General features: G+C 61.3%; 46 protein-coding genes, 1 other RNA gene, 8 pseudogenes and 2 other annotated features (2 of these 57 running past the window's edge). Of the genes and pseudogenes, 11 read left to right on the plus strand and 44 right to left on the minus strand.

What is annotated here, in order from left to right:
• The 10 genes and pseudogenes from gnd to J5I97_RS16475 all read right to left on the minus strand — a co-directional run.
• On the minus strand, nt 1-180 hold the beginning of the coding sequence (gene gnd, locus J5I97_RS16430; protein WP_208587659.1) for a phosphogluconate dehydrogenase (NAD(+)-dependent, decarboxylating). It extends 762 nt beyond the left edge of the window; the window shows 180 of its 942 coding nt (coding positions 1-180); it begins with the start codon at nt 178-180; the stop codon falls past the left edge of the window.
• A 20-nt stretch (nt 181-200) separates the two neighbouring features.
• Nucleotides 201-1,544, minus strand: a complete 1,344-nt coding sequence (locus J5I97_RS16435) for a hypothetical protein (RefSeq protein ID WP_208587661.1) — start codon at nt 1,542-1,544, stop codon at nt 201-203.
• Between the two features lie 157 nt (nt 1,545-1,701).
• Entirely contained in the window at nt 1,702-2,082 is a 381-nt protein-coding gene (locus J5I97_RS16440; RefSeq protein WP_208587663.1) for a glycine zipper 2TM domain-containing protein, read from the minus strand.
• 125 nt (nt 2,083-2,207) lie between these two features.
• Nucleotides 2,208-2,993, minus strand: a complete 786-nt coding sequence (locus J5I97_RS16445) for a DUF2242 domain-containing protein (RefSeq protein WP_208587665.1) — start codon at nt 2,991-2,993, stop codon at nt 2,208-2,210.
• A 112-nt stretch (nt 2,994-3,105) separates the two neighbouring features.
• Nucleotides 3,106-3,725 (minus strand): annotated as a pseudogene (locus J5I97_RS16450) (DNA methyltransferase); the annotation flags it as partial.
• A pseudogene (locus tag J5I97_RS16455) lies at nt 3,722-4,241 on the minus strand (hypothetical protein); the annotation flags it as partial. The pseudogenes J5I97_RS16450 and J5I97_RS16455, both read right to left, overlap by 4 nt.
• Before the next feature lie 68 nt (nt 4,242-4,309).
• Complete coding sequence (locus tag J5I97_RS16460) at nt 4,310-5,713, minus strand: nicotinate phosphoribosyltransferase (RefSeq protein WP_208587667.1); 1,404 nt, start codon at nt 5,711-5,713, stop codon at nt 4,310-4,312.
• 124 nt (nt 5,714-5,837) lie between these two features.
• A pseudogene (locus tag J5I97_RS16465) lies at nt 5,838-6,017 on the minus strand (bifunctional nicotinamide-nucleotide adenylyltransferase/Nudix hydroxylase); the annotation flags it as partial.
• Nucleotides 6,018-6,239: 222 nt separating this feature from the next.
• Complete coding sequence (locus J5I97_RS16470) at nt 6,240-8,399, minus strand: carboxy terminal-processing peptidase (RefSeq protein ID WP_208591791.1); 2,160 nt, start codon at nt 8,397-8,399, stop codon at nt 6,240-6,242.
• A gap of 470 nt (nt 8,400-8,869) precedes the next feature.
• Nucleotides 8,870-10,083, minus strand: a protein-coding gene (locus J5I97_RS16475; protein ID WP_208587669.1) for an IS3 family transposase whose coding sequence is annotated in 2 segments (ribosomal slippage) — nt 8,870-9,801 and nt 9,801-10,083 — 1,215 coding nt in all. Because the reading frame shifts where the segments join, the coding sequence is not laid out codon by codon here.
• Nucleotides 9,692-9,808, minus strand: a sequence feature (AL1L pseudoknot). Its footprint overlaps the gene before it by 117 nt.
• 72 nt (nt 10,084-10,155) lie before the next feature.
• Here J5I97_RS16475 and J5I97_RS16480 point away from each other — a divergent pair.
• Nucleotides 10,156-10,266 (plus strand): annotated as a pseudogene (locus J5I97_RS16480) (transposase); the annotation flags it as partial.
• 219 nt (nt 10,267-10,485) lie between these two features.
• On the opposite strand, the gene J5I97_RS20150 reads toward J5I97_RS16480, so the two are convergent.
• On the minus strand, nt 10,486-11,118 hold the full coding sequence (locus tag J5I97_RS20150; RefSeq protein WP_238135564.1) for a DUF6624 domain-containing protein: 633 nt from the start codon (nt 11,116-11,118) through the stop codon (nt 10,486-10,488).
• Complete coding sequence (locus J5I97_RS16490; protein WP_208587671.1) at nt 11,115-12,239, minus strand: ATP-grasp domain-containing protein; 1,125 nt, start codon at nt 12,237-12,239, stop codon at nt 11,115-11,117. The genes J5I97_RS20150 and J5I97_RS16490 overlap by 4 nt, the downstream gene beginning before the upstream one ends.
• Before the next feature lie 943 nt (nt 12,240-13,182).
• On the opposite strand from J5I97_RS16490, the gene J5I97_RS16495 reads away from it, so the two are divergent.
• From J5I97_RS16495 to J5I97_RS16505, 3 genes are all read left to right on the plus strand, one after another.
• The gene (locus tag J5I97_RS16495; protein WP_208587673.1) at nt 13,183-14,214 is read left to right on the plus strand and encodes an HlyD family secretion protein; all 1,032 of its coding nucleotides are present in this window, start codon (nt 13,183-13,185) and stop codon (nt 14,212-14,214) included.
• 107 nt (nt 14,215-14,321) lie between these two features.
• Entirely contained in the window at nt 14,322-16,367 is a 2,046-nt protein-coding gene (locus J5I97_RS16500) for a peptidase domain-containing ABC transporter (RefSeq protein WP_345776683.1), read from the plus strand.
• Between the two features lie 47 nt (nt 16,368-16,414).
• Nucleotides 16,415-17,628, plus strand: a protein-coding gene (locus J5I97_RS16505) for an IS3 family transposase (RefSeq protein ID WP_208587675.1) whose coding sequence is annotated in 2 segments (ribosomal slippage) — nt 16,415-16,697 and nt 16,697-17,628 — 1,215 coding nt in all. Because the reading frame shifts where the segments join, the coding sequence is not laid out codon by codon here.
• Nucleotides 16,690-16,806, plus strand: a sequence feature (AL1L pseudoknot). It overlaps the preceding gene by 117 nt.
• A 1-nt stretch (nt 17,629) precedes the next feature.
• Here J5I97_RS16505 and J5I97_RS16510 read toward each other — a convergent pair.
• The 7 genes from J5I97_RS16510 to J5I97_RS16535 all read right to left on the minus strand — a co-directional run bounded on the left by J5I97_RS16510 (nt 17,630) and on the right by J5I97_RS16535 (nt 23,066).
• Nucleotides 17,630-18,061, minus strand: a complete 432-nt coding sequence (locus J5I97_RS16510; protein ID WP_208591843.1) for a hypothetical protein — start codon at nt 18,059-18,061, stop codon at nt 17,630-17,632.
• Nucleotides 18,062-18,275: 214 nt separating this feature from the next.
• Nucleotides 18,276-19,232 carry an IS30 family transposase gene (locus J5I97_RS16515; protein ID WP_208587676.1) on the minus strand — a complete coding sequence of 319 codons (957 nt, stop codon included), beginning with the start codon at nt 19,230-19,232 and terminating at the stop codon, nt 18,276-18,278.
• Nucleotides 19,233-19,284: 52 nt separating this feature from the next.
• Entirely contained in the window at nt 19,285-19,419 is a 135-nt protein-coding gene (locus J5I97_RS20315) for a hypothetical protein (RefSeq protein ID WP_279631209.1), read from the minus strand.
• Between the two features lie 124 nt (nt 19,420-19,543).
• A complete protein-coding gene (locus J5I97_RS16520; RefSeq protein WP_208587677.1) occupies nt 19,544-20,224 on the minus strand; it encodes a hypothetical protein in 681 nt (226 codons plus the stop codon).
• A gap of 808 nt (nt 20,225-21,032) precedes the next feature.
• A complete protein-coding gene (gene lipA, locus J5I97_RS16525; protein WP_208587678.1) occupies nt 21,033-22,088 on the minus strand; it encodes a lipoyl synthase in 1,056 nt (351 codons plus the stop codon).
• 13 nt (nt 22,089-22,101) lie between these two features.
• A complete protein-coding gene (gene lipB, locus J5I97_RS16530) occupies nt 22,102-22,800 on the minus strand; it encodes a lipoyl(octanoyl) transferase LipB (RefSeq protein ID WP_208587679.1) in 699 nt (232 codons plus the stop codon).
• Nucleotides 22,788-23,066, minus strand: coding sequence for a DUF493 family protein (locus J5I97_RS16535; RefSeq protein WP_208587681.1), 279 nt, complete (start codon nt 23,064-23,066; stop codon nt 22,788-22,790). The genes lipB and J5I97_RS16535 overlap by 13 nt, the downstream gene beginning before the upstream one ends.
• A 270-nt stretch (nt 23,067-23,336) precedes the next feature.
• Between J5I97_RS16535 and J5I97_RS16540 the strand changes: the two genes are divergently transcribed.
• Nucleotides 23,337-24,398: a lipid A deacylase LpxR family protein gene (locus tag J5I97_RS16540; RefSeq protein WP_208587682.1), complete on the plus strand. Its 1,062-nt coding sequence runs from the start codon at nt 23,337-23,339 to the stop codon at nt 24,396-24,398.
• 130 nt (nt 24,399-24,528) lie between these two features.
• Here J5I97_RS16540 and J5I97_RS16545 read toward each other — a convergent pair whose 3' ends face one another.
• The 9 genes from J5I97_RS16545 to J5I97_RS16585 form a co-directional block, all read right to left on the minus strand.
• Nucleotides 24,529-25,731 carry a D-alanyl-D-alanine carboxypeptidase family protein gene (locus J5I97_RS16545; RefSeq protein WP_208587683.1) on the minus strand — a complete coding sequence of 401 codons (1,203 nt, stop codon included), beginning with the start codon at nt 25,729-25,731 and terminating at the stop codon, nt 24,529-24,531.
• 262 nt (nt 25,732-25,993) lie between these two features.
• Nucleotides 25,994-27,403 (minus strand): septal ring lytic transglycosylase RlpA family protein, encoded by a 1,410-nt coding sequence (locus tag J5I97_RS16550; protein ID WP_208587684.1) that lies wholly within the window; start codon nt 27,401-27,403, stop codon nt 25,994-25,996.
• Entirely contained in the window at nt 27,400-28,548 is a 1,149-nt protein-coding gene (gene mltB / locus J5I97_RS16555; RefSeq protein WP_208587685.1) for a lytic murein transglycosylase B, read from the minus strand. The genes J5I97_RS16550 and mltB overlap by 4 nt, the downstream gene beginning before the upstream one ends.
• A 342-nt stretch (nt 28,549-28,890) precedes the next feature.
• On the minus strand, nt 28,891-30,288 hold the full coding sequence (locus tag J5I97_RS16560; protein ID WP_208587686.1) for a glycoside hydrolase family 28 protein: 1,398 nt from the start codon (nt 30,286-30,288) through the stop codon (nt 28,891-28,893).
• A gap of 294 nt (nt 30,289-30,582) precedes the next feature.
• Nucleotides 30,583-31,701 carry a rod shape-determining protein RodA gene (gene rodA, locus J5I97_RS16565; protein ID WP_208587687.1) on the minus strand — a complete coding sequence of 373 codons (1,119 nt, stop codon included), beginning with the start codon at nt 31,699-31,701 and terminating at the stop codon, nt 30,583-30,585.
• A complete protein-coding gene (gene mrdA / locus J5I97_RS16570) occupies nt 31,698-33,758 on the minus strand; it encodes a penicillin-binding protein 2 (RefSeq protein WP_208587689.1) in 2,061 nt (686 codons plus the stop codon). The genes rodA and mrdA overlap by 4 nt, the downstream gene beginning before the upstream one ends.
• A 3-nt stretch (nt 33,759-33,761) precedes the next feature.
• Entirely contained in the window at nt 33,762-34,247 is a 486-nt protein-coding gene (mreD, locus tag J5I97_RS16575; protein WP_208587690.1) for a rod shape-determining protein MreD, read from the minus strand.
• The gene (mreC, locus tag J5I97_RS16580; protein ID WP_208587692.1) at nt 34,244-35,485 is read right to left on the minus strand and encodes a rod shape-determining protein MreC; all 1,242 of its coding nucleotides are present in this window, start codon (nt 35,483-35,485) and stop codon (nt 34,244-34,246) included. Before mreC ends, mreD begins: the two co-directional genes overlap by 4 nt.
• Before the next feature lie 159 nt (nt 35,486-35,644).
• Nucleotides 35,645-36,691: a rod shape-determining protein gene (locus J5I97_RS16585; RefSeq protein WP_208587694.1), complete on the minus strand. Its 1,047-nt coding sequence runs from the start codon at nt 36,689-36,691 to the stop codon at nt 35,645-35,647.
• A 283-nt stretch (nt 36,692-36,974) separates the two neighbouring features.
• On the opposite strand from J5I97_RS16585, the gene J5I97_RS16590 reads away from it, so the two are divergent.
• A complete protein-coding gene (locus tag J5I97_RS16590) occupies nt 36,975-37,907 on the plus strand; it encodes a carbohydrate kinase family protein (RefSeq protein ID WP_208587696.1) in 933 nt (310 codons plus the stop codon).
• Nucleotides 37,908-38,021: 114 nt separating this feature from the next.
• On the opposite strand, the gene J5I97_RS16595 is transcribed toward J5I97_RS16590, so the two are convergent.
• The 6 genes from J5I97_RS16595 to ubiE all read right to left on the minus strand — a co-directional run bounded on the left by J5I97_RS16595 (nt 38,022) and on the right by ubiE (nt 43,732).
• Nucleotides 38,022-38,097, minus strand: a non-coding RNA gene (locus tag J5I97_RS16595) — sX9 sRNA.
• Nucleotides 38,098-38,240: 143 nt separating this feature from the next.
• On the minus strand, nt 38,241-38,852 hold the full coding sequence (locus J5I97_RS16600; protein ID WP_238135565.1) for an HAD family hydrolase: 612 nt from the start codon (nt 38,850-38,852) through the stop codon (nt 38,241-38,243).
• A 14-nt stretch (nt 38,853-38,866) separates the two neighbouring features.
• A complete protein-coding gene (locus tag J5I97_RS16605; protein ID WP_208587698.1) occupies nt 38,867-39,586 on the minus strand; it encodes a hypothetical protein in 720 nt (239 codons plus the stop codon).
• A gap of 264 nt (nt 39,587-39,850) precedes the next feature.
• Nucleotides 39,851-41,812 (minus strand): M1 family metallopeptidase, encoded by a 1,962-nt coding sequence (locus J5I97_RS16610; RefSeq protein ID WP_208591792.1) that lies wholly within the window; start codon nt 41,810-41,812, stop codon nt 39,851-39,853.
• Between the two features lie 74 nt (nt 41,813-41,886).
• Nucleotides 41,887-42,777 (minus strand): GGDEF domain-containing protein, encoded by an 891-nt coding sequence (locus tag J5I97_RS16615; protein WP_208587699.1) that lies wholly within the window; start codon nt 42,775-42,777, stop codon nt 41,887-41,889.
• A 193-nt stretch (nt 42,778-42,970) separates the two neighbouring features.
• Nucleotides 42,971-43,732 (minus strand): bifunctional demethylmenaquinone methyltransferase/2-methoxy-6-polyprenyl-1,4-benzoquinol methylase UbiE, encoded by a 762-nt coding sequence (gene ubiE / locus J5I97_RS16620; protein WP_208587700.1) that lies wholly within the window; start codon nt 43,730-43,732, stop codon nt 42,971-42,973.
• A gap of 87 nt (nt 43,733-43,819) precedes the next feature.
• On the opposite strand from ubiE, the gene J5I97_RS16625 reads away from it, so the two are divergent.
• The 4 genes and pseudogenes from J5I97_RS16625 (at nt 43,820) to J5I97_RS16640 (ending at nt 47,526) form a co-directional block, all read left to right on the plus strand.
• Nucleotides 43,820-45,469, plus strand: a complete 1,650-nt coding sequence (locus J5I97_RS16625; protein ID WP_208587701.1) for an MFS transporter — start codon at nt 43,820-43,822, stop codon at nt 45,467-45,469.
• Nucleotides 45,466-46,545, plus strand: a complete 1,080-nt coding sequence (locus tag J5I97_RS16630) for an HlyD family secretion protein (protein WP_208587702.1) — start codon at nt 45,466-45,468, stop codon at nt 46,543-46,545. The genes J5I97_RS16625 and J5I97_RS16630 overlap by 4 nt, the downstream gene beginning before the upstream one ends.
• Nucleotides 46,546-46,571: 26 nt before the next feature.
• Nucleotides 46,572-47,074: pseudogene (locus J5I97_RS16635) on the plus strand (GNAT family N-acetyltransferase).
• Complete coding sequence (locus J5I97_RS16640; protein WP_208587703.1) at nt 47,071-47,526, plus strand: nucleoside deaminase; 456 nt, start codon at nt 47,071-47,073, stop codon at nt 47,524-47,526. The pseudogene J5I97_RS16635 and the gene J5I97_RS16640 overlap by 4 nt, the downstream one beginning before the upstream one ends.
• 290 nt (nt 47,527-47,816) lie before the next feature.
• On the opposite strand, the gene hslU is transcribed toward J5I97_RS16640, so the two are convergent.
• The 8 genes and pseudogenes from hslU to J5I97_RS20155 form a co-directional block, all read right to left on the minus strand.
• Nucleotides 47,817-49,184, minus strand: a complete 1,368-nt coding sequence (gene hslU, locus J5I97_RS16645; RefSeq protein ID WP_208587705.1) for an ATP-dependent protease ATPase subunit HslU — start codon at nt 49,182-49,184, stop codon at nt 47,817-47,819.
• 111 nt (nt 49,185-49,295) lie between these two features.
• A complete protein-coding gene (gene hslV, locus J5I97_RS16650) occupies nt 49,296-49,847 on the minus strand; it encodes an ATP-dependent protease subunit HslV (protein ID WP_208587706.1) in 552 nt (183 codons plus the stop codon).
• A gap of 381 nt (nt 49,848-50,228) precedes the next feature.
• A complete protein-coding gene (gene xerC / locus J5I97_RS16655) occupies nt 50,229-51,146 on the minus strand; it encodes a tyrosine recombinase XerC (RefSeq protein WP_208587707.1) in 918 nt (305 codons plus the stop codon).
• Nucleotides 51,147-51,202: 56 nt separating this feature from the next.
• A complete protein-coding gene (locus tag J5I97_RS16660; protein WP_208587708.1) occupies nt 51,203-51,889 on the minus strand; it encodes a DUF484 family protein in 687 nt (228 codons plus the stop codon).
• Nucleotides 51,889-52,740: a diaminopimelate epimerase gene (dapF, locus tag J5I97_RS16665; protein WP_208587709.1), complete on the minus strand. Its 852-nt coding sequence runs from the start codon at nt 52,738-52,740 to the stop codon at nt 51,889-51,891. The genes J5I97_RS16660 and dapF overlap by 1 nt, the downstream gene beginning before the upstream one ends.
• Nucleotides 52,730-52,984, minus strand: a complete 255-nt coding sequence (lptM, locus tag J5I97_RS16670; protein WP_208587710.1) for an LPS translocon maturation chaperone LptM — start codon at nt 52,982-52,984, stop codon at nt 52,730-52,732. Before lptM ends, dapF begins: the two co-directional genes overlap by 11 nt.
• 39 nt (nt 52,985-53,023) lie before the next feature.
• Nucleotides 53,024-53,422, minus strand: coding sequence for a YbaN family protein (locus tag J5I97_RS16675; protein ID WP_208587711.1), 399 nt, complete (start codon nt 53,420-53,422; stop codon nt 53,024-53,026).
• A gap of 150 nt (nt 53,423-53,572) precedes the next feature.
• Nucleotides 53,573-53,695, minus strand: a pseudogene (locus J5I97_RS20155) (IS5/IS1182 family transposase); the annotation flags it as partial.
• A gap of 200 nt (nt 53,696-53,895) precedes the next feature.
• On the opposite strand from J5I97_RS20155, the pseudogene J5I97_RS16680 reads away from it, so the two are divergent.
• Nucleotides 53,896-54,948 (plus strand): annotated as a pseudogene (locus J5I97_RS16680) (IS701 family transposase); the annotation flags it as partial.
• A 567-nt stretch (nt 54,949-55,515) separates the two neighbouring features.
• Here the strand turns inward: J5I97_RS16680 and J5I97_RS16685 are convergent.
• Together J5I97_RS16685 and J5I97_RS16690 are read right to left on the minus strand one after the other, a co-directional pair.
• Nucleotides 55,516-57,183 (minus strand): hypothetical protein, encoded by a 1,668-nt coding sequence (locus J5I97_RS16685; RefSeq protein WP_208587714.1) that lies wholly within the window; start codon nt 57,181-57,183, stop codon nt 55,516-55,518.
• A 364-nt stretch (nt 57,184-57,547) separates the two neighbouring features.
• A pseudogene (locus J5I97_RS16690) lies at nt 57,548-57,671 on the minus strand (IS5 family transposase); it runs 851 nt beyond the window's last position.

Consider the following 57,671-nt stretch of genomic DNA (forward strand, 5'->3'; position numbering starts at 1 on the left):
CGGACTCGGCAGCGCAGACACCAGCGAGGCCAGCGCATCAGCGGTGACAATGCCCTTGGCCTGCGCGCCAGTGCGCGCGCTCGCACCTGGATCGTAGCCATGCACGCGATGCCCACCGTTGACCAACCGCTCGGCCATATTGGCCCCCATGCGGCCCAACCCCACCATACCCAGTTCCATAATCGCTCCTCATGATCTGATCAGTGCAGGGTGCCACGCCGGGCGTACGCCGGCGTCGCGGAATTCTCGATGGGTTGTTTCGTCGCGGTGTTGGCGCTGCACTGCTTCAGCTGCCAATCGATCCATCGCCAGTACAAGGTGGTGCGCAGATTGTGCAAGGTTAGGTCGATGGCATACGGCGTGCGCGGGTTACGGTCGAGCAAGCGCGCAACGTGATAGCCGATCGGCTTGATGCCCTTGGGATGCACGTACACCAAAAAACCTTGGTAAAACGGGTCATCCAGCAGCGTCTGCAGTTCTTGCAGCCGTGCTTGGTGCTGCGGGTCGAGCGTGGCGCGCAACTGCGCATCGCGTTCGTAGAGCAGGCGCTCGAAGCGGCGCTTGCCTGACCTGCGCAGATCCTTGGCCAATTCCCAGATCCGACGGTTGAGCGCATCGTAATACGCAAAACCACCGTGCTGCGCCAGCGCCTGTGCTGCCGCATCGCTGACATCCACCACCACAAAGTTTTCCGCCTGATTGTGGATGTCATCCAGAAACGACTTGTCGAACACATGCGCGATGAAGCCCGGCGCACCGACAAATGCCTGCCGCCCCAGCTGCGCGGTCTTGACCGCTTTGCCGTCGGCAAAGAATTCGCCGGCATGCGCACCGAGCACAATGCTGTCGGTGTCGTGCAAGGTCAAAAACGTGCCGATCGACAACTCGCCGGGCGTAAACACCTGATCGAATCCGGCATCGCCGTATAACTCGCGCTGCGTGGCGAGCTGAGCCACCTGTCGGCCCACGCCGCACTCCGAGCGCACCTGGCCGCGATAGAACGCATCCAATGCCTGCGCATTGCTGCGGTGTGGTTGATAGCCGCGTCCGAAGCTGCGAACGCTGCTCCAGCCCTGCGCGGCTGCGCCGCGCCAGCCAAACCCGATCCATCCCAGCTGCAGCGCCGAAAAACGGTAATGCGCGTTGTTCTGCAACTGCGTCGCCGCACGCCGCGTGGCAGCACCGACCTCGAACGCGTACGCGCAATATGTGGCGGAATCGTCCAGCAAAGCCTTGAGCGATGCGCCACGCTGTGGCGTATCCCAGCTGGCCGGCAGTATCAGCTGCAGATCCCCAGCTGCCTGCGCATGCACAAGCGAGCCACGCGTACACGGCTCGCCACGCTGGATCCCCGGTTCGCTGACGGCTGCGCTGTGGATCTTCCAGCCAAGCCGCCGCAGCAATGCTTCTACGCAGTCTGCACTCGCTGCATTGGCGGCCTCACTCGGCGCGGCGCCAGCGACCTGCAACACCTGCGCGCCGAACAACGCGGCTGTGCACAACAGCGCGGTAAAACGGCCTGGCCGCGCGCGCCCCACGGGCACGCACGCACGATATGCAGTGGTTGCCGACAGCGACGTACAGTGCCTCCGGAATGAACTCATCGATGAAGTACGCAGTGGATCGGCGGCATGGCTGCTGCAGCCTCAGATGTAGAAAGCCCCGGCATGGCCGGGGCTCGTCGCATTCAATCCATCGAACTCAGCGACGTTCGCAGACGCGCTCGACCTGACGATTCCCGTTGGCTTGCTGGCGGTTGCCCTGAATGGTGCGGCCTGCCGCGCCACCAGCGACTGCACCGGCGACGGTCGCAAGTTTCTTGCCATTGCCACCACCGACCTGATTGCCGAGCAGACCGCCGATGGCAGCGCCAGCAAGAGTGCCGCCGATGCGATTCGGGTCGGTCGAATTCTTCTGCACTTCGACGTTCCTGCAGCGCACGCGGGTGCCGTCGGAGAACTTGCGGCCTTCGTCTACTTCCGTATAACGCTGCTGATGCGAACGGCTCTGCGCCTGCGTAAAGCTGCTTGTCGCCATCAGGCCGACCAGGGACATCACCACCAAGGAATTGCGCATCTTCATCGTCCGTCTCCGTCGTTCTCGCCCACTCGGCGAGTCATGGCTGCACTCTGGTCGCTGGATCGAGAACAACACGTGAAGTGCGCGGCACGCCATTCAGGTTCCGGGGCGGAGCGTGAATCCCGCCATCATGGCTGCGTGGCGGGCTCGCTCTGGGGCACGTTGACCGGTGCTGGCGGCGGGTCCTGCGCTTCGACCGGCAACGGTGCGACCGGAGGTTGCGCCACGGCATTCGATCCCGCGACAGGTAACGCTGGCGTGGTGGGCGCTGCGGCCGCCGGCGCGGACGCCGATGCAGCGACCGGCGCGCTTGCTGCCGGATGTGCTGTGCTTGTAGCCGGCGCAGCCACAGGCGCCGCACTCGCCGCAGCGGGTGCCGCTTCGGTCACCTTGGGCAGATACGAATTCAGGCGTTCGAAGAAGCGCTTGTAGAAGGCCGCGTCCTGCACCGTGGTACTGGACACGCGCACCAGCGAATCGCCGGTGCTGCCTACCGGCAACGACAACGAGCCGAGCACGCCAACGCCCACGCTGGCCGAAGTCGAGCTCTTCTTCAATGCGTAGCGATCCTGCAGCGCACTGACGAACACCTGCGCCTTGCCGCCATCTTGCGTGGCGCAGGAAATGCGCAGATTGAGCTGCTCGCTCTGGTCGGCCTCGTTGAGCTGAAAGTTCTTGCTGCCCTCAACGGCAGCGGCATCCGCGCGCGTTACCGCATAGCCTTGGCTCAACAACACCCGGCGTGCGGCCTCGCAGGCTTGCGGCGAACTGGCCACCACGCTGCGCGAATAGGTGTCATCGGAATTGAACGACTCGCGCATCAGCATCGTGTCGCCCTTGCTGCCACCGCAGCCGGCCAAGGTTGCCAGCGCGGCGAGCAGCGCACCGCGCGCGATCAGGGAAGAACAAGACATGGGAAAGATTCCGGCATCCAAAACCGGCCAAAGCATAGCCGCAACCCATGTGCGCGCGGCGTCGCGTTGCCGGATCGAAGCAACGGCGGTTCATCCGCTGGCAATTGCAGGCCACCCGCAGGCAGCTTCCATCGGCGCCGATGCCCTCGGCGCGCAGATAGTGGTGCGCGCGCACCAGAGCCAGCGCGACCGATGCGTCGCACGGCTCGCCCCACAAGCGAAGCGCGAAGCCCTGGGCCTGCACGGCCTGCAACAACAGATCAGCCTGCGCATGGCACCACCGAAAGATCAGCGCGTATTGGTGACTGCGACTGCTGCCTGGGCACTGCCTCCCCACGCCGCTGACATCCGAAATACGGCACGTTGGTCAGATCCAGATCGATCGTCTCGGCAGGCGTGGGGTCGGCAAGCTGCCGACTACCACCGGCGCCTCCAAGCCATGTCGCTGCAGGCGCGTGCCTGCCAACGATGCACGCGCGGGATCGACTCGATGCCATGCGCATTGCGGCTTTCCACTGCAGCGGCCAGCAAGGCGCTGCCGAAGCCGCAGAACGGGTCGAACATCTGCTCGCCCGGCAGACTGAAGTGGCGCACGAATGGAGGCATCTGATTGACCCACTTAAAGTCGCATCCGTTCAACGGGTCGGCCGCGCGCAGGTGGTCGGGCAGTGCCCAGGCCGAGTCGTCGTCCGGGATCGGCGTCCACCAACCGCGCTGATCGAGCTCATCCAACGACTGGACCAACAGGGCTGCTGCATGCATCTGCCAGCAAGCTCTACACGCCAATGCGGTGCTGCTCGATATAGCGCCAGGTGCCATTGCTGCGATATGCATCGTCCAGGCGCGACAGCTCGCGAAAGATCACCTGCGTGACGCCACAGTTGCGCGCCCAATCGATGGACTGCGCCACCGCATCGGCCATGCCTACACCATCACATTGCACCATGCAGACCAGCCACACCGGCAGGCGTGTTGCAATGCGTCGTGCGGTGTATACGAACCTCGCGGCATCGGCGATCGGCTCATCCGAACGAAACCGCATGATTGCCTCGTTGCAGTCCTGCAGCGAATAGTGGCGCGATAACTCAATCCACGACAACCCAAACGCGACCAAAGCATCGATCAATCGATCAACTGCCTTCCCTGCACACGCGCAAACCCGGCACCATTGCTTTAGAGCGCGCGCTGCTCGACAGGCGGACCGTTAGTCGTAGTCGACAAGGTGTGCAGCAATGCCTGCAACCCATCCGGATCTCGGGCATCACCAATACCTCGTCGCCGGGTACGTATATTGTCGGTGCCCTGCGGGCCGACCATCAACGGCGCGCAGCGTCGGCGCGCGCACGCACCTGCTGCAATGTCCACTGCTGCTGCATTGCGCCGTTTTCCCATACCGTCACCAACGCATCTTCGCTATCGGCATGTGTCGCCACTTCGTCCAACAGCGCGCTGCGATAACTTCCATCGCGACGGTCGCGCAGCAAGGTCAGGCGACCACGCTTGCTTTGCTTGCCCTGATCGGTGATCGGGTCCTTGTAGACGTCGATCCATTGCCCCTCCACACGCACTGCCGAGCACTTCAGCGCGAATTTCTGCGTGTCGCGGTCCACCTTCTGCAGCAAGGCACCGCCCATGCCGAAGGCGACATTGTCGGCCGCATAACCGGCAGCGGTAACGCGTTCCAGGATCGCGCGCAGCGATTGCGGATTGATGCCATCGCCCTGGATCACGCGCACATGGTTGAGCACTTTGTAGCCCTTGCCATTGACTTGATGCCCGAACGCCTCATCGAGTAGCAATAAACATTGCTCGACCACCTCCACCGGCTCGCCCGAGTCCGGCCGGATCACCACCGTCGCGCCGGAGGCGATCACTTCCTCGCGCAGGGTGCTACCCCAATGCTCGCCGATGGCGCGATAGATGTCGTAGCTGTCCGATACCACCGCCACGATCGATCCCGGGCGCGCGAACTGCGTCAGCATATTGCGATACGCGTCCACCTCACGTTCGCGCCCCCAACTGGTGATGGTGCTGTGTTCGGCGGCAGGAATCGAATACCCCGCCAACGGTGTGTGGTAATGCGCACGTGCCAGCAATAACGCCGACAGGGTATCGGTGCCGAGAAAGTTCACCAGATGCGCGGCACCTCCCAACGCGGCAGAGCCAAGACTGGACACCCCACGCGCGCCGAAATCGTGCAGCTTGAACGGCAGCTGCCCTTCCGGATCGTCGCTGGTGCGCTGCAGGTAATCGCGCACGATCTGCTTTACCTGCCAGCTCACCGTGGCCACCGTCACCGGATACCACACGCGCAACAACAGCGTTTCCAGATACGAGGGCACCCAGAACGCCTTGGCATCGGTGGATTCGATCGTCATCAACACATTGTGCGTGGTCACCACCGCGCCTTCGGGCACCGCGCGGATGCGGATCGGCAACTGCCCACCGAGACGATCGACGATATCGCGCCAGCCTGCTTCGTTGAACGGTTCGCCGTGCGCAGCCAACAGTTCTTTCGCATCGTCGATATCGGCGTGCGTCACCGGCCGGTTGAGCGCCTCTTTCAGGATCGATTGCAGGCCGAAGAACACGGTCCGGTCGTACACGCCGCCGCGTGATTCGACATAGAAGAACGTCGCATCGGTGCCCGGCGGATACTGCAACCAGTGGCTGGCCTTGTAGCTGTCGGTGTTGAGCAGCAGGTTATCGAGGTAATGCATGACGGAAACTCCTTCGCGTCGAATGAACCAGCAGTCTGTCCGCCGGCGGGAGGTCGCGGTTCCAAGCCACTCAAGATTGCGTGTTGTCGCTCAGCCGCCCCCAAGCAAAAATTCAAGCATTCGTCCTGGACATAAAGCCGCCGGGCAATGCCCACAAGCCCTTGCCCGGCTCGGCGCGAAGACACGCCAGCGGCAGGTGCCCCGAATGCACAACCACCGCATCAGTGGTGACAAAGGTCGGCGGATACGGCGCATCTTTCCACGCCGCGCGGTACCGCTCGATGAAAGTCAAAGCGGCAACAACGTTCGGTCCGTAGATGATGCAGTCGTCAGCAAAAGCAGTCGTCAGCAAAATTAGGTAACGGTTTGCGATCGCAAACACGCGCTGAAGTTGCCCAGACTTTCTTGACGCACTCTGGCGGCAACCTACAAAAAGCAACCGCTGCATACCCGCTCCCGAGAAATACCGCCATAAAAAAACGCCACCGACTGCGGTGGCGTTTTTATCCAAACCATCAAGCAGCGATCAGTCAGCCCAACGTCCCGGCGCAGTGGACTGCGGCAACACCTGCACCGACAACGGCTGATCCTGCGACAGCAGGCCCAATGCGTCTGCCAGAATCGCGGCCGACTCGCGCAGTAACGGATCCGGACGCTTTTCGGCGGCCTTTTCGCGGGCAGCGTCCTTGACGATGTCGCGCTCGTTGCCGGTCAGGCCGTCGTCGCTGTCTTCGGCAAGCGGATCCAGCGGCAGACCCAACTGCTTGCGTATTTGCTGACGGTCCTTGCGCTGCTGGTCCTGCTTCTGACGCTCGGCCACGCGCTCGGCTTCGTTCAACGAAATGTATTTCTTGGCCTTCTCATCGCGGAACTGCTTGACGTCCTCTTCCCACCACTGAAATTCCTTGTCGGTGGCAATGCGCGCGGTATGCAGGCTCTGCAACTTGGGCAGCAGCGGCGCGAAGTTACCGTACTGCGTGTGCGGGGCAGCCGCGATGCGGGTCCACGGCAGTGCGTTGTCGTATGTACTTTCACCGAATTCGGTGGCATCCACGCTGGCCGGGAAGGCAATGTCCGGCACGACGCCCTTGTGCTGGGTGCTGGAGCCGCTGACGCGGAAGAACTGCGCGATCGTCAGCTTGACCTGCCCATAACGCTGGCCCTGCGCGGCCGGCCAACGGTCCAGATCAACAATGTTCTGCACGGTGCCCTTGCCGAAGCTGGTTTCACCGATCACCAACCCGCGACCGTAATCCTGGATGGCGCCGGCAAAGATCTCAGAGGCCGATGCCGAACCTCGATTGATCAGCACGCCCAGCGGACCATCCCAGGCGACTTTGGGGTTGCTGTCGCCGTTGACGGTGACGCGGCCACCGGACTCGCGCACCTGCACCACCGGCCCCTGCTCGATGAACAGGCCGGTGAGCTCGATCGCTTCGTCCAGCGAGCCGCCCCCGTTGTTACGCAGATCCAGCACCACGCCATCGACCTTGTCGGTCTTGAAGCCGGCCAGCAGCTTTGCGACGTCGCGCGTTGCCGAGGCGTAATCGGCAGCATTGCGACGACGACCTTCGAAATCCTGATAGAAACCCGGCAGCTTGATGATGCCGAGGCGGCGTTCCGGCTCGTTGCCTTTGGCAGGCAAGGTAATGGTCTCGCCCTTGGCTGCCTGCTCGGCCAGACGCACCTTCTGCCGGGTCAGAGTCACGGTGCGGTGCTTGCCATCGATACCCAACTCAGCCGGGACGTACTCCAGGCGCACCTGGGTGTCTTTGCTGCCGCGGATCTTGGCCACCACATCGTCGATGCGCCAGCCGATCACATCCTCGATCGCGCCATTCTTGGCCTGGCCCACCCCGACGATGCGGTCGCCGGGCTTGAGCGTGCCATCCACCGCCGCCGGACCACCCGGGATCACCTCGCGGATCACCACCATGTCGTCTTGCTTCTGCAACTGCGCGCCAATGCCTTCCAGCGATAACGACATCTGCTGATTGAAGGCCTCGGCGGTGCGCGGAGTGAAGTAATCGGTGTGCGGATCAACCGCATTGGTATAGGCGTTGACAAAAAACTGAAACACGTCCTCGCCCTTGAGCTGTTTGACCGAATCGGCCAATGCGACGTAACGCTTGTCCAGGGTCTTGTGGATGTCCTCGGGCTTCTTGCCGGCCAGCTTCAGACGCAACCAGTCGTTCATCACCGACTGGCGCCACAGCACGTCCAGTTGCTTGTCGTCGGCCGCCCACGGCACATCCTTGCGGTCGTACTCGAACTTGTCGTTGCCCCTGAAATCGAAGTCCCGCTTGAGCAGGTCGCGCGCGAACTTGACGCGCTGATCGACGCGCTTCTTGTAGGCCGAAAAGACCTGAAACGCCGGCTCCAGATTACCGCCGCGCAGCGCGTCGCCCACGCCGGCCTGCAGCGGCGCGAAGCCGTCGATATCGGCCTGGGTAAAGAACTGTTTACCGCCATCCAGCGTTTCCAGATAACGCTTGAACACGTCCTTGGACATCGCCTCGTCCAGCGGACGCGGACGATAGGCATAGCGGCTATCGGAGAGCAGGCCGTAGACCAGCTTGGTCGCCGTTGCCTGATCGGGCGTGGCGGCTGCCGGCAACGCCGTATCGGCGCGAGCGAGCAGTGCCAGCGGAGTGGTCAACACCAGCGCCAGCAGGCCGGCCTTCATGGACGCAGAAACGTTGTAGGTCATCGAATGGCTCTCGGCACAGGGCCGATGAAAGGAAGGCGGTGAGCGGATCAGACAGCATGACAGTGCCGAAAGTTGCTGGCGTTGTCATCCGCTGGCTGGCTCAGCCTAGCGCTGGGCCTGTAGCAGATTGTGAACGAGACCGTACCTGCCAAGATCCGCAATCGGTAGTGCTATGCACAGGGCTGCGCCGGTAAGGAGCGACATCGCAGCCTGGAAAGCAACCCACTAAGCAACCGTGCGTCGGCCGGGCGGACGCGACCCATGCCTTACTGTGACGGGGCGCGCGGCTTGGCCTGTCGATACTGGCGCTTGTCGCCTACACGCTTTCCATTCGGGTCGTCGTTCGAGCAGATACGCCCGTCGCAAACGACCGAATCGGAGGCATAAAACGCCTGCACGATGGGCACTGAACCGCCCCGGGAAGTTGAGAGGCCGTTTGGTTTGAGTCACGCCGCTTTGACGTAACCGGCTTGTTGTCGATAGTAAGCCTCTTCGGCTTCCGCTGGCGGGATGTTTCCGATCGACCCCAGCAATCGCTTGTGGTTGTACCAGTCCACCCAATCCAGCGTGGCCAGTTCCACATCCTGGCGGTTGCGCCACGCGCGCCGGTGGATCACCTCGGCCTTGTACAACCCGTTGATCGTCTCGGCCAACGCGTTGTCGTAGCTGTCGCCCACGCTGCCCACCGACGGCTCGATCCCGGCGTCGGCCAGCCGCTCGGTGTAGCGGATCGACACGTACTGCACGCCGCGGTCGGAGTGGTGGATCAGGCCGCCTTCGGTGGGCCGCCGCGCATGCAACGCTTGCTCCAGTGCGTCCAGCACCAAATCCGTCTGCGCGGTCGGCGAGACCTTCCAGCCAACGATGCGCCGCGCATACACGTCGATCACGAAAGCCACGTACACGAACCCGGCCCAGGTCGAAACATACGTGAAGTCGCTGACCCACAGTCGGTTCGGCGACGGCGCATGGAACTGTCGGTTCACCTTGTCCAGCGGGCACGGCCGCTTGTCGCTGATCGTGGTCTTGACCACCTTCCCGCGCACCACGCCGCGCAGGCCAAGTGCGCCCATCAGCCGCTCCACCGTGCAGCGGGCCACTTGATAGCCCTCGCGCTTGAGCTGCCGCCAGACCTTGCGCACGCCGTACACCTGTCGGTTCTGCTCCCATACCCGCCGGATCTGCGGGCGCAGCGCCTGGTCCTTCCACCAGCGGTTCGGGCGCAAGTTCGCGTCCGCTTCCCGCTGCGCGTGGCGGTAATACGTCGACGGGGCAACCTGCAGCACCTTGCAGATTGGCTCGACCCCGTGAACATCGCAATGTTCGGTCACGAACGTGGTCAGGGCTTGAAGCGGCGGTCGAGCTCGGCCTGGGCAAAATACGCGCTGGCCTTGCGCAGGATCTCGTTGTCTTGCCTCAGCTCGCGCACTTCGCGTTCCAGCGCTTTCATCCGCGTCCGCTCGTCCGTCGTCAGCCCCTGACGCTTGCCGGCATCACGCTCGGCCTGACGCACCCAGTTGCACAGCGTCTGCGCCGAACAGCCAATCTTCCCGGCAATCGATTCGATCGCCGCCCACTGCGAGCCGTACTCGCCCTGATGCTCCCGCACCAGCCGAACCGCGCGCTCTCGCACTTCCGGTGAATATTTCGTCTTGCTCATCGCCCCATCTTCTCAAGAGTTGGAGCCTCCCGAAATCCCGGGGCGGTTCACTAGCCACCAAGGAGACCAATGATGCACAAGAGCAAGTTCACCGAGAGCCAGATTGTCGCCACGCTGAAGCAGGTTGAAGGCGGCCGGCAGGTCAAAGATGTGTGCAGTGAGCTGGCCATTTCCGATGCGACGTGTCGCTGGGTATGTGTTGCAACTCATCAAACCGAAGGTGTGGGTCGCCTGCGAACTTCGTGCTTCTTGACTAGGTTCATGGACGGCTGGCCGCCGTCCATCGCGCCTATGGGTGCTCCGCACTCGATCATAGACGGGCGCGTCGGTCCGTGAGGCTGTTTAGGCGCAGCGCTATCTTCAAGAAGGGCAGTGATACCAGGGGTGCCTCATGACACAAAGCTATTCGCCAAGACCTTTACCGGACGCCACGGCGTTCTTGACTTGCTGTAGCTTTGCGCGCAACTGAGCGATAGGTGGCAGCCCCATGGATTCACGCCGCTTGTCTACGCTGCTTTCGTCTTCAATTGGATATAGCTCAAAAGATTCATTTGCTTGTGTGCCAAATCGTTGCGGCTTTCCATCGTAGACCAGCTGGCGATCAATGAATGTAGCGAAGGCATCCTTCGGGAAGTCTCCCTTCTCTACAAGCTCTTGCATCTGGCGAGCCATATCCGCTTGTAGGGCGCGGTCGCCAGAGTGCTGGAGCATAAGAAACTGCGCGGACACCGCGCCCTCGCCAACTTCGCTCAGGCCCAGCAGCCTTCCGGACGTGATCTCAAGCCATGCTGCCTCGCGGCGCCGGTCTGCTTCGGCAAGTCGTGCGTCATTGAATCCAGGGGTCATGGCCTTCTTGCGATCACGCTGATCTTCTTCGCCGAGAGCAATCAATTGCTGCGCGATCGCAGCAAATGAAGGTTTGTCAGTTGGATGGCCCGCGACCTCACTAGACTCATTCGCCAAGTTCGATGCAGTCACAGTCCCGGCTCCTAAAATAATAGCAATAAAAAGTAGAGATGCCGATCGTAGTTTCATGAATGTTCCACCCACTCATCATTTCGTTGCCTAGCCGAGAACTTTACTCCAAGCGAACTTATGCGACCCTGCATCTCCTCAAAAGCAACGGAAGCCTTATAGTCTGCGTAGCTTGGAGGCGTCTGGAGAAGAGGAACACCGGCCTTGCTTGCAAGGTATGAGCAGAATTTTGAAAGAATACTTGAATCCGAAACATTGGATTCCAGGAACAACCAGTTTCCGGACGGATTTAGATCCAAGAAGTGGTATTCGCCATCCCTATCTGGAACGAGGTCCATGCAGGCTACCTCGACACCCATCTTTGACATCAAAAGACCTACCTTTTCTTGCACTTCTAAAGGAAGGTCCATCTTGCTAATTGTGGTCACGTTGCTGTCAGTCAGATCTTCTCGAGAGTCTAGCCGGCCAGAGGTCTGATAAATTTTATAGGCGTGAATTTGATCGCCAAAGACGAATGCGCGAATGTCAAAGTCCTTGACAATCTCTTCCTGAAAGATGGCCGGCGCTGCCAAGACCGTCCCAGCCTCATAGTTGTCTAGTAGACTGATACTGGCTCTTGATGCGAAGGCGCACCTAGTACGGCCGTCGGCATAGCGCCAGCTGAACGGCTCGAACGGTTTGATGACTAATTTGTTTGTATTGCCAAATATTTCCTTTACCCGATCAATGCTTGATCCGAAGTAGCTTTTGGGTGGTGAGAGACCAACTTCGCTCGCTGCCCTTAATTGAAGCATCTTGTTGTCTGCGCGAATAGCCGAACTCGGGGAATTCACGAAAACCTGATTTCCTACCTCTCCCAACAACTGCAAAAGCCAGTTTTGATTAACAGCCCTTTCGCGTCTGACGAATAGGAAGTCTTCTTCCCCTTCAAGCATATCGACCCGCGGAGTGTAATCACCTCGGAAATACAGTAACTTCTGTTCTGCAAATGATCGGCCGAGCTCCAAGATAATAGAGTTCTGATCCTCTTCGGGAGAGCATGGGGTGAGCGAAACGCCGGCGCCTTCTTGATCTAGGCCGAAGAATGTTTCGACGAGCTCTGCGGAAATGCCGGCCTTGTTAAGCGACCACACTATCGATGCCGCATGAAGATCTAGAAAAGATGAAACAACTGTAATCACGACTTCTCTCCATGAAGCGGGCACTGCGCGTCTCCACGCAGTGCTCGTGGCGATTACTTGCCGTTCGACACCTCGACCGTCACTTCAACCTGCTTGAAGGTATGGGTGTAGGTCACTTCGCCCTTGTTATCGCCACCGCTGACGGCATTCAACTCTTACTGAGACAGCTCGCGCGCCGGCGCGAATTCGCGGGACAGCTCCTTGGTGATCACTTTATTCAGCATGATAATTTTTTATTCCTTTGCATGTGATTAAGCCGCATCGAATGATCCGGCACTTTATTGATACCCGGTAACGCCGCATGGTGTCAACCCCCACCCCGCAGACCGTTCAACCTTGTTCCGTTGGGCGGGCTGAGCGCAAAGGACCGCATAATTTCGGTTGCCTAACAGGCTGCTGAAATACCAATTTGGACGTGACAAACCCACACCGGTGAGCCGTCCCCTGTGAATTCTGCGTCCTCTGCTGACATCGGACGCCTCAGATTCCACGCAGAAGCCCCAAAACGCGGTATCTCAAGACGACAGTCATAGGTCCTGTGGAGTTTTTCAGCAGCCTGCTAAGGGCGTAACGGCATTCGCAAGCGCGCGTAATCAGGAGAAATGAAAACTTCTTATTTCGAGATGCCAATCACACTCACGGCTCGAATGAGTCAGTTGCGGACGATGTTGCGCGTGCCGAATTTGTTGCAAGCTCTCCAGCGCGTGTGATAAAATCCTAATGTACATGGATGCTAGGCATCAACGCAGTGATGGATACAGCGACTGGAAGCTTGTTTCGCAAAGAGGCAGGCGCTCAACAGAGCCATTCAGAAGCGATCAACTTGACGCCTCCCGTGGGCACTTGGATCGTATCCTTATCTTCCGTAGCAGTCTGCGTTACTCTATTGGGCCTGCTCCTAGTTGGCTCATATTCAAAGCAGCTTCCAGCCAAGGGTGTTGTGGTGCCGACGACTGGAATTATTTCCATCAAGTCGCCATCGTCCGGCTTTGTGGGAAGGCTCTTGGTGAAAGAGGGGGCCGCAGTCGAAGTTGGAACGCCTTTGGCTGAGATAGAGCTTCACCGGACGAGTATAGGTGGGTCTAGTGAAGCAGAGATGGAGGCAGCACTTCGGGAGAAGCGCCGGTCGATTGAGAGGGCCATTGAGCTCTTGCCCATCTCCATTGCCTCCAATTCAGAGGACGCAGATAAGAGAATTCACATTGCCCAGGAGCGGATAAGCAGACTTCGCGATAGGCTGCGCATTCAAGAGCAGAGGGCTGATGCAGCGATGAAGCTCTACGAATCTTGGCGCAGTGCGGGAACTCAGGCTCTCAGTCGTTATCAGATTGAGCAGCAATACGATACGGCCTTGCAATTGGTCAGCCAGACAGCCGATGCGAAGGATCAGCTGCTTCAACAAGAGCAAGAGCTCTCGGCGCTGCTGGCGGAACGAGGTCGCGTAGAGTCAACCGCTGCGCAAGAAAGATCGCAGCTTGTTCAAGCGTTGGCCGACGTAAAGAAATCCATCATTGACAATGATATCGCTCGTGGAGCGCTCATCCGCTCACCTGTAAAAGGTCGAGTCTCGACAACGAACGTGCTGGCTGGGCAGTTTGTGGATCCGAGCTCTCTACCACTGATGTCCATCGTTGATGATGAGAGCCCTCTGATCGTGGAGGCGTGGATCCCGGCAAGCGTCAATGATTTGCCCGTGGATGGTCAGCGAGCAAGCATCGTGATCAAACGCAGCTTTGGACAGTCGCACATCATCCCCGCGACGGTGGCAAATACATCAAGCAGCCCATACTCCGCCGATCAAATTAGGGACATACGCGGACTCGAAGTTGATGCACCGCATTACAGGGTGTCGCTTGCTCCAGATGGAGAGAGGAGTCAGCGCCAGATTTCTGGATTGAAGCCAGGTGCTGTCGTTTCCGTGCGGATCGCTTCGAAGCCAAGAAGCATTGTTCGCACACTCTTCAACATCAATTGAGGGTTCATCTGTTGTCTAGCACGACGTCTCAATCATGGGCATCAAGACGGAAGCTGCCGCTTTATCTGCAAACGGAAAGCGCAGAGTGCGGTCTCGCATGTGTGGCAATGATTGCCAACTACCACGGGCATGACGTCGATCTCGCATCCTTACGCCGGCGCTTTGGCGGTTCAATTCGCGGCGTCGGGCTGTCGCACATTATTTCTGTTTGTTCGCAACTAGGGTTTTCGAGTAAAGCGCTTAGGGCTGCCCCGGAGTATCTCCCCGGCTCCAAATTGCCTTGCATTGCGCACTGGAACATGAATCACTTTGTGGTTATAGAGCGTGCAGACAGAACAGGCGTAACGGTTCACGATCCAGCGCGTGGCCGCCTTCGACTGAACTACGAAGAAGTGAGTGCGAGTTTCACTGGTGTACTTTTGGAGTTGACTCCAGAAGCAGGCTTCAGCCCAATCCAGGAACGCCGGCGAATCGGCCTGCGGTTTCTCACCGGTCGAATACGTGGTCTGTTTAAAAGCGCCGCGCACCTCTTTTTGCTCGCATTCGGTGTCGAGTTAATCGCGCTTGCTATTCCGTTTCAGCTTCAATGGACTATCGATAGCATCATTCCCACAGGTGACAGCCGTCTATTGATAGTCGCCGCAATAGCATTCGCGATGGCTACATTATTACACTCTCTCCTAACGATCGCACGCGGTTGGCTGGTCAGCTGGCTCGGGGCTGCAATCAATTCGCAGTGGATTACCCACCTGTTCTCACACTTGCTAAGGCTGCCAACATCCTTCTTTGAAAAGCGCTCTGCCGGGGATATCCTTACTAGGTTCTCTTCCATCTACGCGATTCAGAACACCCTTTCATCTGCGTTCGTCTCGGCTGTGTTGGACAGCGCGTTCGGATTGTTGGCGCTTGGGATTCTCGTGTATTACAGTCCTTCTTTTGCGGGAATCGCGCTTGTCGTGATCGTTGCCTACTTTGTAATTAGGCGCGCCATGTTTCGCAAGCTATGGGAGGCAAACGAGCAGAACGTGGTTTACATGGCTAGGCAGCAGTCGGAGATCATAGAGTCGATTCGGGGAATTAATTCGATCAGGCTAGCTGGCATTGAGCCGTTACGGAGGAGCCGTTTATCCGATGCAGCGACAGAGGCTTGCAGGCGGTCAATGGAAGCTCAACGCATTAACGAGACATCATCCGGTATAAATGTTGGGCTTTTTGGGCTGCAGAAAGTGGTGCTTTTGGCGTATGGTGCCAACCTTGTGGTCTCAGGCCAATTTACGGTCGGCATGTTGGTTTCAGTCATAACTTTTGCTGATCAGTTTACGACCAAGTCAACGGCATTCATCGATAAGATCAACGAGCTCCAACTTGTAAAAATGCATCTCGAGCGACTGTCGGATATTGCGCTCGAAGAGCCGCTGCCATTGCCGAAACCATATTCGGGCGAGGCCCTTCTTGACGATTCCATTCGATTTGTTAATGTTGGATTTCGCTACTCTCAAAGTGATCCATGGATACTGAGAGGTTTGAGCTTCACGATAAATTCTGGTGAATCCGTTGCCATTGTAGGTAGAAGTGGTTGCGGAAAGTCCACCTTGCTTAAGCTTCTGTTGGGCCTCGACGTTCCCACCGAGGGACATATAGAGATTGGTGGGCAAAAAATTGATAGTGAAAGCGTGCAGCGAGTTCGAATGGTCATGTCGACCGTTCTTCAGGATGATAACTTGTTCGCTGGAACAATAGCCGAAAACATCTCTTTTTTTGACGGTGACGCATCAATTGATCAGATTGTTGACGCCGCAAAGAAGGCGAACATTCACAACGAGATCTCAAACATGCCGATGGGGTATGAGAGCTTGGTCGGCGACATGGGGAGTGCACTGTCGGGTGGGCAGAAGCAAAGGGTTTTGCTTGCCAGGGCGCTCTTTAGAAGGCCGCGAATCCTCGTTCTAGATGAGGCGACAAGTCATCTGGACAAGCACTCAGAGCAGATTACCAACGAGCACCTAAGGACGCTAAACGTCACCAGAGTTGTCGTGGCACATCGTCAGGAAACCATCGACCATGCTGATCGCGTAATTGACCTTACGGCATCCCGCGATGATGGCGAAAGCGAGCCTCTCTCCAAGGCGGGAAAGGTTGCTGCACGGAACTGAACCGCCCCGGGATTTCGGGAGGCTCCAACTCTTGAGAAGATGGAGCCATGAGCAAGACGAAATATTCACCGGAAGTGCGAGAGCGGGCGGTTCGTCTGGTGCGGGAGCATCAGGGCGAGTACGGCTCGCAGTGGGCGGCGATCGAGTCGATTGCCGGGAAGATCGGCTGTTCGGCGCAGACGCTGTGCAACTGGGTGCGTCAGGCCGAGCGTGATGCCGGCAAGCGTCAGGGGCTGACGACGGACGAGCGGACGCGGATGAAAGCGCTGGAACGCGAAGTGCGCGAGCTGAGGCAAGCCAACGAGATCCTGCGCAAGGCCAGCGCGTATTTTGCCCAGGCCGAGCTCGACCGCCGCTTCAAGCCCTGACCACGTTCGTGACCGAACATTGCGATGTTCACGGGGTCGAGCCAATCTGCAAGGTGCTGCAGGTTGCCCCGTCGACGTATTACCGCCACGCGCAGCGGGAAGTGGACGCGAACTTGCGCCCGAAGCGCTGGTGGAAGGACCAGGCGCTGCGCCCGCAGATCCGGCGGGTATGGGAGCAGAACCGACAGGTGTACGGGGTGCGCAAGGTCTGGCTGCAGCTCAAGCGCGAGGGCTATGCGGTGGCCCGCTGCACGGTGGAGCGACTGATGGGCGCACTTGGCCTGCGCGGCGTGGTGCGGGGTAAGGTGGTGAAGACCACGGTCGGCGACAAGCGGCCGTGCCCGCTGGACAAGGTGAACCGGCAGTTCCATGCGCCGTCGCCAAACCGACTGTGGGTCAGCGACTTCACCTACGTCTCGACCTGGGCCGGGTTCGTGTACGTGGCTTTGGTGATCGACGTGTACGCACGGCGGATTGTGGGCTGGAAGGTGTCGCAGACGGCGCACACGGACTTCGTGCTGGACGCACTGGAGCAAGCGTTGCATGCGCGGCGGCCCACCGAAGGCGGCCTGATCCACCACTCCGACCGCGGCGTGCAGTACGTGTCGATCCGCTACACCGCGCGGCTGGCCGACGCCGGGATCGAGCCGTCGGTGGGCAGCGTGGGCGATAGCTACGACAACGCGCTGGCCGAGACGATCAACGGGTTGTACAAGGCTGAGGTGATCCACTGGCGCTCATGGCGCAATCGCCGGGACGTCGAACTGGCCACCCTGGATTGGGTGGACTGGTACAACCACAAGCGATTGCTGGGGTCGATCGGGAACATTCCGCCAGCGGAAGCCGAAGAGGCTTACTATCGACAACAGGCCGGTTACGTCAAAGCGGCGTGACTCAAACCAAACGGCCTCCCAACTTCCCGGGGCGGTTCAGCACGGCATTTTCATAGCGTTGCAGTTCTTCTTGCGTGGATACTAGCTCGCGCCGGTAATACCCCAGCACCGCCCAGCCAACGAGAAGCACCAGCAGTAGAATCGCGCCTGCGGCACCGAACCACATCCATACCGTCTTGTTCGCCTTTTGCAGTTGCGCAGACGTGGCCGATACGTCGCGGTCGTACTGCGCCGCGACGGGAGCCACCGCGTTCCTGGCTTCCTTGGCGATCTGGGAACTGGCATCGCCGACAATGCCATCAACCCGGCGATGTACCTGTGCGACTTCGCTTTGTAGCGACTGCATCCGCTGATCGAAAGCGGCTTGCATGCGCGCTTCGCGCTGCTCGAATTTTGCCATCAGCGCGGATTGCAGCTTGAGCGTGTTCTGCAACGACGACAAAAGTTCCGACAGTTGGTTCTCGCTAGACATGAATGGCCTCAGTGATGGTGGGAGTTAGCGTGTCATCACTGGGCCCTGTACTTGGCGGGCCATCTCTTGCTGCTGGAGTTCTTGCCTTTGCTCGAAGGCCACCAGCTCGCGCCCCCATTGCTCATACGCTTGCACCAGCTGCGATTGCTCGATCTGGGCATTTACCCGGGCGAATTCAACTCTGATTCGCAACGCTGTTAAGGACCTCCTCGGAGAAGACTTCGAGGGGCGTTTTGAATCCGAGTATCTTGCGCGGACGATTGTAGAGCCGCTGCTCGATCCATCGTAGGTGCGCATCGGCGATGGTGCTGAAATCGGTCTGTCGTGGCAAGTACTGGCGCGTCAACCCGTTGGCATTTTCGTTGCTGCCTCGCTGCCATGCGCAGTACGGATCTGCAAAGTAGAAATCACTCTGCAGGCAGGCTGCAATGAGCCGATGGTCAGCAAACTCCTTGCCATTGTCGGCGGTGAGGGTGTGCACCGTGTGGCGTAGGCGGCCCAGGCGCTGGACGATGGCGTTGCGTACGTTCTCGGCGGTGCCGTCAGGCGAGTAAGCCAGCAGATGCAGGCGACTGCGGCGTTCGGTCATGCTGACCACCACGGCCTTTCCGTGTGAGGCCCTGATGGTATCCAGCTCCCAGTCACCGATGCGGCTGCGTTGCTCCACCACGCTTGGGCGCTGTGTCCAGCTGCGCCGATGTGTCAGCTGCCCGCGGCCATCGCGCACGCCCCGCCGCCGGCGCTTGCGGCGGCGCTTGCGTCGATGCGTGAACAACTGACCACCGCGCTTCTGGTCGGCGTAGATGTGCCGATAGATCCATTCGTGACTGGCCAAGCCGGTGCGACCGGCAATCTGTTCCGGGCTGAAGTCCTCGCCCAGCAAGATCTCGATCTGTGCGATGCGCTCAGCGTCGATGCGTGGACGCCGGCTGGCCCGTGTGCGCCGATGCTCACTGAGGCGCTGCGCGTGATCTGGCAGATACTGCCGAGCGTGCTGATTGCGGCGCAGTTCGCGGCTGATCGTGCTGGGCGCGCGCTCCAACACACTGGCGATGGCACGCATCGACATGCCGGTTTCATATAACGCATGTAGACGGTATCGTTCTGCTAGGTCCAGGCGGCTGGATGACATGGGCAACTCCACTTGGCGGTGAAGTCGTTCAGGTCAGGTCGCCTGGACCACTTCACAACCGTTGGTGTTGCGAATCAGAGTTGAAGCCGCCCCGAGAAATCGTAACGTCGTCGTCAGCGAGCAGCGCGGCGGCCAGTCGGTCGAGGTCTGGATCGCCGGTACTGAAAGCCTGCTTGCCTTGCTGCATTCCGTCAGGTTTTGCGTTATAGCTGCTATCGAAATAGCCTGATCGAGATTTTTCCTTCTCGTTAGGATCAAGGGGGACAACGGGCTCGCCCGAGTGGGGAGGCTTGATCTTTCGATCATCGTCATCACGCCACTAGCTTGCCGTCGAACGAATAGCCACTCCGGTTGGAGGCTAGACCAACGTCCTGATACAGGTTTTCGCCAAAATTGGGCGCGTCCACCTGCTGCCCATTCTTGTCTAGCGGCAGCGATGGTTTTATGTCTGCCGCTTTCAACAAAAGGCCTGTCACGCCGTTGCTGTTGTTGTACAGCGGCGAATATTCGAGCTTGGCGTCGTCAATTTGCTGCCCTGCCGTCAGGGCCGAATGCAGCCTCTTTTCAAGCTCTTGATCCGTCCCTTTCCAGACGACCGCACGCTCATGCTTTTCGCCCGGAAGCGGCCAGTCAGCGGCGACTTTCTTCCGAACTACAATCTGCCCTTCAGGGTCTCTGACGAGTGAGGGGTCATTGGGGTCAGCTTGATCTTTAGGTAACGGACGGTCGGGGCCATTCGGTTGTTTTTGATAGACGGCGGTGTATGGGGGAATGTAAGGGTCAGAGTCAAAACGAATGCTGCCAAAGTTGTCGGAGCCCAGCAGCGTGCTTCCCGCAAAATTGGCAAGATCATTGCCTTCCGCACGCGCATCCGGGCCACCGCGCAGGACGGTTTGACTGCCGTCCGATCGCTCGAAGAGAAGATAGGTATGCCGCTGATCGATGCCGACTGGGCTTGCCCCCACGATGATTTTGGCTTGGTCGTCTGGCATTTCTTACTCCTCACGGTCTCCAAGCGACCGCGACGCTCGGAAGTTGCTGACTGTAGAGCCATCTCTTGAATTCAGTGTCACGGTCCATGCGTCTGGCTTACGTGGTGGTGGCACAAATCGCAGCTTTGGTGGCGGGATTAGATAAAAGCAAACCACAGACGACTGCGCGTCAAGCGATAGGGGCATTGTCGCCTCACAAGTAAAGCCCGACGCCGTGAGCTTCTGTACTGCGTCCGCAATGGCAGTGCTCGGAGTGATCCAAGCTGCAAGCTGTGCTTTGGCGTCGGCGACGGATTGCATTGGCTTGAAAACATCGGAACCGGGCTCATCGGCATCACTCATAGCGGTGCATCCTGTCGCAGTTGATAGGGAAGCCAAAAAAAGCAGGAGGGGTCTGAAAAAGCCTGTAGTCGGTCTATGCACCATAGCCCACCATCCCTATGTGAATACCTGATCCAAGGATACGATGAAATGCTAAGTTCTGGCATTGAGCGCCGGATTCCAGGGAGCCCATGTGTGAAGTTGACGTTAAAACGCCTTCCCGCACCATAGCGAACCGCACGCCTCGCCACGTCTTAGCCCTACAGCCCTGATGCGATCAAGAATGACCTCCACGCGAGCCGGATATTTTGATTGATTATGTTTAAGCGATTCCACAAGCAACGAAGTGAGGTAAATTTCGATGACCGGCTCATAGTCCATGGGCTTGGCGCACCGAGTCCTTCGATCCGCCAAGCCCTGCCTTCGTCGGGGATACCTTGATGGGCGGCATGCATTTGGACATCGCTCCATTCTGACCTAGCGACGTTCATCCCAATGGAGCGATGTATATTTCTGAGTCAGCGTTGGAATTCACAGCGACGCCAGCGTCGGCCGCCTGCCGATCGGCGTGATACGACGAGCGCACCATCGGCCCGGAGGCGACATGGCTGAAGCCGAGCGCATTGCCGTACTCCTCCAGCGCCTTGTACTCCTCCGGCGTCCAGTAACGCATCACCGGGTGATGGTGCGGGGTCGGCTGCAGGTACTGGCCAATCGTGATCATGTCCACATCGTGCGCGCGCAGGTCGCGCAAGGTGGCCTGCACCTGCTCCATCGTCTCGCCCAGGCCGAGCATGATGCCGGACTTGGTAGCGATGGACGGATGCTGCGCCTTGAAGCGCTGCAGCAGGGTTAGCGACCACTGATAGTCGGCGCCTGGACGCACGTTCGGGTACAGATCCGGCACGGTTTCGATGTTGTGGTTGAACACGTCCGGCGGGCTCAGCGCCAGGATCTCCAGCGCGCGGTCCATGCGGCCCTTGCCGCGGAAATCCGGGGTCAGGATCTCGATGCGGGTCTTGGGCGAGCTAACGCGAATCGCCGCAATGCAATCGACGAAATGCTGCGCACCACCGTCGCGCAGATCGTCGCGATCCACGCTGGTCACCACCACATACTTCAAGCCCATGTCGGCAACGGTCGTCGCCAGGCTCGTCGGCTCGCTGGCGTCCGGTGGCTTGGGCCGGCCGTGTGCCACGTCGCAGAACGAGCAGCGCCGCGTACACACCTCGCCCAGAATCATGAAGGTGGCGGTGCCGTGGCTGAAACACTCGTGGATATTCGGGCAGCTGGCTTCTTCGCACACCGTGACCAGGCGGTTTTCGCGCAGCTTGGCCTTGAGGTTCTGCACCGCGTTGCCGGAAGGGATTCGCACGCGAATCCACGACGGCTTGCGCAGCACCGGCGCATCGACGAACTGCACCGGCGAGCGATTGATCTTGTCGCCACCGATCTGCTTGACGCCGGTCTGCAGGGGCGCAGACGCGGCGGTATCGCCGGAGACGACCTGCAAGGGGATGGAACGGGCGGTAGGCTGGGTCATGGATAAGGGGCGCTCAGGCCAGAAGCGAAAGGTCAGGCAACGCGTAACCGGGCTGCAACACGAGACCGAGCTGGCGCGCCAGCTGATCGAGCAGCACCGCCTTGACGGCGTCCATCCCGGAGGGGCCACCCAATTCTAGCACCGAGGTCACCTGCAGGCCCTCGTAGCCGCACGGGTTGATGCGGTGAAAAGGCTCCAGGTCCATCGCCACGTTGAACGAAAGCCCGTGGAAAGCGCAGCCGCGCCGCACCCGGATACCAAGCGCGGCGATCTTGGCCCCACCGACATACACGCCGGGCGCGCCGTCGCGGCGCTCGGCGACGATGTTCCATTCGTCCAAGGTGTCGATCAGCGCCTGCTCGATCTTGCACACGTAATGGCGCACACCAATCTTGAGCCGGCGCAGATCCAGCAGGGGATAGACCACCAACTGACCGGGGCCGTGATAGGTGACCTGACCGCCGCGATCAACCTGCAGCACCGGAATCTCGCCCGGCGCCAATACGTGTTCGGGCCTGCCCGCCTGGCCGAGTGTAAACACCGGCGTATGCTCTAGCACCCATAGTTCGTCGGCGGTGTGCGCATCACGCGCATCGGTGAAACGCTGCATCGCACGCCACACCGGCGCGTACTCCTGCCGACCGAGATCGCGTAGTTGTGCCGGCAGGCTCGAGACGGCTCTAAGCGCTGGCTCGGCCGCTACAGCGTCCACTTCACTTCCGGGTGGTCGCGCAGGGCCTGATGGGCCGCGTCGAACTGCTCGCGGCTATCGGCACGAAAGCCGATCTTGACCGAGACATATTTGCCGCTGGACGAATGCTTCCAGCTGATGCTGTCTTCCAGCAACTCCACGCCGGTAACGGTGAGCAGACGTGGAAGTTCGGTTTCCAGCCCGCGTTCGGCCGTGCCCATGGCGCTGAGCTCGAAGGTGCCGGGAAATTGAAAGCCTTGATCGGGGTGGTCGGTGCTGATTTCCATCTATCCATTATTGGGTCGGTGGTGGATAAACCCAAGCTCTGCCCAGCCAATCGATGAGATTGCCTGGGCCTTGATCATGTGGGGAATCCAAACTTTTTACAAAGTTACGCAGTTACATTGCTGGGTCAAATACATTGCTGGGTCAAACAAATCTACATGTGAATGGTGTTTTGCACAGAATGAGGCAGCTGCGGAACACTTCACGCGGCGCAGCAGCGACCGCAGGCACCTTTGCTGAACACCGCCCCTCCTCAACTCTCCAGGCCCTCCATGCACCGACCGCGCGCATTGTCTGCTGCCCTGCTGTTTTGTCTTTCCGGGCTTTCGATGCCGGCCCTGGCGGCTGACCGGTGCGATTCCAGCACACTGGGCCGCACCCCGCAGGCGGTGAACTTCCGGGTGGATAACGACCTGTTCGGCGGTGAGGAGCAGGACCAGGGCTATTCCAATGGCGCGGTGCTAACGCTGGTGTCGCCCAACCTGGTCGATTACACCGACGACCCTTGCTTTCCGCACACCGCGCGCTGGGTCAACAGCTATCTGGAACGCCTGCATCCGGGCGAGTTCGATCAGCAAAACATGGTGTTCTCAATCGGCCAGACGATCTTCACCCCCACCGACTCCACCCGTCGCGACGTGATCCCGGAGGACCGCCCGTATGCGGGCATCCTACTGGCGAGCTTCGGTTACAACGCGCGCAACGAGGCGCATCTGCGCGCCACGCAGCTGCAGATCGGTGTGGTCGGCAAGTGGGCATTTGCGCAGCAAGCGCAGGATGCGATCCACGATGTGCTAGGCGATAAGAAATTCCAGGGCTGGGACAACCAGCTGCATAACGAGCCGCTGCTCAACTTGGTGCATGAACGTATGCGCCGCTGGCCGGCAGATGCCGCGGCCAACGCGGACGGCTTCGGCTGGGATTTCATTTCGCACTGGGGCGGCTCGGTCGGCAACATGGCCACGCATCTGAATGCCGGCGGCGAAGCCCGCTTCGGCTGGAAACTTTCGGACGACTTCGGCAGCACCCCGACCCGCCCGGCCGGCGAAAACACCGCACCCAGCCGGCTCGGACGCGCTAGCGGCTGGTCGGGTCATCTATTCGTGACCACCGATGCGCGCTGGGTGCTGCGCGACATCACTCTGGACGGCAACACCTTCGGCAATAGTCACAGCGTGGACAAGCGCCCATTCGTCGGCGACGTCGGTTACGGCCTGGCGGTGATGTACGGCCGCTGGAAGTTTGCCCTCGTCCGCTACCAGCGCAGCCGCGAATTCGGCACGCAGCGCGAGACGCCGGTGTATGGGAGCTTCACGATCAGTCGGCTGCTTTGAGGGCGGGGATTGGGGAGTTGGGACTGGTCAGAGCGGGGCTGCAACGTGTTGTTCTCGTTCTCGTTCTTGCCAATTCCAAATGCCGAATCTCGAATCCCCGCAAAAAAGCCGGCTTTCGCCGGCATTTTTATTACGACTCCCACCACATCCAGAAGGCATCCCAGAGGCGCTTAAAGAATCCACCTTCTTCGACGGCGTTAAGCGCCACTAGCGGCGCCTGGGCGATGATCTTGCCGTCCAGGCTGACCTTGACCGTACCGATTTGCTGACCCTGCTTGATCGGGGCCTGCAGGTTCTTGGCTACTTCCATGCTGGGCTTGAGGTCGTTGTAGCGGCCGCGCTGCAGACTGACCAGCAGTGGTTGCGCCACACCAAGCCGCACTTCGTCCTGCTGCCCCTTCCACACCTTTTGCTTGGTTACGACCTTGCCGGGTGCATACAGACTATGGGTTTCGAAGAAGCGGAAGCCCCAGTTGAGCAGTGCCAGGCTGTCGTCGGCGCGCTGCTTTTCGGAGGTGTCGCCCATGACCACGGCCACCAGACGCTGATCGCCGCGCTTGGCCGAGCTCAGCAGGCAGTAGCCGGCTTCGGAAGTATGGCCGGTCTTGATGCCGTCCACCGCCGGGTCGCGCCACAGCAGCAGGTTGCGGTTGTTCTGCTTGATGGTGCCAACCTGGAATTCCTTGATCTTGTTGTAGGCGTAGGTCTCCGGGTAATCGCGCACCATCGCGCGGCCCAGCATGGCCAGGTCGTAAGCGGTGGAGTGATGGCCTTCGGCGCCCAGGCCGTGCGCGTTGACGAAGTGGGAGTCCTTCATACCGATTTTGCCGGCGTAGCTGTTCATCAGCGAGGCGAAGGCTTCTTCGCTGCCGGCCACATGCTCGGCCAGCGCGATCGCGGCATCGTTGCCGGACTGGATGGCCATGCCTTTTTCCATGTCTTCCAGACGTGCGGTCTGATTGACTGGAAAGCCGCTGTAGCTGCCGTCGGTGCCGGCGCCGCCTTCGCGCCAGGCGCGCTCGCTCATCATGACTTGGTCGTCACGCTTGAATTTGCCGTTCTTGATCTCGGCCGCGACCACGTAGGAGGTCATCACCTTGGTGATGCTGGCCGGGGCGAGCTGCTGATGGATGTTCTCACCGGCGAGCACTTGCCCGGTGGCGTAGTCCATCAGGATCCAGGACTTGGACACGGCCGGTGCGGGTGCGGGCGGAACCGGCACGACGGCCGGCGCAGCCGCCGCGGCAGGAGCCGGCGGCGGCGCGGGTGTCTGGGCGCAGGCCAGGCCGAAGGCGAGCGTGGCCACGGCAGCGGCAGCGAAGCGGAATTTCATTGAAGAACGACTCCTGACGGGCCCGAAGGCTGGGTAATGCAAAATTGTAAGGTGCGACGGCGATCAGGGCGACGCGTCATGAGGCGCGCGCGTCTGCGCAGTTCAGCGATGGCGGCAGAGCGCGCGTCAACCGCGGCCAATCAAAGCGAGCAGCTTGTCGGTGCGCGCACAAAGCGCGCCCTCACCAAAATGCCTTGAGAGTGCGTGCCGATTCCAGTCACCGGCAATATTCACCGGTGACGGGGCAGTCACTTGATCGTGCTCAATTGGCGACGATCTGTGGGCGACCGAAACCAAGACCGGCAATGCGCTGGGCGATTTCCGAGGCATTGGCGTGGTCGCGAGCATTCACGCGCAACCGCCACAAGGTGCGGCCGCCGCTGACGATGTCGCTGACGCTTGCACCGGCGATACCGGCCGAGGCCAGCTGCGACAGTGCGCGATTGGCGTTTTCGCGGCTGGCAAAACTGGCGACCTGCAGCAGGATGTCGCCCAATGCGGCTTCGGCCACGCTTGGCGCCTTGGCAGGCACCGGCTCTGTTTTGAGCGAACGTGCGGGCGCGCTGGCCGGCACTCTGACCACGGCAACGGCAACCGGCGCAGGCCATGCAGACGCAGCGGCCGGTGCCGGTGCCGGCGATGTCGCTCGCGGCGTGGCAGCTGCTGGCTTGCCGGCGGCCACATGCACGCCGTGCGATTTCATCCAGACATCGAAATTGTCGGCATTGCCGGGCTGACGCGAATCGGCCACCCGGTAGCGCCATCGCTCGCCTGCAGCATTGACCGGCGCAGTGGCAGCCGATACTGCTGCAGGCAAGGCAACCGTAGCCGCCGACGTTGTCGCCACCTCCTGCGACGGCAACGTGCGGGTAGGCAGACGCTGCACCAGCCCGTCGATCTGGCTGCCGTTTGCGGCCGGCTGCGCGGCCGCGACGGCCGTGTTGAATGGGGCCAGACCACTACGGCGCTTGGCCAGCAGATTGCCGTTGTCGGCTTCGGTCAGACCACGCACTTCGACGTTGCCGGTGCCCTTGCCGGTGATGCCCAGCTTGATCGCAGCGGCGTAGCTCAGATCGATCACGCGGCCATCGTGGAACGGGCCGCGGTCGTTGACGCGCACCACCACCGAGTCGCCGGTGTCGGTATTGGTCACCAGCGCAAAGCTGGGCAGCGGCAAGGTCTTGTGGGCGGCGGTGAAGGCGTACATGTCGTAGACCTCCTTGTTGGAAGTCAGCCGGCCGTGGAACTTGCTGCCGTAGTAAGAAGCCGTGCCGCGTTCGACATAGCCGCCAGGGCCGTCCATCACCACATAGCGCTTGCCCAGCACTTCGTACGGTGAGCGATTGCCCACCGCCGAGCGCGGCTCGTTTGTGACCAGCGGCTCAGGGATGCAGGCCACGTTGGGCACGTGATCCGGCGTGCTGTCCTCGACACCCGGTTTGTACAGGCCACCAGCGGTGTAGTCGCCGCGCGTGGACGGGTCCTCCTTGGCTGCCGCATACGGAGAGGTCGACGGACATCCGGTAGCGCTCCCCTTGCCTTCGACCTTGATGCCCTTGATGGTGCCACTGGGATTACTGTCGGCACTCTTCTTCGGTGCGCTGCTACAGGCCGCCAAGCCGAGCATCAGCGCCATCGGGATCAGCCACTTGGGGCCTGTCATGCTGTTCATGCAGGGGGTAACTCCTTGCCGGCGATGGCCTCGGACAGCTGGAACACTGCCATCGCGTACATCTTGGAAATGTTGTATCGGGTGATCGCGTAGAAATTCTGGAAGCCGAGCCAGTGCTGCTTGCCGTTGGCGTCATCCAGGGTGATCGGGGTGGCAGTACTGCCGGCCACCACCGGCGCATTAGGGTGATAGCCGCGCGCTGACAGGTCAGCAAGGGTGTACACCGGCGACCAATCGGTAGGGTTGAACTCCTCGCGCCCGGTCGCCAGCGTGGCAGGCACCGCAACCTCACCACCGCGCACCCAGCCGCCCTTCTTGACGAAGTAATTGGCGATCGAGGCAAACACGTCGTTGTGATCGGTGAACACGTTGCGCTTGCCGTCGGCATCGCCATCGACCGCGAACTGGCGGTAGCTGGACGGCATGAACTGCCCCATGCCCATCGCGCCGGCATAGCTGCCGATCAGCGTGGTGACGTCGAGTTGCTCTTCCTTGCCGAGAGCGAACAGCTGGCCGAGTTCGTCGCGAAAAAACAGCTCGCGGCGCACTTCGCGTTCGAGCTTGGCCGGGTCGCCGCTGCGCGGATAGCGGAACGCCAGCGTGTAAAGCGCATCCAGCACGCGGTATTTGCCGGCGTTGCTGCCGTAGCTGGTTTCCACCCCGATAATGGCGACGATGACCTGCGCAGGCACGCCGGTGGCGGATTCAACCTTGCTCAGTTCGGCGCGGTGTTCTGCCAGGAACTTACGACCGCCGTCGATGCGCGCCTTGGTGATGAACATCGGCCGGTATTCGTTCCACGGCTTGACCCGCTCGGCCGGGCGCGACATCGCAGTCGCCAAAGCGTCCTTGAATTGCGCCTGCGCCAACACCGCTTCGATCCGGGCGGGGTCGATGGCGTATTTGGCGGCGGTGTCGCGCACGAAATTGGCGCGTGCGATCTCGAACGGTACCGGAGTCAGGTCGACCGGCGGCAGCGCGGGCGCTTCGGCAGCGGCGCTGACGGGCGCGACCGGCGTGCTCGGCGTGCTCGGCGGCTTGGCCGGAGGCGCGCTGGCGGTTAGCGGCGGGGACCGAGGGCTGGGCTGGGTCGCGCAGGCGACAAGGCCGAGGGTGAGCAGGCAGGTCAGAGTGCGTCGAATCATCGGCCGAGAGTAACAGAGATCAAATGAACTTCCAGCAATAAGACCATGAAACACAAGAATTTTAGCCAGCCACTTTTACGGCGATGGATTGGGAGGTGGGAAGTTGGGATTCGTGAGGTGCCTAGCCACGCGTAGAGTGCGCCGATGTCTGCTGATGCGTAACCGACCTGGAGTTGCCGAGTGATTGATGTCAGAGCGCCGAGGACGCGGTGTGTTTGGCGGCGATGACGTCCGGCCCGTGCTGTCTGCAGTAGGAAAGCCGATCCGATTGGCTGGCCGGTTCTTTCCAGCCATGTCGGTCCAGCCAGCAAGCGCGGCCGGGGAGCGGCCGCGCTTGATCGATCACAACGCCGGGAAGCGCGGCGCACCCGAGCAGGTGGGAACGCTGCCGCTGACTTGCACGACCGGCGTGGTGACGCCGGCACCGCTCGGCACGAGCATGCTGTTGCCCAGCACGATCTGCGCATTGCTGGCAGTGACCGATATGTTGTCGGCCACCACGTTGGCCAGCACCAGATCCAGAGGCGTCTGTGCGTCGTAGCCCTTCAGGATCCAACCCTTGCCGCCGACGCCATCCGCGGCGCGCAGCCCGTTGACGACGATGTCGCTGAAGCTCGGCTTGGTGCCGCCTCGGCCGCCGGAGGAATAGAACGGATTGATCACCAGCGGGCTGGTCACCCCGTACAGGCAGGTATTGCGATAGGTGACCATGCTGACCGGACCGCCCTTGGCGATGCTGGTTTTGATCCGCAGACCGTTGTTATCGGTGCTGCGATTGCCGGCGTCGTCGGTGGACACGATGACGTTGTTGTCGACCAGCACATTGCTGACGCCGTACATCACTTCGCTGCCGATCGAAATGCCGTGCGTGGCATAACACCGCGAGTTGCGCACGGTGATATTTGCCGACCTGGACGCGATGGTCTTGATCGCCACGCAATCGTCTCCGCTCATCACATCGCTATCGTGGATGGTGGCGTTGAGCACGCTATCCAGATCCAGGCCATCGGTGTTGGGGCTGGTCGCCGGCGACTTCACCCGCACACCCCAGACGGTCAGGCCATCGAGGATATGCGCAAAGAAATGAAAGTACGCCGCGTTGATCAGATTGACGTTGTAGAGCGTAAATGCACTTGAATTCTGCACCTTGATCAGGTCCGGGCTGTTCTGCACCTGGCCGGAGGCCTTGGCCTTTTCGCCAGACTCCCACCAGGTGGTGCTCTTACCGAGCATGGTCAGATCGCCGCGGCCGTCGATGGTGCCCTGATGCTCGCCACTGCGCACGCCCATCACGCCCGACCTGGAGCCTTTGATGCTGATCAGTGGCAAACATCCACCGCTCTTGGAGCCGGCAGTACCGCAACCGCTGCCGTAATCGGCCGGCTTGCGCGAGCCGTACAAGGTGACACCTTGATCGATGACCAAGGTGACGCCCATGGGAATCAACAACGGGCCCGTGAGAAAAGCGTTGCCGGAGCCAGCTTTCAGCAGCACACTGCCGTTCTTTCCCGTGCAGGCGGAGAGCGCGGCCTGGATGGTCCTCGTATCGGGCGGTGCGCTTTCCGATGCAGCGTCGAACAGGCGCCCGCTCGGCGTGTGGCTGGCACTCACCGACTGGCAGATGGCAGGAATCGCCGGCTCGGAGACAGCGCGCGTATCGCCCGACGCAAGCGTGATAGCGCCGGCCTGTGCGGCAAGCGTAAGACAGACACCGCCGATGGCGGTGGTTAGCAGTTTCATGGAAGAGGTCACCTGTAAAAATGAATTAGCGCGTGCCTGCTGAAGCAACGCGATCCGGGTGCGAAACACACCGCGGAGTGGCGGACTCTACCTTTCGATACACATGCGCACAAAGGGCGAACGAACCGGACGCCGTACGAACGAAGGGCAATGCGCTGGTGTGTCGGCACTGCAATGCAGCGCCCAGAAATGCAGCGCCCAGAACGGTGCGCAATAAACGAATCGTCAGCGAAGCGACACGTGCGTGTCATATGGCGCAGGTTCGATGCCCTGCCCTATGCGAGCAGCGCGGGCTCAGTACCCATGCACCGGGCGATGCGTCTTGACCGCCATCACCAGGCCCAATCCGGCCAGCAGCGAGACCGCCGAGGTGCCGCCATAACTCATCAGCGGCATCGGCACGCCGACCACCGGCAGCAGGCCGGAAATCATGCCGCCGTTGACCAATACGTAGACGAAGAACCCCAGTCCGGCAGCACCAGCGACCAGGCGCGAATAGGTGTCGCGCGCTTGCGACGCGATCCACAGGCAGCGACCGATCACGATCAGATACAAGGTCAGCACGGTGGCTACCCCGATCCAACCGAATTCTTCGCTGAGCACCGAAAATGCAAAGTCGGTGGTTTGTTCGGGAATGAAGTTCAGATGCGACTGCGAGCCCAACCCCCAGCCCTTGCCTTCCAGGCCGCCAGAGCCGATTGCGATCTTGGACTGGATGATGTTCCAACCTGCACCCAGAGCATCGTTCTCGGGGTTGAGGAACATCATGATGCGGTCCTTCTGGTACGGGCGCAGCAGCCAGAACCAAGCAACCGGCGCGGCCGCGGACACACCGCCCACACCCACCGCCACCCACCACCACGGCAGGCCGGCCAGCAGCAACACGAACACGCCGCTGGCGGCGATCAGCACACCGGTGCCGAAGTCCGGCTGCAACATGATCAAGGCGGTGGGCACGCCGATGATCGCCCCGACCACCAGCACGGTGGAGATGCGCGGCGGCAACGGCATACGGTGCAGATACCAGGCCGCCATCATCGGCAGGCTGATCTTGAGCAGCTCGGCCGGTTGCAGATAGAACACTTTCAGGTCCAGCCACTGCCGACCGTATTTACCGGTGCCCAGCGCGAACACCGCCAGCAGCGGCAGCATCGACAAGCCATACACCCACGGCGTCCAGGCACGCAGGCGCAGCATCGACATGCGTGAAATGCCCCACATTGCGACGAAACCGACAATGAAGCGGATGCCCTGCGCCATCACCAGATGATTGCCGTTTGCAGCGCCGCTGGCGCTTTTGAGCACCGACAGGCCGATCACCATCAGCGCAGCCAACGCCAGGCACAGCACCCAGTCCAGACTACGCGTCAAGCGCGCGACCATGTCCACCAACCAGCGCAGGATGTCACTCAATGGTCGGTCTCCTGAACCACGTCCGGCACATCCGGCACCACCGGCTGCGCAGGCGTATCGGGATCCAGCGCCACGGCGGTCTGGCCGATCACCACAGGCAGCTCGTCCAGCGGGGCGGCAGCCGCGTCGCCGGCTTGGCGCACATCGGTGGCGCCGGCTTCGAACTGGTTGACGCCCACGGCAGTCATGCCGAGTTCGCTATCCAGCGGCTCCAGGCCGGCGGGCATCTTGCCGAGCAGCCAGGCGTCGAAAATCTTGCGCGCGATCGGCGCCGCCGAGCTGGTACCGAAGCCACCGCCCTCCACCGCCACTGCCACCGCGATGACCGGATTGTCGGCCGGTGCGAAACCGACAAACAAGCCGCGGTGACGCAGATGCATGGGCAGGCTGCGCGGGTCCACCGCCGCCGCCCCTTTACGGCTGACTACCTGCGCGGTGCCGGTCTTGCCGGCCATCTGATACGGTGCGCCGGGGGTAATGGCATAAGCGGTGCCGCCTGGGCGCATGGTGTCCATCATGCCTTCGCGCACCACCTGCAAATGCGCCGGATTCGGGCTGATCGGTTTGCCCGGCGGCTGGATCATCGGCTGCCACGGGTGATCGAAGCCGGTGCGCTCTTCCAGCACCAGATGCGGGCGCAGCAGCAAGCCGCTGGCGATCCCAGAAATACCGCGCACCAGCTGCAGCGGGGTGACCTTCCAGTCGCCCTGGCCAATGGCGATATTGACGGTGTCGCCGGGATACCAGCGCTCCTTGCGGGTTGTGTACTTGTAGGCCGGCGACGGCAGGATGCCGCCTATTTCGCCGAGCAAGTCCACCCCGGTGGGTTGACCGAAGCCGTACTGGCCCAGGTAACGGTCGAAGCGCTCGATGCCCATGTCCACCGCCAGGCGGTAGTAATAGGTATTGACCGACTGGGCGATCGACTTGCGCAGATCGGTCCAGCCATGCCCGCCGCGGTGCGAGTCGCCCCAGCCGCGACTGACGCCGGGCAGATAAAACATGCCGGTGGACAACACCCTGTCTTCCGGCCGGCGCAGGCCGCTATCCAGGCCGGCCAGCGCGATCAGCGGCTTGAGCGTGGAGCCCGGCGCCACGCCTCCCAGCACAAGCCGGTTGAACTGCGGCCGCGACGGGTTGTCGTTGAGCATGCGGAAATCGGTGTGCGAGATACCGTTGACGAACAGATTAGGGTCGTAGCTGGGCAGGCTGACCATGCCCAGAATCTCGCCGGTGCGCGGGTCCATCGCGATCGCCGCACCTTCGTGTTCGCCGAATGCGGCCACCATCGCACGCTGCAGATCGGCGTCTACCGACAGACGCAGGTCGGCACCCGACTGCGGCGCAACCCAGCCGACGGTGCGGATCGCGCGGCCCTGCACATTGGTTTCGACCTGTTCGTAGCCGACCCGCCCGCGCAGATCCTGTTCGTAATAGCGCTCCAGCCCGGATTTGCCCATGTGGGTGAGCGCGGCGTTGCCCTCGCCCAGAACCGCAAGGTCTTTTTCGTCGATGCGACTAACGTAGCCGATGATATGCGCGAACAACGGACCGTACGGGTAACGTCGGGTCAGATAGGGCTCTAACTCAACGCCGGGAAATCGCCAACGCTCCAGCGCGAAGCGCGCCATTTCCTCATCGCTCATGCGCAACCTGAGCGTCACCGGCAGGAAGCTGCGGCGTGCGCGACGCTCGCGATTGAAGCGCTCCAGATCCTCTGGCGAAATCGGGATCACCTTGCCCAGCGTGGCCAACATGGCATCCATGTCGGTGACCTTGTCGGGAGTTACATCCAGCCGAAATGCCGGGACGTTTTCGGCCAGTAGCCGGCCGGTGCGGTCGTAGATCATGCCGCGCCCCGGCACCACCGGCTTGGGCTTGATGCGGTTGGCTTCCGAGCGCGTAGCGTAGACCTGGTGATCGAGCACCTGCAGCTTGAAATACCAGCCACCCAGACCGACCAGACACACCACCACCATCACAAAACCCAGCACCGCACGCCGACGGAACTGCTCGGCCTCCGCATGTGGGTTCTTGGGGTGACGGCGACCGTGCATGGCTTACGTCTTGCTCCGCTTGCCCAGCCGCACCGCGTCCAGCAAGACGAACAACGGCGGCCACAGCGCCATGCCAAGCAGCGGCGCCCACCAGTAACTCCACGGCAGGGTCGGCTCGCCGACGACCAGATGCACCGCCGAAGAGACGATGCGGTCGTTAAGCAGCAGCCCGCCGATCGCCAACGCCTGTTGAGACACAGGGAAAAAGCGCATCCGCGCGCGGAAGCGCTGCAGGATGAAGGTCATGATCACCAGCCGCAGCGCCTGCTCGCCGAGCAGCCCGCCGTACAGCAGATCGGCCAGCACGCCGGCCACGAAAGCGATACCCAGGCCGACCCGATCCGGCTTCTCGATCACCCAATACGCCAGCACCAGGGCCAGCCAGTAAGGACGCAGCGGCTGTACCACCATCGGCAAAGGCAGCAAGCCCAGCACCAACGCGATGAGGATGCTCGCCGGCAGGATCCAGGTGTTGCGCATGCGGGTCATTGGTCCGTCTCCGATGGGGACGAACGGGATTGGGAGTTGGGGGTTGGAGATTGGGCAGGAGCGATGCTTTGCGGCGGTGCAGTTGCTGCGCCCTGGTTGTTGCGGGGCCGGGAATCAGGAATCGGGAGTGGCGAATTGGCAGCAACAGCACCCTGCGACGATGCGGGTGCTGCGCCTTGTCCTGTCAATCGCGATGCTGGGATCGACACAGCGCTGTTGCCGGTAACCATTCCCGATTTCCCATTCCCGATTCCCGACAGCTTGGCAGGAGCAGGTCCCTGCGTCGGAACGGGGGCCGCCGCTTGTCCGGTCGGCATCGAAGACGGCATCGGTGCAGCGCCGTTGCAGTTGCAGTTGCCCATTCCCGCCCCAGCATTCCCGACTCCCGGCACCACGCGCAGCGGTTTACCGGCACGCAGCAACAGCACATCGCGGCCGCGATCGAGCTTGGCGGCGGGGGTGAGTTCGCCGACCAGGAAGGCGTGGGTGTCGTCTGGATGCAGTTTGGAGACCTTGCCGACCGGGAAGCCGGCCGGGAAGCGGCCCCCCAGACCGGAGGTGACGATGTCGTCGCCTACCTGCACGCCGGCGCTCAACGGGATGTCGCGCAGTTCGAGCCGGTCGCCGCGACCGTAGACGATCAGGCGCACGCCGTTGCGCGCCACGCTGACCGGCACGGCGTGGTCGGGGTCGGTCAGCAGCAGCACGGTGGAATGCAGCGGCGTCACTTCGATCACCTGGCCCATCAGGCCACCAGCATCGATCACAGCCTGGCCAAGCAGTACGCCATCGCGGCTGCCGGCATTCAGCAGCAGACGTTGCCTGGTAGGATCCAGATCGATATCCAGAATCGGCGCCAGCTGCACGTCGAGGCCGCGGCGCTCGGCCACGTTGAGCAGTTCGCGCAACTGCGCGTTGTCCAGCGCAGCGGTCTGCAGCCGGGTCAGCCGCGCATTGGCCACCAGCAATTGATTGCGCAGACCGCGGGTTTCTTCGACCAATTGTGCGTGTGTGGCGGCGTTGTCGCGCACCTGCGAGCCAATTCGCCCCGGCAGCCCGGCCACCGCCCAGATCGGCTGGATCAGCAGATTGGCCTGCATGCGCACTTGGCTCAACCAACCGCCGCGGCTATCGAGCGCGATCAACACGATCGCCAATACCAGATAAACCAGCAGCCGTAGCGTGGAGGTGACTTCGCCCGGACGGGAGGCGACGGGAGGACCGGCGTAGGAGGGCACTTTCAGGGCCGGGACGGGGGAGTGGGAATTGGGGAGTACAAGAGCGGTTGGCTGCTCTCGGTACGGCTAGGACTTGCACAAGCGGAACTGCACCGCAACCGGTCAGGGTCGGAGGCAGGGGACCGCTTTGCGAATCCCGAATGCCGATTCCCCAAGCACTCACTCTGGCGCGAAGAACTCATTGCCATGCATGTCCACCAGCTCCAGCGCACGCCCACCGCCGCGGGCGACGCAGGTGAGCGGGTCGTCGGCCACCTGCACGTGCAGGCCGGTTTCTTCGGAGATCAGGCGGTCCAGATCACGCAGTAATGCGCCACCGCCAGTAAGCACGATGCCGCGCTCGGCGACGTCGGCGCACAATTCCGGCGGGGTCTGCTCCAGGGCCAGCTTGACCGCGGAAATGATCCCCGACAGCGGCTCGTGCAGCGCTTCGAGCACTTCGTTGGAGTTGATCTTGATCATCTTCGGCACGCCCTCGGCAAGGTTACGGCCGGAAATTTCCATCTCCTGTACATCGTCCTGAGGGTAGGCGCAACCGATCTGCAACTTGATGCGCTCGGCGGTGGCTTCGCCGATCAACATACCGTGGTTACGACGCACGTAATTGGTGATCGACTCATCGAAACGGTCGCCGCCCACGCGGACCGACTGCGAGTACACGATGCCGTTGAGCGAAATGACTGCCACTTCGGTGGTACCGCCGCCGATGTCGATGACCATCGAGCCGCGCGCTTCGGTCACCGGCATGCCGGCACCGATCGCCGCAGCCATCGGTTCTTCGATCAGATACACGTCGCGCGCACCGGCCTCTTCCGCAGATTCCTTGATGGCGCGGCGCTCGACCTGGGTGGAACCGGCCGGCACGCACACCAGTACGCGCGGGCTTGGGCGCAGGAAGCGCGACTTGTGTACCTTCTTGATGAAGTGCTTAAGCATCGCTTCGGTATAGGTGAAGTCGGCGATGACGCCGTCCTTCATCGGGCGGATCGTGGTGATGTGTCCGGGGGTGCGACCGAGCATCTGCTTGGCCTCAGCACCGACTGCCGCCACCGATCGCGTGCCGCCGATCGCGCGGTCCTGGCGCACCGCAACCACCGATGGCTCGTTCAGCACGATGCCCTGCCCGCGAACGTAGATCAGCGTATTGGCCGTGCCCAAGTCGATGGACAGGTCGTTGGAAAACATGCCGCGGAGTTTCTTGAACATCGAGGGAATCGTTCCTGAGAGAGTCGCTCGCCCTGTCGACAATGAAGAAACAACTAGTCGAAAGTGGGCATAAAACGAAGTCCGCTAGCCTAGCAACCCCCCCCGGTACGGGCAAGGAAAAATCGGTTATCCCGGCACCGTTTTTATGTGCTGGTCACGCCGGGCATGACACGCGGTTGTGGCCCTGATCGTTCGCAGCCGTTACCCTTTGCGCCGCGGCGTTGGCCGTCCCGCCGCCATGCCGGCAACTGGCGGGTATTTCTTTACGCAAGGGCCTGACTCGATGTCCGCACTGATCTGTGGTTCCCTCGCCTACGACACCATCATGGTGTTCCCTGACCAGTTCAAGAATCACATCCTGCCGGACAAGGTGCACATCTTGAATGTGTCGTTCCTGGTACCGCGCATGCGCCGCGAGTTTGGCGGCTGCGCCGGCAACATCGCCTACAACCTGCATTTGCTCGGCGGCGCGCCGATCCCGATGGGCACAGTGGGCCAGGATTTCGGCCCATATCGCGAGCACTTCCAGACACTGGGCATCGACCTGTCGCGAGTGAAGATCATCGATGACCTGTTCACCCCGCAGGCCTTCATCACCACCGATCACGACAACAACCAGATTACTGCGTTCCATCCAGGCGCGATGATGCGCAGTTACGAAAACCACGTGAAAGATGTGCCGGGCGTGACCCTGGGCCTGGTTGGCCCGGACGGGCGCGAAGGCATGATCCAGAACGCGGAAGAGTTCGCTTCAGCCGGGATCCCTTTCATCTTCGATCCCGGCCAGGCGATGCCATTGTTCAACGGCCCGGAGCTACGCCAATTCATCGAGCAGGCCGACTACGTGGTGGTCAACGACTACGAGTCCAACCTGTTGCAGGAACGTACCGGCTGGAACGAAAAGGACATCGTCGCGCGCGTGCAGGCCTACATCACCACGCAAGGGCCGAAGGGCGCGTTGCTTCATACGCCGGAGAAGACCTACGACATCCCGCCGGCGCATGAGCGCCGCGTGGTCGACCCCACCGGCTGCGGCGACGCTTTCCGCGCCGGCCTGATCTACGGCATCCAGGGCGGCTACGACTGGCTGACGATCGGGCGCATGGGCAATCTGATGGGCGCTTTGAAGGTGGAGCATCCTGGCACTCAGAATCAACGGTTTGATTTCACCGAGTTCAACGACCAGTTCAAGCAGCAGTTTGGGTATGCGCTTTGAGTACAGCACTCACAGAGGCACAGCCGCAGAGCCAACGCTGTAATGCGCGTCGCTGCGAGTTTAGAGGCACGTTGAGACGGCACGGTCCACATTCGATTCGCCTGTGCTAAGAGCGGCTAACAAAACGTAGCCAGCAGTCGTCAGGTGGGTGCTCACGGCGCGCAGAAACCGGAGTGTACGTCTGGTACATGCCGATTCCGAGCACCGGCCGGCGCCCGCTTGGCGGTGAGCGCAGTCGTTTTGTTAGCCGTTCTTAGCGTCGATTATCAGCCTTTCGCCCCCTGTGTTTGATCCCAGGTTTTGAACGCGCTCATCAATGCCGGGGCTGAACGCCTAGCCTTTCCACTGCACAAGCAACTGCATGCAATCGTGCAGGCGCCAATCGGCAAAGCCAGGCCAGGGGTCGCCTGGGGTGTTGACCAGCACTGTGCAGGCGCCGACGGCGCGGCCGCAGGCAAGGTCGTTGTGGTGGTTGCCGACCATCACCAATGCCGCGCCATCCACCGACCAACGTCGTTCGAAATATTGCAGGCCGTCAGGTGCAGGTTTGGGTGCAGCTTCGTCGCGACCGACGATATTGTCCCAGGCGAACGCATCGTCCAGGCCAATCGCCTGTAACGTGACCTTCGCCAGTTCGCGTGCGTTGCGGGTGAGCATGCCAAGCCGACATCCGGCCGCTTGCAGTGCACGCACCAACTCCAGCGCGCCTGGCGCAGCACGTGCTGCCTGCGCAAGTGCACGCTCGTGGTCGAGTAACCACACGTGTTTGGATGCGGCTTGGTCGGCTGGCAGCGATGCCAGGTGATGCAGGATGTCGGCCTCGGGCGGGATCTCCAACGCCTGGCGGATCAGGGCAAAGTCGTGCACGGCTTCGGTCAGCGTGCCGTCCATGTCGAAGACCCAGTGGCGGTAGTCGGACAACGCCGGACGTACTGAACTGGCCATTGCGCCATCCATGCCTACTTCCAGCCCGGCATGTACGTGGCATCCAAGCCGCCCACTTCGAACTCTGCCGTGCGCGTGCCGCCTGCTTTCACCGGGAAAGCGACGCTGATGCGCTTGGCGTTACGCACCAACTTCCACAGTGCCTTGTCGTCGTCGATAAACATCGCGATCGCTTCGTCGGTATCTGGGCGATGTGCGGCCATCGCGCGCGGCGCGCCACCATCGGCCGAGACCTGCACCTTGCAGCCGCCATAGCAATTGAAGTCGCCAGCCTTGAGCACGAGATAGCTATGGCGCTTCCACTGCGGGTGATCGCGGAACACCAGGCTCACCGGCTTCGGGCCGCTGCCATCCACGTCCACACGCTGCTTGGCATCGATCATCGCCGAGCGCTGGGTGCCGCCCTTGGCAGGCACCTGCGAGTACTGCCACAACGCCTGCATGCGACGCAGTTCGCGCGCTTGCTCACCCTTGACCTTGATGGCGGCGTAGCCGGGCTGGACGCGCGCGGCCGCAGCGGTACCTGCGTAGCCCTCCAGCAGTGCGGCGCCATGCGCATGTGCCATGTCCCATTGCTCGGCCTTGACTGCTTCATCGTATTGCTTGGCGAGCGCATCGGCTTGGAGTTCTTTGGTCTGCGCCTGGGCGGTTACCTGCGCCTGACGTTGCGCGTCGCGATCGGTGCAGGCAGTCAGGGCAACGACGCATAAGGCCGTGCTCAGCAGATACTTCATCGTCGACTCCGGAAGGCATGGAAAACAGCGGCAACGATAACAGCCTGCCGTTGCAGATCGCCTGCATGACTGCAGGCGTTCGGAGTGCGGTGCGATGCAACGTGCGCGAGGATGTCCCTGACGGGGCGCGTCGCGCACATGGCGCGACCAGAGCCAAGCCCGCGGCGCATATCGCAATGCACGCGTCGAACAAAAAGGGAGCACGCGGCTCCCTTTTTGTCTGAACTCATTGTTTGAATTTACTGCTCAGCTTTCCGCAGCAGTTCATTGCTGTGCCGGTGTCGGTGCAGGCGCCGCAGCCTTGGCCTTGGCCAACATCTCAGCCACCGAGGCGGTGGTGATCGGGTGGTAGCCGGGCTTGGCCTTTTCGAACGCCTGTTCGGCGAAGGCGATGCCGTCCGGTGTCTTCAACAGTTCGGCATAGATCGGCAGCACCAGCTTGCGGCGACCGACGCGTTCGATGAATTGGCCTGCTGCCGCGCGCGCGGCGGTATAGCCACTACGAATCGCCAGCGGATACCAACGCATCGCGATTTCGCCATTCGACGTGCCGGTGAAGTGATACGCGTCATCCAGCTGCTTGAGCTGCTCCGGCTTCAAGGTCGCGCCAATGCCGCTGAGAAAATGTACCCATTCCTGCGTGCCCCATTCGCTGGTGACCTGCTGGCTGGGCAGCATGCCGCTGCCGCTCCAGGCGATGCGTGCGGTGTCCGCGATCGAGAAGCTGCGCGAACGTGCCTTGCTGGCGAATGCCGGGATGCCCGGCTGCGTCAACCATGCATCCACTTCGGCCACGCTCACCGCGTGGGGATGCTTGGCCAGCAAGTTCTTCTGCAGATAATCGACGAACTGGTCGGTAGTCTCGCTCTGGAAGGCATGATCGTCGAACCAGCCGCGCAAGAACGGGTCGAACACCTCGCGCCCGACACGCTGCTCCAGGAACTGCAGGAACCACGCACCCTTGACGTAGGCGACGTGATTCAAGGCTTCTTCGGGGTCGCGCTCGGCCAGCGACGGCAGTGCTAATACCTGGTCGGCCGGCGGCATGTCCTTCACCTCGGCCAGCAAATCGCCTTGGTCGATCTCGCGCTCCATCTCGGCCATCTCCGCGCCGTACAGCGCCTCGGTGATGCGGCTCTGCACGTAGGTGGTGAAGCCTTCGTTGAGCCAGATGTCCTTCCAGCTGGCATTGGTCACCAGGTTGCCGGACCAGCTATGCGCCAATTCGTGCGCGACCAATGAGACCAGCGACTTGTCGCCGACGATCACGGTCGGCGTGGCGAAGGTCAGCCGCGGATTTTCCATGCCACCAAACGGGAACGACGGTGGCAACACCAGCATATCGTAGCGGCCCCAGCGATACGGGCCGTAGAGTTTTTCGGCGGCACCGATCATCTTCTCGGTGTCTTCGAATTCCTTGGCGGCCTTTGCGGCCATCGCCGGCTCGGCCCACACGCCCGAGCGCGCGGAAATCGGCTTGAACACCACATCGCCTGCTGCAATCGCCAGCAGATACGAGGGAATCGGCTCTGGCATCTTGAAGCTGTAATCGCCATCGCGCGCGGCCTTGGGGTCGTTGTCGGCGCTCATCAGCACCATCACATCCGGGCGCGAGATCACATGCGCGCTATAGGTGAAACGCACGCTAGGGGTGTCCTGCAGCGGCACCCAGCTGCGCGCGTGAATGGCCTGCGACTGGCTGAACATGAAAGGCAGCTGCCTGCCTTCGGTCATCGATGGCTCCAGCCACTGCAGGCCTGAGGCGGTCGGTGCGGCGTGATAGGTGATCACCACCTTGGTCGGCTGGTTGGGCGCCTCGATGGTGAGCTTGCTGCCGAGGGTCTTGTCGGCCGGCGCCAATGCGAACTGCAGCGGCGACAGTGCGCCCTTGCCGTCATCGGCCTGCACCTGCGCAATGCTCAGCTCGCGCGTGTCCAGCACCAGTTGCTTGGCGGCCTTGTCCTTCCACTCCAGCGTGTAAGTCGCGGTGCCGCCGATCCGCTTGGCGTCGAAATCCAACTTCAGATCCAGCGCCAGATCCTTGATGGCAACCAAACGCGGCTGCGCGTACGAATTTTCGTCTTGATTACGGGCGTCTGCTTTCACGGGAGCGGTGGCGGTGGCGGCCGGCGCGGCGGCAGTGGACGCCGGCGGCGGGGAATCGTTGGAACAGCTGGCCAGCGCGATGGACACGGCCAGAGACAGCGACAGGAACGAGAAGCGCATCGACGGCACCACAGCGAGGCAATTGAGCACTTTAGCGCTCTTGGCCAATGCCTGCCCGTGCCATCGCTGGTTGCTCAGGTTACCGGATGACTGCGCGGCGTATCATGCCCATCGCGCACCAGACGCCGGCCGCCGGAGAACTTGGCGCGATACATCGCCGCATCGGCGCGCCGATACAGCTCGGTCGCATCCAGACCCTGCTCGCAGATCGCGCTGCCAGCGCTCACATGCAACGGCGCTTCATCGGCATCTTCGCGTTCGAGTATTGACAGCCATTGGTTGAACTTGAGCGTGGCTTCGTCTTCGCTGGCATGGATGCCGATCAAGAATTCGTCCCCGCCCCAGCGTCCGATCCAGTCCTGTGCGCCCAGCCAGCCGTACGCCGATTCCACCAGCCGCACCAGCACCCGATCGCCGGCCAGATGCCCTAAGCGGTCGTTGATCGGTTTGAGGTTATCCATGTCCAGCACGAACAACACGAACGGCCAGCCTTCGCGTTGCGAGGCGGTCATCGATTCGCGCATCGCCTGTTCGCAGCCGCGACGGTTCAAGGCTTCGGTCAGCGGGTCGAACAACGCATGCTTTTTGAGATCGCGCATGCTCGCATCGATGCCCCGCAAACTGCGATTGATCCTACGCAGCAGACGCCCCAGCTCATCGTCGCCATGCTCGGGTAAGGTAGGCAAGCGTTGATCGGCGTAATACGTGTCCAGCGCATCGGCGGCGATGCGCAGCGGCGCCAACAAGCGATAGAGCGCTGAAAGCGTCAACGCAGCGCCGGCCAAGGTGGCCAGCAACGCAACGATCACCACCGACCACAGCGGGCACTCACCCAACTCGTTTTGCAATGCCACCCACGCGATCAACAACAACAGCGGCAGATAGATGCCGGCAAAGATCACCACCAGTAGCTTAGCGCTGAAGGAGCGAGGAAACACGCGCGAGAGCCCAGCGTACAAGCGCATCCAACTCTCCGGCAAAAGGGCGCCTAGTGTCGCCGACAGTGCGTGGAGCCAAGGGGACAGAAGTCTCAGAAATTCGTTGGTGCGCGCCTGCGTGCATACAGCAACGGCACAGCAAGCGAACACATGCGCGATGTGCGCACGAAGTTCGGCGCGCGTTACACGCACCGAACTCAATCGGGGGGCGCGTATCGGGTCAGATCTTGTAGCCGGAGTGGATCGCCACGATGCCGCCGGTCAGATTCTTGTAATGGCAACGCGCAAACCCGGCATCGCCCATCATGCCCTTGAGCGATTCCTGCGGCGGATGCTTGCGGATGCTTTCGGCCAGGTATTGATAGCTGTCGGCATCGCGCGCGAAAAGCTGGCCCAGCTTCGGCAGGATCTTGAACGAGTGGAAGTCGTAGATCGGCTTGAACCAGTCGGCAGTGACTTCGGAAAATTCCAGCACGCGCGCCTGCCCCCCCACCTTCAACACGCGATACATCTCGCGCAACGCGGCGTCTTTGTCGGTGACATTGCGCAGGCCAAAGGAAATGGTCACCAGATCGAAGCTCTGATCCGGGAACGGCAGCGCCTCGGCATTGCATTGCACATAATCGAACCCGGACACCAGCCCGCGGTTGGTCAGGCGGTCGCGGCCCACCGTCAACATGCCGGCGTTGATATCGCCCAGCACCACCGCACCCTCGTTGCCCACGCGCGCTCTGAGCAGCACGGCGATGTCGCCGGTGCCGCCGGCCAGGTCCAGCACGCGATCGCCCGGCTTCACCTGTGCGGTCGCGACGAAATAGCGTTTCCACGCGCGGTGCACGCCCAGACTCATCAGATCGTTCATCAGGTCGTAGTTGCGCGCGACCGAGGTGAACACTTCGCCGACCAGCTTCTGCTTGTCCTTGGCAGCGACATCGCGAAAGCCGAAATGCGTGGTACCGGAGGTATAGGGAGATTCGCTCATGGCCGGATTATCGCACTGCTGACGCCACCATGACCGCAACCGGATCACAATCATTGTCTCAACTGAGACGAGCCCTGCGAGCATTCAGTGCGCGACAAGTACGTCCAGCGCGACTGGCAGCCCCACGAGAAGCCCACCCTGCCCGGGTCGGCTTCCACGCCGCTGCACCCCACCAGGCGGCGCATCCAGTATGGGCTGGTGGGCGGGGTGGTGGCGCTGACCGGCGGGCTGAGCAACGCGCTGGTCACCGCCAACCTGACCTACCTGCAAGGCACGCTCGGCGCCTATGCCACCGAAATGGCCTGGCTGCCGGCCGCCTACGTGATGACCAACATGTCGGCCAATCTGCTGCTGGTGAAGTTTCGCCAGCAGTTCGGGCTGCGCCTCTTTACCGAGATCTTTCTGGCGCTGTATGCGGTCATTGCCTTTGCGCATCTATTCGTGCACAGCCTGAGTTCGGCCATTACGGTGCGTGCCGCGCATGGGCTGGTCGGGGCGGCGCTCGGTTCGCTGGGGCTGTATTACGTGATTCAGGCGTTTCCGGCCAAGTACCGGCTCAAGGCGGTGGTCACCGGGTTGGGCCTGACTCAGCTGGCGCTGCCGTTGGCGCGGGTGTTCTCAACCGATTTGCTGGAATTTGGCGAGTGGCAAGGCCTGTATCTGTTCGAGTGTGGCTTGGCAGTGTTCGCGCTGGCCTGCGTGCTGGCGCTCAAGCTGCCGCCGAGTGATCGCTATCGCGTGTTCGAGCCGCTGGATTTTTTCACTTTCAGCCTGTTTGCGGCCGGTTCGGCCGGCTTGGCCGCAGTGCTCTCACTCGGGCGATTGCTGTGGTGGACCAGCGCGCCGTGGCTGGGCGTGGTGCTGGCCGCCTCCATCGTGCTGCTGTGCACAGCAACGTGGATCGAACACAACCGCCGCAACCCGATGATCAACACGCGTTGGCTGGCCAGTGCGGACCTATTGCGGTTGGGCCTGGCGATCCTGCTGATCCGGCTTGTGCTGTCGGAGCAAAGCACCGGCGCGATTGGCTTCTTCCAGACCTTGGGGCTGGCCAACACGCAACTGCAGACCTTGTTCGCGCTAATGCTGTTGGGCGCGGTGGTCGGCGTGGCCGCCAGTACCTGGCTGATCAATCCGGCGCGGGTTGCCGAGCATCTGATCATCGCGGTCGCCGCCATCTGCATCGGCTGCTTGATGGACGCCAATGCCACCAGCCTCACGCGTCCGGAGCAAATGTATGTCAGCCAGTTCCTGCTGGCGTTCGGCAGTACGTTTTTCATCGGCCCGGCGATGGTGGCCGGCATCGGCCGGGTGATTGCGCAGCCGGGCAATCTGATCAGTTTCATCGTGCTGTTCGGCATGGCGCAGAACATGGGCGGCCTGCTCGGCAGCGCCCTGCTCGGTACCGTGCAGGTGGTGCGCGAGAAATACCATTCCAGCCAGTTGGTCGAGCATCTGGTGTCGACCGACCCGCAAGTGGCCGCGCGCGTGCAGGCCTACGCAAGCCTGTATGGCCGCAGCATCGGCGACCCCGCACAGCGCCAGGCCCAAGGCGTGCGTGCATTGAGCAGCGTGGCCACGCGCGAAGCAAACGTGCTTGCCTACAACGATGTTTTTCTGCTGATCGGCTGCATTTCCATTGCCACCGGGCTATGGATCCTGTCCGTGCTGGTATGGCAACGCTATCTGCGCCCACCCCGGTCGCTCCCTCCTCCTGCTTCCACTGCGCGCCCATGAATACACCTGCCGACACCACAGCCATCGCCGAGCAACGCCGCCGCCGCATCGGTGGCGTGATCGGCTTCGGCGGGCTTGCCCTGCTCGGCGTGGCACTGGTGTTGTATGCGTGGCGGCTGCCGCCGTTCGTCAGTGCCATCGAGCACACCGAGAACGCGATGGTACACGGGCAGATCACGGTGATCGCACCGCAGGTCAGCGGCTATGTCACGCAGGTGCCGGTGCAGGATTTTGCGCGCGTGAAGCCCGGCCAGTTGCTGGCCAAGATCGACGACCGCATCTATGCCCAGCAACTCGAACAGGCCAAGGCGCAAGTACAGACTGCGCAAGCCAATCTCGCCAACTGGAAACAGCAACGGCACAGCGCCGATGCGACCATTGCCGAACAACGCGCGACACTGAGCAGCAACCAGGCGCAACGCGACCGCACCCGTTCGGCATATGCGCGCATCCAGCAACTGGCCAGCCAGCAGCTGGTCTCGGAGCAGGATCGCGACACCGCATTCGCTGCGCATGCGCAGGCCGATGCCAGCGTCGCGCAGGCCCGTGCCGCGGTGCAGGCCGCCGAAGAAAACGCACGCAGCGTCACCGTCAATCGCGCCGCGCTGCAAGCGGCCGTCGCCAACGCGCAGGCCGCCGTGCAACTAGCCCAGATCAACCTCGACAACACGCGCATTCTTGCCCCGCGCGATGGGCAGCTCGGTCAACTCGGCGTGCGTCATGGCGCCTATGTCACCAACGGCACGCAGCTGATGTCGCTGGTGCCGGACACGCTGTGGATCGTCGCCAACTTCAAGGAAACCCAAATGTCCAGGATCCGTGTCGGGCAGCGCTCCAGCTTCAGCGTGGATGCGTTGGACAACGCACGCCTGCACGGTCGTGTGCAGGAGATTTCCCCGGCGGCCGGCTCGGAATTCAGCGTGTTGCCGGCCGACAACGCCACTGGCAATTTCGTCAAGATCGCTCAGCGCATTCCGCTGCGCATCAGCGTCGATCCCGACCAGCCGTTGGCGCCGCGCCTGCGCCCCGGCATGTCGGTGGTGGTGGCGATCGATACCAATAGCGCGGTCGACTGAGACGATGCAGTCGCTATCGTGCGGCGATGTTTTCTTCGCCCTCACCATCACTGCGCTGGCAGTATCTGCGCGTCGACGAACCAAGCACCACGCAACTGTATGCGCTGTTGCGGCTGCGCTCGGATGTGTTCGTGATGGAACAACAGTGCGCATCTCCGGAGCTGGACGGCAAGGACACGCTGCCGGGGGTGCTGCATCTGCTTGGCAGCACTGACGACGATGCATTGACTGCCTATCTACGCATGTTGCCGCCGTGCGTCAGTTACCCTGAGCCGGGCATCGAGCGATCACAACACCGCGTGGCGATCGCTGCCTCTCAGCGTGGCCGCGATCTTGCGCATGCATTGCGGAGGGAAGGGGTGCGGCGGGTGCGGCCTCGTAGCGCCCTACAACTCGGCGCGCAAGCGCATCTACAAGCGTTCTATGCCGCACACGATTTACGCCGTCTTCCGCAGGGTATCTGGGAGACGGCATCCCCCACATCGACATGCTGCGTCATGCCGACGCCGCCAACCAGGAGCTTGCATGATCACCACTCCCGACTACCGCGCCCTGCTCGACACCGCCATTGCCGAAGCCCGCCAGGGTCTGGCCGAAGGCGGCATCCCGATTGGCGCGGCGCTTTATCACAACGATGGCCGCTTGCTCGGTTGCGGTCACAACCGCCGCGTGCAGGAAAACGACCCGTCCGTACATGGCGAGACCGACGCCTTCCGCAAGGCTGGCCGTCAGCGCCGCTATAAGGAAACCATCATAGTCACCACGCTGGCACCGTGCTGGTACTGCAGCGGGCTGGTGCGCCAGTTCAATATCGGCACGGTGGTGATCGGCGAATCGGTTACGTTTCAGGGGGGAATCGCCTGGTTGCGCGAGCATGGCGTCAACGTGATCGACCTGCAGAGCCAGGAATGCATCGAGTTGCTTAGTGGCTATATTTCAGCCAATCCGGATATGTGGAACGAAGATATCGGTCAGGACTGAGCAACCGGTGCAAGACGGCCCGGCGACCGGTGTTTGCCTATGGCGACAAGGTCACGCATGGCCGCTGTTTTTTGCAGGAACGCGGGCAGCCATCAGACCAACAGCAGTAGCCGGCACTCACCGCTCCCATCACTCACGCCTACGCACAATCAGGCCCCATACAAATCCAGCGCTACAGCGCCAATCTGCGCCAGTACCTGCACTGATCACAATGACAGTTGATAACGAAAGACCCACCATCTTCTGGCGGGTCTTTGCCCATCCGATACGCACACTGCCGTGCAGCAACGTCAGAGGATGTAACGGCTCAGGTCCGGATCCTGCACCAGTTCGCCAAGCTGTGCGTCCACATAGGCCGCATCCACGGTGACAGTTTGCCCATCGCGATCGGGCGCCTCATAGCTCAGCGTATCTAGCAAACGCTCCAGCACCGTGTGCAGGCGACGCGCACCGATGTTTTCTTGCCGCTCGTTGACCTGCGCGGCGATCTCGGCCAGTCGCTCCACCGCATCCGCGCCAAAAGTCAGCGTCACTCCTTCGGTCTGCAACAAGGCTTCGTACTGCTTGATTAACGCCGCTTTTGGCTCGGTGAGAATACGTACGAAATCGGCCTTGGTCAACGCAGTCAATTCCACCCGGATCGGGAAGCGGCCCTGCAATTCGGGAATCAGATCGCTGGGTTTGGCCAGGTGAAATGCGCCTGATGCGATGAACAAGATGTGGTCGGTTTTGACCGTACCGTATTTGGTCGACACGTTGGAGCCTTCCACCAACGGCAGCAGATCGCGCTGCACGCCTTCGCGGCTGACATCGCCGCCGTTGGAGCCAACTTCGCCACGCTTGGCAACTTTGTCGATCTCGTCGATGAACACAATGCCATGCTGCTCGCAGGCTTCGATCGCCGCCGCACGCACGTCGTCTTCGTTGACCAGCTTGCCGGCCTCTTCTTCGATCAGCAGCGGGCGCGCAGCCTTGATGGTCAGCTTGCGCTTCTGCGATTTTCCGCTCCCCAGGCTGGAAAACATCTGACGCAGTTGCTGGCCCATTTCTTCCATGCCCGGCGGAGTCATAATGTCCATGCCTGCATTGACCGCGACGTCCAGTTCGATCTCGCGTTCGTCCAGGTCGCCATTGCGCAGCATGCGGCGAAACTTGATGCGGGTTTCGTTTTCTTGCGACGACGGCTCGTTGCGCGCAGCTTCAGGGTCGAAACCAATCCCGGCCGCACGCTGCGGCAGCAGCGCATCCAGGATGCGGTCTTCGGCGCGCTCTTCGGCCTGATTGCGCACGCGCACCTTGGCCTGCTCGCGATACAACTTGACCGAGGTGTCGGCCAGATCGCGAATGATCTGCTCCACGTCCTTGCCGACATAGCCTACTTCGGTAAAGCGCGTGGCTTCGACTTTGACGAACGGCGCGTTGGCCAGCGTCGCCAGACGTCGCGCGATCTCGGTCTTGCCGACGCCGGTCGGACCGATCATCAGAATGTTCTTGGGCATCACTTCGTTGCGCAGGTCTTCGGGCAACTGCATCCGGCGCCAGCGATTACGCAGCGCAATGGCGACCGCACGCTTGGCATCGTGCTGGCCAACGATATGACGGTCGAGCTCCTGCACGATTTCGCGCGGAGTCATGGTGGCGGTATCGATGTTGGGCATTGGGGATTCGAGATTGGTAAAAGCGGAGTAGGAAGGACCGAGATGTGCGGGCGGCGATCAGACATCAGGATTGCATTGGCAAATCCCAAATCCCGACTGCCGAATCCCGATTCACAGCTCCTCAACCACCACATTGCGATTGGTATAAATACAGATATCGCCGGCGATGTTGATCGCTTCAGTTGCGATGGTCTTGGCATCGAGTTCGGTGTGCGCCAGCAGCGCGCGTGCGGCGGACAAGGCGTACGAGCCGCCCGAACCGATCGCGATGATGCCGTCTTCCGGCTCGATCACATCGCCGGTCCCACCGATGATCAGCGAGGTCTCTTTGTCGGCAACGGCAAGCAATGCTTCAAGCTTGCCAAGGCGGCGCTCGGTGCGCCAATCCTTGGCCAGCTCCACCGCTGCACGGGTCAACTGACCGTGTTTGTCGAGCTTGGCTTCGAACAACTCGAACAACGTGAACGCGTCGGCGGCAGCGCCTGCAAAACCGGCCAGCACCTGACCCTCGCGGCCGAGCCTGCGCACCTTGCGCGCATTGCCCTTCATGACGGTGTGGCCGAGGGTGACTTGGCCATCGCCGGCAACGGCCACACGCCCACCACGCCGAACCGAAATGATGGTGGTGGCGTGAACGATATTGGGATTCTGGCTGGGGTCCATGAGTCCTCCGAGGGTTTCCAATGAGGTGGGGACGCCCCTGCCGGGTTCAAGCGCGCTGCGGCGATGCGACGCAGCCGACCGGCTCACGCATGCCTGAAACACATCCCGCGACATCAGGTTTGCGCTCTTGGCGAGGACCAAATGCATCGATCGCCGCCGACGCAGGTTGATGCAGCGCGCTCACGCCCAAGACAGCAGGCGCTGATGCGCGCAGCCGGCAACGTTGGCAACGAATCAGTGCAGGCGGGCGGTTTTGAGCAGGCTGACATCACGCGTCATTTGCTTAAATGCCCCTTTATGCTCGCAAAAACGCTTCAAGAGCACTGATCCGCGCCTAGCGATATTTGCGCAAGATGGTTGCCCACCCGCCACACCCACCACTTACTCAGCAGCTTTCTTACGCTTCGCACGCGGATGCGCGGCGTCGTACACCTTGGCCAGATGCTGGAAATCCAGATGCGTATAAATCTGCGTGGTGGCGATGTCCGAGTGACCTAGCAGTTCCTGCACGCCACGCAGATCGCCGGACGATTCGAGGATATGACTGGCAAAACTATGCCGCAGCATGTGCGGATGCACGTCCTTGAACATACCCTGACGCACTGCAAGTTGCTTGATGCGGATCTGCACCGCACGTTGCGAAATCGCGCCTCCGGCACGACCGGGAAACACGTGCGTTTCGGCACGTCCGCCACTGTCGCGTTGCCACTCACGCAAGGCGGTGATCGCATGCGAGCCAACCGGTACCAGGCGCTGTTTTTCGCCCTTGCCCAGCACCATGACCAGGCCACTGTGCATATCCAGATCGTGCCAACGCAGCGCGCACAGCTCGCTCAGGCGCAAGCCGGACGAATAAAATAATTCCAACAAAGCGCGATCACGCAAGCCCAGCGGCGCATCGGTCGGCACTTCCACCAGGCGCACGGCCTCGTCCGCATCCAGCACCTGCGGCAATTTGCGTGGCGCTTTGGGCGCACGCATCGCCGCTGCCGGGCTAGCCGCAATGTGGCCGTGCTTGAGCAACCAGGCGTAATAACTGCGACATGCCGACAGCCGACGCTGCAGACTCTTGGGCGACAAGCCGCGTCGATGCTCGGCGGCGACGAACTGCCTCAATTGCTCGCTATTGAGCTGCGCACTGTCCAGTTGCGCGACATCCGACTGCGTGCCATCTCCACTCTTCTGGTCAGCCGCCCAACCCGCCAATGCAGCAAGATCGCGTCGATAGGCGTCCAGCGTATGCGCCGAGACCTGGCGTTCGACCCGCAGATACGACAGAAAGTCTTCGACCGACGACACGTTAGAGCCCCTGACGACGCGCCATCAGCGCAGCCACCCACTGCTGACCACACGCATCAACCCGCCCCGCAGCCGGCATCGAAGCGCTGCAATGCCACGCTCAGCGATTCGCCTATCATGCGCAGGAACAGCGTGCCCATGCCGGGATAGAACCGGTTGGCATCGCTGCTGCCGACCGCAATCAGGCCGACGCCGGACAGGGGCAACAATGCAGTGGATTGCACCTCTGTCGCTTGCTTGGCGTACAGCAGTGCGTGTTTTTCAGCCTGCAACCGGCCGCATATCGGTTCGCCATGGCTTAGGCAGTCGCGAAACGGCGCAAGGCGCGCGTCATCGGCGGCGATGATCTGCAGCCACTCTGCCTCCAGGCCGGCGACCGGCGTCAGCAACACCAGGCGCACCAGTTCGCCGTTGAAATCTTCAGCCAGCGAGGCCGCCATCGCCTTGAGCGTGTCGGCCGCGCTGGTCTGGCGCATCAGCGCCAGGGTGAGCTGATGCGTGCGCACCGCCAGTCGCTCGTTGTCTTGCGCATTGCTGCCCAACTCATGCAAGCGACGCGACAGCTCGCGATTCTTGTCGCGCAACACTTCGAGTTGATAGGTTGCCAGCGAAGCGGTGGGGCCGTCGTCGCGCGGCACCAGCAAGCTGACCGCCAGATCCGGGAACTGCTTGAGGAAGGTCGGGTGGCGTCGCAGCCAGGTGGCGACTTCGTGCGCGCCGAATTTGTCCGTGTTCTCGCTCATCAGTTCCATTCTCCATCGAAGACGAACACGGCCGGGCCGGACATCACCACCTCTTGCTCATCCCCAGGCCAGCCGATACGCAGCTCGCCGCCCGGCAACGACACCCGTACGTCGCGCTCGACGCGACCGCGCTGCATCAGCACCACGGCGGCCGCGCACGCGCCGCTGCCGCAGGCCAGCGTCTCGCCGACACCACGCTCGAACACGCGCAGGCGAACATGCGTCGGATCCACCACCTGGACGAAGCCGACATTGACCGAATTGGGGAACGCCGCATTCTGCTGCAGCAGCGTGCCCACGCGCTCTACCGGCGCCGCATCCACACGACCGACTTCGACCACCGCGTGCGGGTTGCCCATCGATACCGCGCCAAAGCGCAACGTCTCGCCGTGCACCGGCAGCGCGTATTCCTCGCGCGCACGTGCAAACCCTGCCAACGGAATCTGCGGGGGCGCGAATTGCGGCACGCCCATCGCAACCGAATAGGTGCCCTCATCCAGACGCTCCACTGCGTGCGCAGTAAACGGGCTGTCGATGATGAACCGATCGCCTTGTGCGGTGCCGTCACGCACCAACCATGCCGCGACACAGCGCGCGCCGTTACCGCATTGGCGCGCGGCCGAGCCGTCGGAATTCCAGATGCCGTAGGCGGCTACCGGCCCGCTGCTACGCGGGGCTTCGATGGTCAGGATCTGATCGCAGCCCACCCCAAAGTGGCGATCGGCCAAGTGCGCGACCAGCGCCGCATCCGGCGGCGGCGTGCCGTCGCGCAAGTCCAGCACCACGAAATCGTTGCCGGCGCCATGCATTTTTGTGAAGCGCAGACGCCCGCTGCTAGCCTCAGCGCTCATTTCCGCTGCTAGCGGGATAGTTGGTGGTGGGCGCGGGTTTGGTGTCGTTGTCGACCGGCGCAGCCGCTGGTGCGGACTCATCCAGCGATTGCGGCGCACCCGGCGGCGGCGGTGTGGGCTGGGCCTCCACCGGCACCGGCTTCTGCGGCATCACCAGCGGGCCCTTGTTACCGCAGGCGACAAGCAGGACAAAGGTCGCACCAACCAGTGCGAGGCGAGCAGACTGTCGGGACATGATAATCATGGGCCGAAGTATAGCCAGAACACCCTGACTGCCGTGCGCTCAGTGCTGCGCAGGCAGCGCACGTGGCGGCGGCTCAGGGCGCAGCCATAGCCAGATCGCTACCACGGCCATGCTGCCAATCGACAGGCACTTGACCCAGAGCACCGGGATGCACCACAGCATGATGCACGCACAGATGGTCATGATTCCTGTCGCCATCCATTTGGCCTTCCGGCTGACCGCGCGATAGGTCTGCCATTCGACGATGGCCGGGCCAAAGCGCGGATGCGAGAGCAGCCAGGTGTGCAGGCGTTCGGAGCCATGCGAGGCCGCCCAGGCGGAAATAAGGATGAAGACGGTGGTGGGCAATCCCGGCACGAAGATCCCGACAATGCCGGTCGTCAGGCTGACGTAAGCCAGCAACCACCAAGCCCAGCGGAATCGAGTCGGTCGCATCATGGGCAAATGATACGGCCAGCGTGGCAGGAGAGGCGCGTCCTGGTCTAAGAGCGGCTAACCCAGACAGTGGCAAGCTGGCCCCGGAGCAACACCGCATCCGCCGGCTGAAGCGGGAAAACGAACGCCTGCGGAAGGACGTGTCACTGCTAACAGTCGCATCAACGCTTGGTTGACCATCCGCCTGATCGGGCGCAGTGGGTGATCGACCGGAACGAAATCCTCCAATCACTTCACAATGAACAACTGCTCCATGAACACATCGCTGCCGCGCATCGAACCGCCTCGTCAAGGGAAATCGGCCGTCTCCCTCTGGCGTGTTTTTCAACAGCCTACCAGCGCGATGTCGGCGCACTGCATCGACGATGCGCCGTGCGATGTGTCCATACGCATGGAGCGACTCGCTCAGCCACCTTAGTCCTACTGTGTCATAAATAGGTTATCCTGCAAGCAGTCTCTCCCACGGTGGGATCGTGATGGCCGCAGTCAGCAACAAAGCGCGTTTCTCCGCTTATCTCGATGAACTCTCCGCCGCGCTCGGTCATGCTGACCGCACTGCGGGCCTGCGAGGCGATTGCAGTGCGTTGATGCTGCCTTTGGAGCGCAAGAGTGTTGAGCCCCTGGCTGCTCATCTGGATCCGCTTCGAACCAGGGCTCGCCATCAAGCCTTGCACCACTTCGTGGCCAAATCAGAGTGGTCCGATGCGGCCATGTTGGAGCGGGTTCGTCAGTACGTTTCGTCGCTGCTGGATTTGAAAGACGAGGTGTACTGGATCGTGGGCGACACGGGTTTTCGCAAGAAGGGCAGGCATTCGGTCGGTGTGGCCCGACAGGACTGCGGCGAGATCGGCAAGCAGGACAATTGCCAGGTGGCCGTGAGCGTATCGTTGGCGACGCCGGCAGCGAGCATTCCGATCGCTTTCAGGCTGTATCTGCCTGAAGACTGGGCCAGCGATGCAGCACGCCGGGGAAAAGCGGGAATTCCCCACGAGATTGAGTTCGCGACCAAACCGCAGATCGCACTGGCGCAGATGAAAGCAGCCCATGCCACGGGAGTGGCGCGCGGCACGGTGTTGGCCGATGCAGCCTATGGCAGCAATACGGCCTGGCGTGACGCGCTGGCTTGCCTGGAACTGAACTATGCGGTGGGAATCGTGTCGAGCGTGAAAGTCTGGCCGCCCGGACAAAGGCCCGAATCGCCGGCGGCGTGGAAAGGCCAAGGCCGACCTCCGGTTCGCCATCGTCGTACAGCCGACCATCAGCCACAGTCGGTGCAAGCGCTGGCGCTGTCGTTACCCTCCCGCGCCTTCAGGACAGTCGCGTGGCGGGAAGGCGGCAACGCACCGTTGTCGGGACGTTTCGCCGCCGTACGCGTACGTGCAGCACAAGGTGATCGCTTGCGTCAGGAGGAATGGCTGTTGATCGAATGGCCCAAAGGCCAAGACAGGCCGACCCGATACTTTCTGTCCAACCTGCCGGTAAACACGCCGCGCAAGGATCTGGTAAGGACGGTCAAGGCGCGCTGGCGGAAGGCAATCGCGCGCCCAGCGCCACGCGAGCGACTCGATCGCGACGCTGCGCTGGACAATCGCCATGGACATCGCAGCGGCACTACTTGACGGGATGCCTCCGCATCTGCGGATTTAATGACACAGTAGGATTAGTACGTGCGGAGAGAGATAAAGTTGGGGCTGGTTCCATATGTTGGCCGTGCCTGGTATAGCGACGACGCAATACTCCACGTCACAGATACGAACGGTCTGCTGATCGCGAACCCCACGCTACAATAGCCGTTCGGGAACAGGCTGTTAACAATGAATCCAGTTGGGCCCGGTGTCACCTTCGTTGAAGGTCAATATTGACGCTTGCAACGCAGCGGTGGCGTGGTGCGGCAACGTCGCTTCTGGATGCAGCGTATCCAAGTCAAATGCAATGATGGAACTCGACGCCTCAGACTGGGCCGACCACGCACGAAGGCCTCATCAGTTCCTCCGCAGGTGTGTCGGGATTCCAGCTGCTTTCAAGCGCCTGAAGAAGCAAACCACCCGCTTGCTGCACTGCGTCCCACTCGAATGGAAAGGTATAGAGCTCGATGTCTAGGGCTGGGGTGAGAACGAAGGCCTCATCAGCTCCTCCTCAAGTGTCTCGAGATTCCAGATACTTTGAAGCGCGTGCGGCAAACCATCCGCTTGATGCACTGCTGTCGATTCGAATGGAAAGGTCGAACTCGACGCCTCAAGCTGGGGTGAGAACGAAGGCCTCATCAGCTCCTCCTCAAGTGTCTCGAGATTCCACCTGCTTTCAGGTCGCTGCGGCAAACTACCTGAAGCAGTAGGTGGCAACAATGGGGAGTAAGAAGACCCCGACGGTTCAGCTCTGCTTCCGAGATCGGGCAACTGCACGTCAGGAATACACATCTTGCGCGCTTTCTTCAGCATTCTTTGCAGGTAATTGGATTGCTTATTGCTCTTTCCAACGGCGTAGAGATTCAAATCCTCATACAACGTTGGATCGTGCAAACGCAACGCGATCGCTTCCTTTTTTTCCTCCTTTAGCCAAGCGCTGAAGTGCGTCAGAGCGGATACAAGTCTATCGGCGTAGGGTGCCCCGACATGGTATTTATTTTCGCAACCTGATGCCACGAGAATATTTTTAAATTTCTCGCTGAGTTTTCGGTCGATTTCGGGAATGCTAATCTTACTACGATTTCTCTTTATTGCCACCGCTCCGGTCGTTTTGAAAGTCTGCAGTTTGTGCAGCGCAGCAACCGAAATTTGACTGATCCCCACGTTCGTGCCTGCGAAGGCCTGGGCGTCGTCCATCAAACTTTGGGAATGCAGTCTTCCCGGTTCTGACAATCCCTTTTTACCCTCGGCATGGAGCCATACACTGAACGCGCGCAACGCAGTTGCATATCTTGGGATAGCAAAAAGCGTATCATTGATGAGTTTTTCATCGCCTTCAGTGCACTTATAGCGGCAGAACTTCCGGAATGTTACTGTTCCATGGGTGGTGGATTCCACGGTACGCAGATAATTCAGTATCGTTGGCAGAGACTTGCGTTTTATCCATTCTTGGAACTTCGAGGCGTCGTGTTCCAGCGCTTCTTTGTCTGTGAAAAGACGATCTTGCAGACCACCCTTATGCTGCTTTCTGAGCCAATCGCTAAAACGTGTCAAAATATTGGCGTATTTTTCTACGGTCACGCGTTGGCTCCCGCCCTCCAAGGCACCTTCTTTAAACCGCCCGATGAGTTTCTCGTCGGCTGGATACGGTATTTCGAAGCCTGCCCCCCCAGCCCCGCTTTGAACCGTGTCTTTTAGCTGGGCGAACAACGCGCTGGGCGTACCGCACGAGGTTGATGAAGAATCAACTGGCGCCCGAGGTTCTTCATGAACTGCGGCGTCTTCAAAAGCAGACGGCTGCTCTATTGTCTCAGCCGTATCAGCGCGCCAAAGCTGAGGATCATTAACATGACTGTTGAGGCGCAGGTTGTCGTACGCCTGCGCAGAGGAGGAAAACGGCATCGATGTGCCGTTCCGAGCCGGATGCGCGCCCAATCCCGGCGCCGAACCCACAGCAGATGCATCGGTACGACTGCGCTTGGTCGGTCGAGCAGCCAGTTCACTGAGGACGCCAAAGGACGACGACGTTCCGGACACAACGGCGTCCGGGCTCCCCGGCCGGCCAGTGGTCTGCTCTGGCATGCTTTGGTGAGTGCTCTGGGCATGCGTCCGACGATTGCTGCTCTTTGGCTTCAGCATTTTTCGCTCCGCTTCATGATGGAAAAGACGGCTCGTTTCTGGATCTCGTCAAGCTGATGCAGCTCAGGGATATCCGCTGAACTCCGCCAACTCTCGCGCATTGGCGCCATTGGCGACCTTGCTTGCTGTCTTGTCGAAGCGCTATTGATCCAGCCCTCGAACATCGAGCATCGTGACCGATCCATCGCAAACCCGATGCGCAGATGACGAAGGCGTAGCGAATTTGCCGAACATCAACGTGAGCGTCTAAGAATGGTCTGATCAACGCGGTCAGAGGATGAGGCAAACCACATCGGTCACGCCAACGACGCTCAGGCCCTCGGTTTTTCGCCGTTTCCGGCGCGTTTGCGGGGTGTTGCCCGAGTTACAGGCACACCTTCCCCACGGCAGGCATCAACTGCTTTCGCTTCAACCACAGGTTCGACAGCGCAAACAGCGTCAGCACCTGCGCAGTCTTCTTCGCCAAGCCGCGATAGCGCACCTTGACG

Source organism: Xanthomonas fragariae (assembly GCF_017603965.1).
GTDB lineage: Bacteria > Pseudomonadota > Gammaproteobacteria > Xanthomonadales > Xanthomonadaceae > Xanthomonas > Xanthomonas fragariae_A.

Bases quoted from the DNA above. Each gene is read 5' to 3' on its own strand.
- J5I97_RS20315 (WP_279631209.1), bottom strand. From the start codon at position 19,419: ATGCAGCAAGGCAAGCAGGCTTTCAGTACCGGCGATCCAGACCTCGAC.
- mreD (WP_208587690.1), bottom strand. From the start codon at position 34,247: ATGACCCGCATGCGCAACACCTGGATCCTGCCGGCGAGCATCCTCATC.
- J5I97_RS16500 (WP_345776683.1), top strand. From the start codon at position 14,322: ATGATTGCCAACTACCACGGGCATGACGTCGATCTCGCATCCTTACGC.
- J5I97_RS16540 (WP_208587682.1), top strand. From the start codon at position 23,337: ATGCACCGACCGCGCGCATTGTCTGCTGCCCTGCTGTTTTGTCTTTCC.
- J5I97_RS16550 (WP_208587684.1), bottom strand. From the start codon at position 27,403: ATGAACAGCATGACAGGCCCCAAGTGGCTGATCCCGATGGCGCTGATG.
- ubiE (WP_208587700.1), bottom strand. From the start codon at position 43,732: ATGAGCGAATCTCCCTATACCTCCGGTACCACGCATTTCGGCTTTCGC.
- J5I97_RS16590 (WP_208587696.1), top strand. From the start codon at position 36,975: ATGTCCGCACTGATCTGTGGTTCCCTCGCCTACGACACCATCATGGTG.
- mrdA (WP_208587689.1), bottom strand. From the start codon at position 33,758: ATGCACGGTCGCCGTCACCCCAAGAACCCACATGCGGAGGCCGAGCAG.
- J5I97_RS16520 (WP_208587677.1), bottom strand. From the start codon at position 20,224: ATGCCAGACGACCAAGCCAAAATCATCGTGGGGGCAAGCCCAGTCGGC.
- J5I97_RS16610 (WP_208591792.1), bottom strand. From the start codon at position 41,812: ATGCGCTTCTCGTTCCTGTCGCTGTCTCTGGCCGTGTCCATCGCGCTG.
- J5I97_RS16600 (WP_238135565.1), bottom strand. From the start codon at position 38,852: ATGGCCAGTTCAGTACGTCCGGCGTTGTCCGACTACCGCCACTGGGTC.
- hslV (WP_208587706.1), bottom strand. From the start codon at position 49,847: ATGGACCCCAGCCAGAATCCCAATATCGTTCACGCCACCACCATCATT.
- J5I97_RS16545 (WP_208587683.1), bottom strand. From the start codon at position 25,731: ATGAAATTCCGCTTCGCTGCCGCTGCCGTGGCCACGCTCGCCTTCGGC.
- lptM (WP_208587710.1), bottom strand. From the start codon at position 52,984: ATGATTATCATGTCCCGACAGTCTGCTCGCCTCGCACTGGTTGGTGCG.
- J5I97_RS16460 (WP_208587667.1), bottom strand. From the start codon at position 5,713: ATGCATTACCTCGATAACCTGCTGCTCAACACCGACAGCTACAAGGCC.
- J5I97_RS20150 (WP_238135564.1), bottom strand. From the start codon at position 11,118: ATGAAACTACGATCGGCATCTCTACTTTTTATTGCTATTATTTTAGGA.
- lipA (WP_208587678.1), bottom strand. From the start codon at position 22,088: ATGACCCAGCCTACCGCCCGTTCCATCCCCTTGCAGGTCGTCTCCGGC.
- hslU (WP_208587705.1), bottom strand. From the start codon at position 49,184: ATGCCCAACATCGATACCGCCACCATGACTCCGCGCGAAATCGTGCAG.
- mltB (WP_208587685.1), bottom strand. From the start codon at position 28,548: ATGATTCGACGCACTCTGACCTGCCTGCTCACCCTCGGCCTTGTCGCC.
- J5I97_RS16515 (WP_208587676.1), bottom strand. From the start codon at position 19,232: ATGTCATCCAGCCGCCTGGACCTAGCAGAACGATACCGTCTACATGCG.
- J5I97_RS16640 (WP_208587703.1), top strand. From the start codon at position 47,071: ATGATCACCACTCCCGACTACCGCGCCCTGCTCGACACCGCCATTGCC.
- J5I97_RS16685 (WP_208587714.1), bottom strand. From the start codon at position 57,183: ATGCTGAAGCCAAAGAGCAGCAATCGTCGGACGCATGCCCAGAGCACT.
- J5I97_RS16675 (WP_208587711.1), bottom strand. From the start codon at position 53,422: ATGATGCGACCGACTCGATTCCGCTGGGCTTGGTGGTTGCTGGCTTAC.
- dapF (WP_208587709.1), bottom strand. From the start codon at position 52,740: ATGAGCGCTGAGGCTAGCAGCGGGCGTCTGCGCTTCACAAAAATGCAT.
- J5I97_RS16560 (WP_208587686.1), bottom strand. From the start codon at position 30,288: ATGAAACTGCTAACCACCGCCATCGGCGGTGTCTGTCTTACGCTTGCC.
- J5I97_RS16615 (WP_208587699.1), bottom strand. From the start codon at position 42,777: ATGCGCTTGTACGCTGGGCTCTCGCGCGTGTTTCCTCGCTCCTTCAGC.
- J5I97_RS16660 (WP_208587708.1), bottom strand. From the start codon at position 51,889: ATGAGCGAGAACACGGACAAATTCGGCGCGCACGAAGTCGCCACCTGG.
- J5I97_RS16440 (WP_208587663.1), bottom strand. From the start codon at position 2,082: ATGAAGATGCGCAATTCCTTGGTGGTGATGTCCCTGGTCGGCCTGATG.
- J5I97_RS16445 (WP_208587665.1), bottom strand. From the start codon at position 2,993: ATGTCTTGTTCTTCCCTGATCGCGCGCGGTGCGCTGCTCGCCGCGCTG.
- J5I97_RS16470 (WP_208591791.1), bottom strand. From the start codon at position 8,399: ATGAAGGCCGGCCTGCTGGCGCTGGTGTTGACCACTCCGCTGGCACTG.
- J5I97_RS16630 (WP_208587702.1), top strand. From the start codon at position 45,466: ATGAATACACCTGCCGACACCACAGCCATCGCCGAGCAACGCCGCCGC.
- J5I97_RS16535 (WP_208587681.1), bottom strand. From the start codon at position 23,066: ATGGAAATCAGCACCGACCACCCCGATCAAGGCTTTCAATTTCCCGGC.
- J5I97_RS16605 (WP_208587698.1), bottom strand. From the start codon at position 39,586: ATGAAGTATCTGCTGAGCACGGCCTTATGCGTCGTTGCCCTGACTGCC.
- J5I97_RS16585 (WP_208587694.1), bottom strand. From the start codon at position 36,691: ATGTTCAAGAAACTCCGCGGCATGTTTTCCAACGACCTGTCCATCGAC.